Annotated in this window: 54 protein-coding genes and 2 tRNA genes (2 of these 56 cut by a window edge); 33 read left to right on the top strand and 23 right to left on the bottom strand. The window is 31.5% G+C overall.

Features of this window, described 5'->3' with window-relative positions:
• Positions 1 to 1,147: the 5' portion of a S9 family peptidase gene (locus ACEWL1_RS00560; RefSeq protein ID WP_409231342.1), read on the bottom strand. Its footprint begins 1,040 nt before the window's first position; the window shows 1,147 of its 2,187 coding nt (coding positions 1–1,147); its start codon is at positions 1,145 to 1,147; its stop codon lies off the left edge, out of view.
• 71 nt (positions 1,148 to 1,218) lie between these two features.
• A complete protein-coding gene (locus ACEWL1_RS00555) occupies positions 1,219 to 2,610 on the bottom strand; it encodes a dipeptidase (RefSeq protein ID WP_409231341.1) in 1,392 nt (463 codons plus the stop codon).
• Between the two features lie 173 nt (positions 2,611 to 2,783).
• On the opposite strand from ACEWL1_RS00555, the gene ACEWL1_RS00550 reads away from it, so the two are divergent.
• The 5 genes from ACEWL1_RS00550 to ACEWL1_RS00530 all read left to right on the top strand — a co-directional run bounded on the left by ACEWL1_RS00550 (position 2,784) and on the right by ACEWL1_RS00530 (position 6,254).
• Positions 2,784 to 2,865, top strand: a tRNA-Leu gene (locus ACEWL1_RS00550).
• A 178-nt stretch (positions 2,866 to 3,043) separates the two neighbouring features.
• Positions 3,044 to 3,700: a hypothetical protein gene (locus tag ACEWL1_RS00545; RefSeq protein ID WP_409231340.1), complete on the top strand. Its 657-nt coding sequence runs from the start codon at positions 3,044 to 3,046 to the stop codon at positions 3,698 to 3,700.
• A gap of 144 nt (positions 3,701 to 3,844) precedes the next feature.
• Positions 3,845 to 4,081: a GlsB/YeaQ/YmgE family stress response membrane protein gene (locus ACEWL1_RS00540; protein ID WP_409231339.1), complete on the top strand. Its 237-nt coding sequence runs from the start codon at positions 3,845 to 3,847 to the stop codon at positions 4,079 to 4,081.
• A gap of 75 nt (positions 4,082 to 4,156) precedes the next feature.
• Positions 4,157 to 4,852: a Bax inhibitor-1/YccA family protein gene (locus ACEWL1_RS00535; protein WP_409231338.1), complete on the top strand. Its 696-nt coding sequence runs from the start codon at positions 4,157 to 4,159 to the stop codon at positions 4,850 to 4,852.
• Between the two features lie 163 nt (positions 4,853 to 5,015).
• Positions 5,016 to 6,254, top strand: a complete 1,239-nt coding sequence (locus ACEWL1_RS00530; RefSeq protein ID WP_409231337.1) for a DEAD/DEAH box helicase — start codon at positions 5,016 to 5,018, stop codon at positions 6,252 to 6,254.
• A 44-nt stretch (positions 6,255 to 6,298) separates the two neighbouring features.
• On the opposite strand, the gene ACEWL1_RS00525 is transcribed toward ACEWL1_RS00530, so the two are convergent.
• The 5 genes from ACEWL1_RS00525 to ACEWL1_RS00505 form a co-directional block, all read right to left on the bottom strand.
• A complete protein-coding gene (locus tag ACEWL1_RS00525; RefSeq protein ID WP_409231336.1) occupies positions 6,299 to 6,736 on the bottom strand; it encodes a nuclear transport factor 2 family protein in 438 nt (145 codons plus the stop codon).
• 14 nt (positions 6,737 to 6,750) lie between these two features.
• Positions 6,751 to 8,493 carry a M14 family metallopeptidase gene (locus tag ACEWL1_RS00520; RefSeq protein ID WP_409231335.1) on the bottom strand — a complete coding sequence of 581 codons (1,743 nt, stop codon included), beginning with the start codon at positions 8,491 to 8,493 and terminating at the stop codon, positions 6,751 to 6,753.
• A gap of 13 nt (positions 8,494 to 8,506) precedes the next feature.
• A complete protein-coding gene (locus tag ACEWL1_RS00515) occupies positions 8,507 to 10,132 on the bottom strand; it encodes a M14 family metallopeptidase (RefSeq protein ID WP_409231334.1) in 1,626 nt (541 codons plus the stop codon).
• Positions 10,133 to 10,244: 112 nt separating this feature from the next.
• Positions 10,245 to 10,688, bottom strand: coding sequence for an acyl-CoA thioesterase (locus ACEWL1_RS00510; RefSeq protein ID WP_409231333.1), 444 nt, complete (start codon positions 10,686 to 10,688; stop codon positions 10,245 to 10,247).
• 12 nt (positions 10,689 to 10,700) lie between these two features.
• Entirely contained in the window at positions 10,701 to 12,821 is a 2,121-nt protein-coding gene (locus ACEWL1_RS00505) for a carboxy terminal-processing peptidase (RefSeq protein WP_409231332.1), read from the bottom strand.
• 220 nt (positions 12,822 to 13,041) lie between these two features.
• Here ACEWL1_RS00505 and surE point away from each other — a divergent pair, with 220 nt between their 5' ends.
• The 4 genes from surE to ACEWL1_RS00485 are packed head-to-tail and all read left to right on the top strand — an operon-like array spanning position 13,042 to position 17,276.
• Positions 13,042 to 13,812, top strand: coding sequence for a 5'/3'-nucleotidase SurE (gene surE / locus ACEWL1_RS00500; RefSeq protein WP_409231331.1), 771 nt, complete (start codon positions 13,042 to 13,044; stop codon positions 13,810 to 13,812).
• Positions 13,800 to 14,087 carry a hypothetical protein gene (locus ACEWL1_RS00495; protein ID WP_409231330.1) on the top strand — a complete coding sequence of 96 codons (288 nt, stop codon included), beginning with the start codon at positions 13,800 to 13,802 and terminating at the stop codon, positions 14,085 to 14,087. Before surE ends, ACEWL1_RS00495 begins: the two co-directional genes overlap by 13 nt.
• A 21-nt stretch (positions 14,088 to 14,108) precedes the next feature.
• Entirely contained in the window at positions 14,109 to 15,218 is a 1,110-nt protein-coding gene (gene lpxB / locus ACEWL1_RS00490; RefSeq protein ID WP_409231329.1) for a lipid-A-disaccharide synthase, read from the top strand.
• Between the two features lie 30 nt (positions 15,219 to 15,248).
• On the top strand, positions 15,249 to 17,276 hold the full coding sequence (locus tag ACEWL1_RS00485) for a ComEC/Rec2 family competence protein (protein ID WP_409231328.1): 2,028 nt from the start codon (positions 15,249 to 15,251) through the stop codon (positions 17,274 to 17,276).
• A 92-nt stretch (positions 17,277 to 17,368) separates the two neighbouring features.
• Here the strand turns inward: ACEWL1_RS00485 and ACEWL1_RS00480 are convergent, their stop codons facing one another.
• The 3 genes from ACEWL1_RS00480 to ACEWL1_RS00470 all read right to left on the bottom strand — a co-directional run bounded on the left by ACEWL1_RS00480 (position 17,369) and on the right by ACEWL1_RS00470 (position 21,119).
• Positions 17,369 to 17,890 carry a thioredoxin family protein gene (locus tag ACEWL1_RS00480; protein WP_409231327.1) on the bottom strand — a complete coding sequence of 174 codons (522 nt, stop codon included), beginning with the start codon at positions 17,888 to 17,890 and terminating at the stop codon, positions 17,369 to 17,371.
• 74 nt (positions 17,891 to 17,964) lie between these two features.
• Positions 17,965 to 19,515, bottom strand: a complete 1,551-nt coding sequence (locus tag ACEWL1_RS00475) for a peptide MFS transporter (protein ID WP_409231326.1) — start codon at positions 19,513 to 19,515, stop codon at positions 17,965 to 17,967.
• 65 nt (positions 19,516 to 19,580) lie between these two features.
• Complete coding sequence (locus ACEWL1_RS00470; protein ID WP_409231325.1) at positions 19,581 to 21,119, bottom strand: peptide MFS transporter; 1,539 nt, start codon at positions 21,117 to 21,119, stop codon at positions 19,581 to 19,583.
• Between the two features lie 186 nt (positions 21,120 to 21,305).
• Between ACEWL1_RS00470 and ACEWL1_RS00465 the strand changes: the two genes are divergently transcribed.
• The 3 genes from ACEWL1_RS00465 (at position 21,306) to ACEWL1_RS00455 (ending at position 24,999) form a co-directional block, all read left to right on the top strand.
• Positions 21,306 to 22,577 carry a hydroxymethylglutaryl-CoA reductase, degradative gene (locus ACEWL1_RS00465; RefSeq protein WP_409231324.1) on the top strand — a complete coding sequence of 424 codons (1,272 nt, stop codon included), beginning with the start codon at positions 21,306 to 21,308 and terminating at the stop codon, positions 22,575 to 22,577.
• An 80-nt stretch (positions 22,578 to 22,657) separates the two neighbouring features.
• Positions 22,658 to 23,632: a GYDIA family GHMP kinase gene (locus tag ACEWL1_RS00460; protein WP_409231323.1), complete on the top strand. Its 975-nt coding sequence runs from the start codon at positions 22,658 to 22,660 to the stop codon at positions 23,630 to 23,632.
• 155 nt (positions 23,633 to 23,787) lie between these two features.
• On the top strand, positions 23,788 to 24,999 hold the full coding sequence (locus ACEWL1_RS00455; protein WP_409231322.1) for a BaiN/RdsA family NAD(P)/FAD-dependent oxidoreductase: 1,212 nt from the start codon (positions 23,788 to 23,790) through the stop codon (positions 24,997 to 24,999).
• Positions 25,000 to 25,151: 152 nt separating this feature from the next.
• Here the strand turns inward: ACEWL1_RS00455 and ACEWL1_RS00450 are convergent, their stop codons facing one another.
• From ACEWL1_RS00450 to ACEWL1_RS00430, 5 genes are all read right to left on the bottom strand, one after another.
• Positions 25,152 to 25,562, bottom strand: coding sequence for a VOC family protein (locus ACEWL1_RS00450; protein ID WP_409231321.1), 411 nt, complete (start codon positions 25,560 to 25,562; stop codon positions 25,152 to 25,154).
• A gap of 198 nt (positions 25,563 to 25,760) precedes the next feature.
• The gene (locus tag ACEWL1_RS00445) at positions 25,761 to 26,045 is read right to left on the bottom strand and encodes a hypothetical protein (RefSeq protein ID WP_409231320.1); all 285 of its coding nucleotides are present in this window, start codon (positions 26,043 to 26,045) and stop codon (positions 25,761 to 25,763) included.
• A 19-nt stretch (positions 26,046 to 26,064) separates the two neighbouring features.
• On the bottom strand, positions 26,065 to 26,856 hold the full coding sequence (locus ACEWL1_RS00440; protein ID WP_409231319.1) for a TlpA disulfide reductase family protein: 792 nt from the start codon (positions 26,854 to 26,856) through the stop codon (positions 26,065 to 26,067).
• 13 nt (positions 26,857 to 26,869) lie between these two features.
• Positions 26,870 to 27,103 carry a hypothetical protein gene (locus ACEWL1_RS00435; protein ID WP_409231318.1) on the bottom strand — a complete coding sequence of 78 codons (234 nt, stop codon included), beginning with the start codon at positions 27,101 to 27,103 and terminating at the stop codon, positions 26,870 to 26,872.
• Positions 27,104 to 27,168: 65 nt separating this feature from the next.
• Positions 27,169 to 27,516: a hypothetical protein gene (locus ACEWL1_RS00430; protein WP_409231317.1), complete on the bottom strand. Its 348-nt coding sequence runs from the start codon at positions 27,514 to 27,516 to the stop codon at positions 27,169 to 27,171.
• 207 nt (positions 27,517 to 27,723) lie between these two features.
• Here ACEWL1_RS00430 and ACEWL1_RS00425 point away from each other — a divergent pair, with 207 nt between their 5' ends.
• The 7 genes from ACEWL1_RS00425 to ACEWL1_RS00395 all read left to right on the top strand — a co-directional run bounded on the left by ACEWL1_RS00425 (position 27,724) and on the right by ACEWL1_RS00395 (position 34,026).
• The gene (locus tag ACEWL1_RS00425) at positions 27,724 to 28,794 is read left to right on the top strand and encodes a sensor histidine kinase (RefSeq protein ID WP_409231316.1); all 1,071 of its coding nucleotides are present in this window, start codon (positions 27,724 to 27,726) and stop codon (positions 28,792 to 28,794) included.
• Positions 28,787 to 29,500 carry a LytR/AlgR family response regulator transcription factor gene (locus ACEWL1_RS00420; protein WP_409231315.1) on the top strand — a complete coding sequence of 238 codons (714 nt, stop codon included), beginning with the start codon at positions 28,787 to 28,789 and terminating at the stop codon, positions 29,498 to 29,500. The genes ACEWL1_RS00425 and ACEWL1_RS00420 overlap by 8 nt, the downstream gene beginning before the upstream one ends.
• 37 nt (positions 29,501 to 29,537) lie before the next feature.
• On the top strand, positions 29,538 to 30,632 hold the full coding sequence (locus tag ACEWL1_RS00415; protein WP_409231314.1) for a diphosphomevalonate/mevalonate 3,5-bisphosphate decarboxylase family protein: 1,095 nt from the start codon (positions 29,538 to 29,540) through the stop codon (positions 30,630 to 30,632).
• A 25-nt stretch (positions 30,633 to 30,657) separates the two neighbouring features.
• Positions 30,658 to 31,230 carry a toxin-antitoxin system YwqK family antitoxin gene (locus ACEWL1_RS00410; protein WP_409231313.1) on the top strand — a complete coding sequence of 191 codons (573 nt, stop codon included), beginning with the start codon at positions 30,658 to 30,660 and terminating at the stop codon, positions 31,228 to 31,230.
• Positions 31,231 to 31,294: 64 nt separating this feature from the next.
• Positions 31,295 to 32,221, top strand: coding sequence for a mevalonate kinase family protein (locus ACEWL1_RS00405; RefSeq protein WP_409231312.1), 927 nt, complete (start codon positions 31,295 to 31,297; stop codon positions 32,219 to 32,221).
• A 19-nt stretch (positions 32,222 to 32,240) separates the two neighbouring features.
• Positions 32,241 to 33,158 (top strand): geranylgeranylglycerol-phosphate geranylgeranyltransferase, encoded by a 918-nt coding sequence (locus tag ACEWL1_RS00400; protein ID WP_409231311.1) that lies wholly within the window; start codon positions 32,241 to 32,243, stop codon positions 33,156 to 33,158.
• 46 nt (positions 33,159 to 33,204) lie between these two features.
• Positions 33,205 to 34,026 (top strand): pseudouridine synthase, encoded by an 822-nt coding sequence (locus tag ACEWL1_RS00395; RefSeq protein WP_409231310.1) that lies wholly within the window; start codon positions 33,205 to 33,207, stop codon positions 34,024 to 34,026.
• Positions 34,027 to 34,061: 35 nt separating this feature from the next.
• Here ACEWL1_RS00395 and hutG read toward each other — a convergent pair whose 3' ends face one another.
• The 4 genes from hutG to hutH are packed head-to-tail and all read right to left on the bottom strand — an operon-like array spanning position 34,062 to position 39,825.
• Positions 34,062 to 35,078, bottom strand: coding sequence for a formimidoylglutamase (gene hutG, locus ACEWL1_RS00390; RefSeq protein WP_409231309.1), 1,017 nt, complete (start codon positions 35,076 to 35,078; stop codon positions 34,062 to 34,064).
• Positions 35,079 to 35,090: 12 nt separating this feature from the next.
• Entirely contained in the window at positions 35,091 to 36,326 is a 1,236-nt protein-coding gene (hutI, locus tag ACEWL1_RS00385) for an imidazolonepropionase (RefSeq protein ID WP_409231308.1), read from the bottom strand.
• Complete coding sequence (locus tag ACEWL1_RS00380) at positions 36,326 to 38,323, bottom strand: urocanate hydratase (protein ID WP_409231307.1); 1,998 nt, start codon at positions 38,321 to 38,323, stop codon at positions 36,326 to 36,328. The genes hutI and ACEWL1_RS00380 overlap by 1 nt, the downstream gene beginning before the upstream one ends.
• An 8-nt stretch (positions 38,324 to 38,331) precedes the next feature.
• On the bottom strand, positions 38,332 to 39,825 hold the full coding sequence (gene hutH / locus ACEWL1_RS00375) for a histidine ammonia-lyase (protein WP_409231306.1): 1,494 nt from the start codon (positions 39,823 to 39,825) through the stop codon (positions 38,332 to 38,334).
• Positions 39,826 to 39,903: 78 nt separating this feature from the next.
• Between hutH and ACEWL1_RS00370 the strand changes: the two genes are divergently transcribed.
• Positions 39,904 to 40,782 carry a LysR family transcriptional regulator gene (locus ACEWL1_RS00370; RefSeq protein ID WP_409231305.1) on the top strand — a complete coding sequence of 293 codons (879 nt, stop codon included), beginning with the start codon at positions 39,904 to 39,906 and terminating at the stop codon, positions 40,780 to 40,782.
• A gap of 36 nt (positions 40,783 to 40,818) precedes the next feature.
• On the opposite strand, the gene ACEWL1_RS00365 is transcribed toward ACEWL1_RS00370, so the two are convergent.
• Positions 40,819 to 40,891 (bottom strand) — tRNA-Phe (locus ACEWL1_RS00365).
• A gap of 100 nt (positions 40,892 to 40,991) precedes the next feature.
• Between ACEWL1_RS00365 and ACEWL1_RS00360 the strand changes: the two genes are divergently transcribed.
• The 7 genes from ACEWL1_RS00360 (at position 40,992) to ACEWL1_RS00330 (ending at position 48,626) form a co-directional block, all read left to right on the top strand.
• On the top strand, positions 40,992 to 41,723 hold the full coding sequence (locus tag ACEWL1_RS00360) for a type III pantothenate kinase (RefSeq protein ID WP_409232247.1): 732 nt from the start codon (positions 40,992 to 40,994) through the stop codon (positions 41,721 to 41,723).
• Positions 41,717 to 43,000 (top strand): hypothetical protein, encoded by a 1,284-nt coding sequence (locus ACEWL1_RS00355; protein WP_409231304.1) that lies wholly within the window; start codon positions 41,717 to 41,719, stop codon positions 42,998 to 43,000. The genes ACEWL1_RS00360 and ACEWL1_RS00355 overlap by 7 nt, the downstream gene beginning before the upstream one ends.
• 14 nt (positions 43,001 to 43,014) lie before the next feature.
• Entirely contained in the window at positions 43,015 to 44,373 is a 1,359-nt protein-coding gene (locus ACEWL1_RS00350; protein ID WP_409231303.1) for a hypothetical protein, read from the top strand.
• Positions 44,374 to 44,375: 2 nt separating this feature from the next.
• Complete coding sequence (gene lptC / locus ACEWL1_RS00345; RefSeq protein ID WP_409231302.1) at positions 44,376 to 44,942, top strand: LPS export ABC transporter periplasmic protein LptC; 567 nt, start codon at positions 44,376 to 44,378, stop codon at positions 44,940 to 44,942.
• Between the two features lies 1 nt (position 44,943).
• Positions 44,944 to 45,138, top strand: coding sequence for a hypothetical protein (locus tag ACEWL1_RS00340; RefSeq protein ID WP_409231301.1), 195 nt, complete (start codon positions 44,944 to 44,946; stop codon positions 45,136 to 45,138).
• Positions 45,139 to 45,146: 8 nt separating this feature from the next.
• Entirely contained in the window at positions 45,147 to 46,412 is a 1,266-nt protein-coding gene (locus ACEWL1_RS00335; protein WP_409231300.1) for a hemolysin family protein, read from the top strand.
• 99 nt (positions 46,413 to 46,511) lie between these two features.
• Entirely contained in the window at positions 46,512 to 48,626 is a 2,115-nt protein-coding gene (locus ACEWL1_RS00330; RefSeq protein WP_409231299.1) for a peptidylprolyl isomerase, read from the top strand.
• Positions 48,627 to 48,699: 73 nt separating this feature from the next.
• Here the strand turns inward: ACEWL1_RS00330 and rho are convergent, their stop codons facing one another.
• Positions 48,700 to 50,325 (bottom strand): transcription termination factor Rho, encoded by a 1,626-nt coding sequence (gene rho, locus ACEWL1_RS00325; RefSeq protein WP_409231298.1) that lies wholly within the window; start codon positions 50,323 to 50,325, stop codon positions 48,700 to 48,702.
• 205 nt (positions 50,326 to 50,530) lie between these two features.
• Between rho and ACEWL1_RS00320 the strand changes: the two genes are divergently transcribed.
• The 4 genes from ACEWL1_RS00320 (at position 50,531) to ACEWL1_RS00305 (ending at position 54,624) form a co-directional block, all read left to right on the top strand.
• Complete coding sequence (locus ACEWL1_RS00320; RefSeq protein WP_409231297.1) at positions 50,531 to 50,965, top strand: DUF4293 domain-containing protein; 435 nt, start codon at positions 50,531 to 50,533, stop codon at positions 50,963 to 50,965.
• 358 nt (positions 50,966 to 51,323) lie between these two features.
• Positions 51,324 to 51,983 carry a response regulator gene (locus ACEWL1_RS00315; RefSeq protein ID WP_409231296.1) on the top strand — a complete coding sequence of 220 codons (660 nt, stop codon included), beginning with the start codon at positions 51,324 to 51,326 and terminating at the stop codon, positions 51,981 to 51,983.
• A gap of 130 nt (positions 51,984 to 52,113) precedes the next feature.
• Positions 52,114 to 52,782, top strand: a complete 669-nt coding sequence (locus ACEWL1_RS00310; protein ID WP_409231295.1) for a hypothetical protein — start codon at positions 52,114 to 52,116, stop codon at positions 52,780 to 52,782.
• A gap of 24 nt (positions 52,783 to 52,806) precedes the next feature.
• The gene (locus ACEWL1_RS00305) at positions 52,807 to 54,624 is read left to right on the top strand and encodes a tetratricopeptide repeat-containing sensor histidine kinase (RefSeq protein WP_409231294.1); all 1,818 of its coding nucleotides are present in this window, start codon (positions 52,807 to 52,809) and stop codon (positions 54,622 to 54,624) included.
• Here ACEWL1_RS00305 and ACEWL1_RS00300 read toward each other — a convergent pair.
• Positions 54,611 to 55,108 carry a metallophosphoesterase family protein gene (locus ACEWL1_RS00300; protein ID WP_409231293.1) on the bottom strand — a complete coding sequence of 166 codons (498 nt, stop codon included), beginning with the start codon at positions 55,106 to 55,108 and terminating at the stop codon, positions 54,611 to 54,613. The two genes, ACEWL1_RS00305 and ACEWL1_RS00300, sit on opposite strands and share 14 nt — an antisense overlap.
• Before the next feature lie 64 nt (positions 55,109 to 55,172).
• Here ACEWL1_RS00300 and truA point away from each other — a divergent pair, with 64 nt between their 5' ends.
• Complete coding sequence (truA, locus tag ACEWL1_RS00295; protein WP_409231292.1) at positions 55,173 to 55,898, top strand: tRNA pseudouridine(38-40) synthase TruA; 726 nt, start codon at positions 55,173 to 55,175, stop codon at positions 55,896 to 55,898.
• Positions 55,899 to 55,900: 2 nt separating this feature from the next.
• Positions 55,901 to 57,670: an ABC transporter ATP-binding protein gene (locus ACEWL1_RS00290; RefSeq protein WP_409231291.1), complete on the top strand. Its 1,770-nt coding sequence runs from the start codon at positions 55,901 to 55,903 to the stop codon at positions 57,668 to 57,670.
• On the opposite strand, the gene cdaA is transcribed toward ACEWL1_RS00290, so the two are convergent.
• Positions 57,667 to 57,671, bottom strand: the 3' end of a protein-coding gene (gene cdaA, locus ACEWL1_RS00285; protein ID WP_409231290.1) for a diadenylate cyclase CdaA. The gene runs 769 nt beyond the window's last position; the window shows 5 of its 774 coding nt (coding positions 770–774); its start codon lies off the right edge, out of view; the stop codon is at positions 57,667 to 57,669. The two genes, ACEWL1_RS00290 and cdaA, sit on opposite strands and share 4 nt — an antisense overlap.

Below are 57,671 nucleotides of genomic sequence, written 5' to 3'. Positions count from 1 at the left end.
TATATAAGTAATCATGGTATGGATTTCCTTCTTCTTTTCCGCCTCCAGTAAAGAAAATTTCTCTAGAGTTTTCGTCAAGATATTTAATTTGTTTTACCAACCAATTACCAGTTGTAATTTGGTTTTTTAGTTTTTTTGTATTTAAATCGTATAAATATAGGTGTCCCCAATCCGTTTTTTCAGAATACCAAATAAACTCATTAGAATCAAATAAAACTCTCCAGTTTTCTGCTCGTACACCAGATTCGTAATAAGTATCAACAACTTCTTTGTGAATTGAACTTACTTTACCAGTTCTTGCATCTGCAATTTGTAAATGTGCTTCTTTATGATCTCTTGATCCAGAAACAAAGGCAAATTTAGAGCCATCGTTGCTCCATTGAGCATCCAATAAAACACCACCACGACCAGCAATATGATCTGTTGTTGATCCTCTTTGAAAATCTTTACCCATTTTTAAACGAACCATTCTTGGTCTGGCTCCTAAATGGATAATTACACGTTCTATGGTGAAGATTGTTTTGTCTCCTGGCAACGGATGTTTCCAAGCTTCTAATTTAGGGTGACCCACATTGGTAGTTGTTAAATACATTTCGCCAACCCCACGAGCATCTTGCTGAAAAGTTGCAATTTTATCAGAATTTGGCGACCATTTTAACACCGCATTGTCTCCTCTTGTCCAACCAGCATTATTAGTCGCATACCCGTAATCTTTTTTTCCGTCAAAGGTTAACTGCGTTTTTTTATTGTTTGATAAATCTCTGATCCATAAATTGTAATTATCAATATAAGCAGCCAATTTTCCATTCGGAGAGACATGTTCGTTTCTGGTAGCTTTTGCATATTTCGATTCTGGTTTTGGAGTTTTATAATCAGTTAAAGTTGCTTTCTCTTTTGTGTTTGCATTTACAGAAACATATTCAATTCCGTTTTTAGTTCTTTTAGAATAAACAAGTACATCATCACTTGTCCAATTCTGAGAAGTAATTTGATTGTGAACCAATCCAGACCAACTACGCTGCATAAATTTAGCAGCATTTTTGTAATCGTCTGCAGTTCGTTGTTTCGTTTCGGTAGAAGTAGCACAAGCCGTTAAAAGCAAAATGGATAAAGAAACCATACTTGCTTTTTGAAGTAAATTTTTCATTGGTTGAGTATTTAATTAGTTTGTATAAAAATATTTTAATTATCTGTTGATTTGAGTTAAGAAACAGTTAATTATTTGGTTTTCAATTCGGTAAAATATTTATAAAATAATGGTATTGTTTCAATTCCTTTAAGATAATTAAAAATTCCAAAATGTTCGTTTGGAGAATGTATGGCATCAGAATCTAAACCAAACCCCATTAAAATGATTTTACTTTTTAATTCTTTTTCAAACAAGGCAACAATCGGAATGCTTCCTCCACTTCTTTGTGGAATCGGCGTTTTACCAAAAGTAGTTTCATAGGCTTTACTCGCCGCTTGATATCCAATATTATCAATCGGAGTTACATAACCTTGTCCGCCATGATGAGGTTTTACTACAACTTTAACTCCTGCAGGAGCAATACTTTCAAAATGATTTTTAAACAATTCTGTAATTTCTTTCCAATCTTGATTTGGTACTAAACGCATCGATATTTTTGCAAATGCTTTTGAAGCAATTACTGTTTTTGCGCCTTCACCAATATATCCGCCCCAAATTCCGTTGACGTCCAACGTTGGTCTAATAGAATTTCTTTCGTTGGTAGAATATCCGTTTTCGCCGTAAACAGCATCAATATCTAATGCTTTTTTATAATTGTCTAAAGAGAAAGGTGCTTTTGCCATTTCTGCTCTTTCTTCTTGGGATAATTCTTCTACATTGTTGTAGAAGCCTGGAATTGTAATGTGGTTATTTTCATCATGTAAAGAGGCAATCATTTTTGTCAATACATTAATAGGATTTGCAACAGCACCGCCATACAAACCAGAATGTAAATCTCTATTTGGTCCAGTTACTTCAACTTCTACATAACTCAAGCCACGTAAACCGGTTGTGATAGACGGAATATCATTGGCAATCATTCCGGTATCAGAAATTAAAATAACATCATTGGCTAATTTTTCTTGATTCCTTTCAACAAACCAAGACAAACTTTCAGAACCAACTTCTTCTTCGCCTTCAATCATAAACTTCACATTACAAGGTAAATTCCCTGTTGATGTCATGTATTCTAACGCTTTTACATGCATAAACATTTGTCCTTTATCATCACATGCTCCACGTGCAAAAATGGCACCTTCAGGATGAATCTCTGTGGATTTTATTACAGGTTTAAAAGGTGGAGAATCCCATAATTCAATTGGGTCAGCTGGCTGAACATCATAATGACCATATACTAAAACAGTTGGTAAATTAATGTCAATAATTTTTTCTCCGTATACAATTGGATATCCTGGAGTTTTACAAATCTCTACTTTGTCGCAGCCTGCTTTCTCTAAAAATGATTTTACTACTTCAGAAGTATTTAAAACCTCTTGTTTGAATGCCGGATCTGCACTTACAGATGGGATTTTAAGGATTTCTATTAATTCGTTGATAAAACGTTCTTTGTTCGAATCGATATAGTTTTTAATGTTTTGCATGATAGTTTTTTGATGAAAATCAAAAATACTAAAATTAATAAAGAACTTCTTTGGAATTTCTCAGTAATGTTTATATTTGCAGTCCTTTTACAAGGCTAGTTACCATAGTGTAGCGTTTGTGTTGTAAAAGTTTGTAGGTTATCTGCAAAAAAAAGCAGGTTTACCTGCCGTAGGCAGGCGTGGTGGAATTGGTAGACACGCTAGACTTAGGATCTAGTGCCGCAAGGTGTGAGAGTTCGAGTCTCTCCGCCTGTACAAAGTAAAAGCTCTTCGGAAACGAAGAGCTTTTTTTTTTAAGATTTTGCACCTCATAAATGGCACTACTTTCAATTTCGTATATTCGTCTTTAGAATTGAAATCACAACTATTTGTAAACGAATAGGTTGTGTTTCAATTTGACCAACCCAAAACCAACCATTAAAAATAAAAAAATATGAAACGTATTCTTACTGCAATTGTTTTTACAGGAATGTTGATTTCTTGTAATTCATCAGACAAACCTATAAAAAACCAAAAAGAATCTTTTGACACAGCAACTATAGCTAAAAAACAGTTAAAGCCAATTGATACAGACGCTGCTTTAATTGCCACTGCATTAATGGCGGCTCCAGAAGAAAGTAGAGCGGGAGCTAAAGTTATTGGCTATAATATGGCAGGAGAGTTTGTAACGCTACGAGAAGGAAATAATGAGTTTATTATATTGGCAGATGATCCTAAAAAAGATGGATTTAGTGCAGCATGTTATCATAAAAACCTTGAACCTTTTATGGCAAGAGGAAGAGCTTTGAGGGCAGAAGGAAAGAAAAGACAAGAAGTATTTGCAACCCGTGAAGCAGAAATGAAATCAGGTAAGCTTAAAATTCCTACAGGATCTACATTGCATATTTATTATGGAACAAAAACACAGTATGACCCAGAAACGTCTAAGGTTGAAGGAGCTCGACTTCGTTACGTTATCTATATGCCTTGGGCAACATCAGAATCTACAGGTTTGCCAAAAGTACCAACGGAACCAAACCATCCATGGATTATGAACCCAGGAACAAATAGAGCACATATTATGATTTCACCTATTGCAGAAGATATTTAGCAACATAGACGAAAACACAATAATATAATTATTTCTCATTAAAGATTCGTTTTTAATATCTCTGTTGATAACTCAATGATTGGTTAAGTAATTGATAATAAAATATTTAGTAAATTTAAGAATTACTAACTGAAAATTTATATTATGTTGTACGCAATTTTAATTGGAGCATTAGCAGGGTTTCTTGCAGGTAAATTAATGAAAGGTGGTGGATTCGGCTTTTTATTGAATGTAATTTTAGGGATTATTGGTGGAGCAGTTGGCGGATGGATCTTTGGAATTCTAGGAATTTCAATTGCAAACGGTATTGTTGGTGATTTAATTACCGGTGTAATTGGAGCAGCAGTTGTGCTATTTGTAGCAGGTTTATTTAAAAAATAAATTATCAAAGAATTAACGAAAAGAGCTATTTTATGATAGCTCTTTTTTTTATTTTTACACAAAAGAAATTAGATCATGGAAATAAGAAATTATACAAACGAACAAGTACAAACCATTCAAGCTGCTTTTATGTCAAAAGTATATACTTGGATGTCTGGAGGATTAGCAATTACTGGATTAATCGCCATGTGGGTAGCTTCAACACCATCTTTAATTGAAGCAATTGTAACAAACCAAATATTATTTTTTGGATTGATTATTGGAGAAATATTTTTAGTTGGATATTTAATTTCGATGATTAAAAGAATGTCTGCACAAACTGCTGGAATCATTTTTACAGGGTACGCTGCATTAAATGGACTCACATTATCTGTTGTGTTTTTAATGTATACAAGTGCATCAATTGCATCAACCTTTTTTGTGACTGCCGGTACGTTTGCCATCATGAGTATTTACGGCTATTACACCAAAAAAGATTTAACATCTTGGGGTAACTTATTATTTATGGCTTTAATCGGAATCATTATTGCTTCTTTTGTCAACTTTTTTATGCAAAGCGAAATGATGTATTGGTTAATTACCTATGCAGGTGTTTTTATCTTTGTGGGATTAACAGCGTACGATACTCAAAAAATTAAAAGAATGAGTACTGCCTCTGAAGTTGGTTCTGAAGAAGAATCTAAAAGTGCCATTGTAGGTGCATTAATGTTGTACTTAGACTTTATCAATCTGTTTTTATTACTGCTAAGAATATTAGGAGATAGAAAATAAACCACTTAATTTATTAAAAAAGAAAACTTTTTAATTGTCTATTCGAGCGGAGTCGAGAATTTATCACTCATTATTTATATTTAGTCATCCCGACTGCGCTCGATGAGACATTTCTTATTTTATACTGCTTTTTACAGTATCTTTGTGCATTATTTAAAGAGATATGCAGTTTAAAGATTTAGGATTAAATAAACCAATTGTAAGAGCAATTACTGAACACGGATACGAAAATCCGACTTTAGTTCAAGAACAAGCTATTCCTGTTGTACTTGAGAAAAAAGATGTGATTGTTTCTGCTCAAACAGGAACAGGAAAAACGGCTGCATTTGCATTGCCTATTTTACAACAACTTTTTGATAAACAAGACGCGTCTAAAAAAGGAAAGAAGATTAGAGCATTAATCATTAGTCCAACGAGAGAATTAGCAATACAAATAGAAGAAAATTTTACTCTTTACAGTAAATATACCAATTTAAGAACAGGAATTGTTTTTGGAGGAATTTCAATTGAGCCACAAAAAGAAATGTTGAAAAAAGGAGTTGATATTTTAATTGCTACTCCTGGTAGATTATTGGATTTACACAAACAAGACTTTGTAAACTTAGATTTTATAGAAACTTTTGTGTTAGACGAAGCCGATTTAATGTTAGACATGGGTTTTATTGATGATGTTAAGAAGATTGATCGTCTTTGTCATCAACAAAAACAAACTTTATTGTTCTCTGCTACGATGCCATTTAAAGTGGTAGAACTGGCTAAAACGATCTTAAAAGACCCAGTAAAAATTGAAGTTGCTCCAACTTCTTCTACGGTAAAAGGGGTGCATCAATTATTGTTTTATGTTCCAAAACCAAAGAAAATTGAATTGTGTTTACACTTGCTTAGAAATTCTATTAAAGGAAGTGTCATCATTTTTAGAAGAACTAAATACGGAGTTGATAAATTAGAAAAAACACTACTTACTAATAAGTATAAAGTGGATAGTATTCATGGTGATAAATCTCAAGATTTACGTCAAGAAGCTTTGCGAAAATTTAAAAAAGGTGAAGTCAATATTCTAATTGCAACTGATGTTGCTGCACGTGGAATTGATGTTAAAGATGTTGATACAGTAATTAATTTTGACCTTCCGAATATTTCAGAAACGTATGTGCATAGAATCGGTAGAACGGGTAGAGCAGGGCAAGAAGGCGCTGCATTTTCATTCTGTTCTGCAGACGAAAAAGACTATGTGATTGCCATCCAAAAATTAATCAATAAGCAATTGGATGTAATAGAAGATCACCCATATCCATTAGATCCAAAAGCAAAGCCAGAAGTACATAAATCTCCTGATGCTGGAAAATACAGAAAAGGAAGAAAATCTGTAGCTTCTAAAAAGAAAAAGAAACGTTGGTATTAAGATGTTTAAGATAAAAAAAGCTCCTCATTTATGAGGAGCTTTTTTTATGTATTTGGACCTTGCCAAATAACTTGTTCAATCATCCAATTCCCATTCTCTTGTTTTGCTAAAAACATATAATCTGTTCCCCAATACGCAGTAACTTTTACTGCAGCTATTTTATCCATAAGGTCTAGAATCTCTACTATCTTTGGTGATCCTTTTTTAGCATAATTCTTTCTTGCTTCAACATTTTTAGCAAATTTTAAGGCACCTTCAAAAGTCATATAACTAGCTTTGCCATATTTGTTGGTTTTTTCTGATTTCCAAAAACCAAATTTATGTAAAGTAGGTTTTAGTGAAGCCTTTAATTTATCAGTGTTTCCTTCATAGAAACCTTCTAAATAGTTCATGCAAGCTTTTGTAATTAATTGTTTGTCTGTTTGTGCATTAACTTGAAAACTTAATACAGTTACAAATAAGAATAAGATTATATTTTTCATGATAAATAAACTTTTTAATTACTTCTCTTAGAAACAACCCCACCTTTTGCACTGTCAACAGTAACAGTAAATTTAGAATTTCCTTTTACAATCCAACGTATTCTTACAACTCCGTTTCCAGGAATGTTCTGAACTCTCATTTTAGCCGGATTCACTTTTTGTTCTTCGGTTACATTAAAATCTGCATCAGTAACCAACATTCCTGCAACAACATTAACTCCAGAAATACTTACATAATCTGGTCTTGTAATATTGTATTTTAAATCTTGACTTGCGTGTGTTGGCATTAATCTATCGTTTTGAATAGTAACAGTTACTTCTTTTAAGCCGCCACTTAATTTCTTTTCAGAAATAGCTGCAATAGATAAATTTGGCATGTGATACGCATGATAAAAAGTAAACGCCATATTTCTGTGCGCTTCTTCTTCTAACATAAAACCAGGAGTTGCTCTACCAAAATTCTTTTTAAATCCGCCAACTTCAATTTTCCCATACGTTGGATGATTAAACTCTTTCCAATCTGTAAAAGCATCACTCATTAACAATTCTTTGTCAAAATCATACGTTTGGTTTCTGTCTCTTCCGCTCTTTTTGTAGTATGCAAATGAGGTGAAAATTTCATTGGTAAATGTGTAAATACCTCTACTTCCATAAAACCAATCTAGTTCACCACCAAACACAGAATACAAATCTTTATACACTGTTAAATACCGATAACCTGGCAACATTTTTTCTCCTTTCTTACCAATTGCATCATAAATTCGAATGTCTGCTCTGTTATAAGTTGCTAAATCTTCTTGTGCTCCTGGACCACGTAAAATCATTCCTCCAGAATTGTGAAAACTTTGTGCTCCAGCAATATTTGGATGTGCTAAAACAAAATCTGCAACGGCTCTAGTTTCTGGTAAAGAAAATGGATGTCTGTATGCACCACGTTGAATGTAATCTGGTTGCCATTTCCAACCCCAATCTCTATTCGGGTCGTAATATCCGTGCGTATCTTCGTTTATTCTTCCGTCTCCATCATTGTCAATCCCTTCGTTTCCTAAATATTCGTAACGCTGAGTTGTAACAACATCATCTGGGCCAATAGGAATCATTTTTCTTGGATCTTGTGGATCTACAATATAATTTCCGTGATTGCTCTTTCTTCTCATCATTGTAATAGAACCATCGCCATTGATATCATCATAACCATCTTCATCAAACAAACCATCTCTATCATCATCTAAAGCAATCATACCAGATCTTGGACTACTTCCAGTATTTGGTTCTTTCATGAAATCGTTTCTTGCATCTGGATTTATCGTTGGGACAATATAAAAAACACGATCGTTTAACATGTTGGTAATGTATTCATTGTCGTTAAAGTTTTCCGTCAAATACCAAGCTGTATAAATACTGATTTCTCCACCCTGAATTTCATTAGAGTGAATATTACCATCTAAATAAAATCCTGGTTTTCTGTCTGCTTTTCCTTTTTTATAATTTGTAATTGCAAGCATCCAGATATCTCTGCCTTTTGCAGATTTACCGATAGATTGTCTTTTAACTAAATTAGGATGTGCATCTGCAATCTTTTTACTTAGTGCAGCTAATCCTTCTGAAGTATAATATCTATTAAATGAAATTTGAACTTTAGGATTGTGTGGAGATCCGGCTGCTCTAAAAATTTCTGAACTATTTTGTGCGCCAATTGCTAATGGAAATAAAAATACTAGCAACAATGACTTTAATATATTTTTGTTGATTTTCATCTTTTCTAATTTTTTATTTTAATTTGATTGTTGCTGAATCTGAACCTGTATGAGAAGTTCCTGCTTCAATACTTACATTTCCTTTTCCTTTAATTAACCAAGAAAATTTTTGACTACTATCTCCGTCAATACTATTTACCAATGTTATTTCTTTACCACTAATAATTTCTTGATTCTTAGCCAATTTAACAGCTACTTTTATTTTTAACAACCATCTAGACTTTTTTCCCATTTCTGTATGAGTTGGCAATAAACCACTGTTATGAACATCTACAGAAATTCTAGTAATACCATTTCCTACAGCCTCAGAAGTTACATTTTGAAGTGTAATATTTGGTTGCATTTTTGCAAGTTCGATAATAAAATCTGTATGTTTTTTACTGATGTCTGCAACCATTTTAAATGGTGGATTGATCATTTTGTAAGGAGGAATTCCTCCAACTTCTACTTTCTTATTTGGAAAATCTGGATGATTTATTGGCTTCCAATCAACAAAAGCATTGCTGATGTTTTCTTGTTTTGCCCAATTTAAATAGTTTACATACTTGTTTTTTGCAGATTTTTTCGCAGAATCTTTTACTTTTGGAACCCACCAACCTGGAGTTGCTAACGCTAATTTACCAAAATGAAAATACGTCCATTGAAAGAAATCTCCTCCTTTTCCGTTAGAAACAGGAGCGTCTTTTGTTCCGGTGATTTTGTTGTATTTTCCTGACAAGAATTTGTTTAAAGCCGCATCGTCTTTTAAAACACTTGTTACAACTCTTTTTCTAGCACCAGCCGCATTGTACTTTAATGGATTGGAAAGATTATTTTCTGGACCTAAAGTAATAATAGAAAAGATGTTCCATTGCTCATATAAAAACTCTAATAAAGCTCTGTTTTCTTTTTCAGAAACAGCATGTTCTCCAGCTCCTGGTTTAAAATATGGATAATTATAACTGAAGTTTTTGTTGAATACAATTCCGCCTTTACCATCTTCATTAAATTTCCCGTCCTTATCATTATCAATTCCTTCAGAGAAAACTTTATACGTTCCTGTTTCGCCTTTGTTTTTATCAGCTTTCACAAGTATTCTTTCGTCTTCTTTTAGTTTGATGTAATCCCCAGTAACGTCTTCTACACGCATCATGGTAATAAACCCGTCTTTGTTTAAATCCTCAAATGGATCTTCGTTAAATTCGCCATCTCTGTCATCATCGGTACTTCTGGCGTTTCCATTTTTGTAATGTTTTAAAGAAGAAAAATAATTTTCTGTAGCATTCGGACTCATATTAGGGAAAATATAAAATGTAGTTTTCTCTAATACATCCGCATGATTTTTTAAAATATTTTCTGCAATTTGAATTGCCATTTCTGGACCTAAAATATGAGAACCATCAATACCACTAACAATGGCTATTGCAGGTTTATTTTTAGCGTTTCCTTTAGATAAAGTTAATGCCCAAATTTTATGTCCACCAACTGTTGTTGTTAGTGTTTCTAATTTACTGTTTGATGCATTTTGACTTTGTAAAGTTTTAAGTCGTTGAGAGAATTTGCTATAATTGCTATAATCGGTTTGTGCCGAAATTTGCAACGAAGTAAAGCAAAAAAGCAACCCAGAAAAAAGGGTAATTGCCTGTTTTTTGTTGAACATAATAATAGTAGGTTAAATTAATTATAAAGAATTAGCTTTAAAGATATAGAATTCTATATACAAACCTATTTGTTGTTCAATGAACTTCTAAATATTAAGTTTTTTTTAACGTTTACTTTTTTAGAATAATTTCTTCAAAATCTTCAGTCTTGTCTAAACTAGAAAATAAATTTTTGAATTTTTCGGAAGGAGCAGACAATTTTCGTTTTTCTAAATCTATCCAAGCGCCATACACATTTACTTGTGCTGCCAACTTGCCTTTTTCATTAAAAAGTTGATGTTGTAACTTCCAACGTTCTATGTTTGTTGATAAAGCTTTTAATGTAAGATTTACTGTAATGTCTTCTCCTATGTGGATTTCTTTATAAAAGTTAGTTTCTTCTTTAAATAGAATTGGACCTAATTTCTCTCTAGCAAAATCATCTATAGACAATCCATGTTCTTTAAAATACCGAACTCTAACTTCTGCAGCATAATCATTATATGCAGTGTGTCGCATATGTCTATTTGCGTCAAAATCTGCCCATTTTGTTTTAAATGTTACTTTGAATTCCATAAAAAGTAAATCTTAGTTTTTAACGACTTGATTCAAATTCCTCATTTTTAATCTACTCAAAACATTTAAAGCTTCATTAATGTAAATGTCTTTCGCTAAGTTTTGATGCCAAGCTATTCTTTTATCACCATCAATAATTTCTTTTTTGATTAAAGGAAGCTCACTTTTAGGAGATTCAAATTTTAAATTTGATTGAAATTTAAATACAGATTTAAACTTTTCTCCTTGTTCTTGATGTTTTTTAGCTTCTTTTGTAAATTGTTTAAAGTTTAAAGAATAGGTGGTGTCATCCTGACTTTTCTTCAACCATTTTGCATAATCATTAATCAATGTAAAACTAGGATTTTGCATAATTCTCTCTTTGCTTTCATTGACAACATCACTAAAGTTCTCATAAGAATTTACAGGAGTATATGTTGCTTTCGGAACTTTATCCCAATCTAAAGCGCCATCTAAATCTCTTTCGCCAAATTTCATATAACTATATCTGTCTGGCATTGCAATATCAGAATACACGCCTTCTTTTTGTGTAGAACCGCCATTAACTCTGTAGAATTTTTGAATGGTCATTTTTAGAAAACCTAAATCTTCTTTGTAATCTGGATAAAACTGATTGATTGGTAAAATATTTTGAACTGTTCCTTTTCCGTAAGTTTGATTACTTCCAATAATAACTGCTCTGTTGTAATCTTGCATTGCAGCAGCAAAAATTTCTGATGCCGAAGCAGATAATTCATTTACTAAAACAACCAAAGGGCCGTTCCATTGTATTTTAGGGTCTTTGTCGTGCTGAACTCTTGCATTTTCTCCTCTATATTTTATTTGCACAACAGGTCCTTCGCTAATAAATAATCCTGCAATTTCAATCGCAGTTTTTAAAGACCCACCGCCATTATTTCTTAAGTCTATTAACAATCCTTCTACATTTTCTTTTTTAAGATTTGCAATTTCTTTTTCCATGTCTTTTGCAGAATCTCTAAAGTTTTTATCGCTAAAATCGATGTAAAATTTCGGTAAATTAATTACGCCATATTTTTTTCCATCTTTTAGCACAACACTAGATTTCACAAAAGTTTCATCTAAATTTACAATATCTCTAATGATAGAAATTACACGAATAGAATTGTCTAATTTTTTCTTTACAGTCAATCTAACTTCTGTACCTTTTTTTCCTTTGATAAATTTAATGGCGTCGTCTAAACGCATGCCAACAATATCTAAAGGTTCTTCATCGGCTTGTGCTACTTTTAAAATAATATCTCCAGCTTCTAAATCACCTTGTTTCCAAGCTGGGCCACCAGAAACAACTTCAAAAACGTGCGTGTAAATTCCTTTTTTCTGTAATCTTGCTCCAATTCCTTCAATTTTACCAGACATATCTACGTCAAATTTTTCTTTAACGCTTGGCGCCATGTATGTAGAATGAGGATCGAAACCGCTAATAACGCTATTTAAAAAAGTTGAAAACCAATCAGCATTTTCTAATTCTTCAATACGGATGTAAAGCTCATCCATGTTTTTTAAAACTTCTTTTCTTGCAGCAATTTCTAATGTTTTAAAAGATGATTTTTTAAAATTCTTATCATCTTTTGCTTTTTCTGTTTCTAAGTCTTGTTTTTCTTGAATTCTGCTGAGCGTGTTTAATTTTAATTGTTTTCTCCAATTATTTATCAACTCATTTTCATTTTTTGGAAAAGGAATTTTACCATAATCAATATCAATAGTTTCTCTTTTATTAAAATTGAAAGGTTGCGCTAAAATTTCTCCGTAATATTTTTTTGCGCTTTTAATTTTTTCTGTAAATCGATCATAAACTAAATGATAAAAAGCCAAATCTGCTTTTTTAAGTTGATTGTCTATCAGGTATTTAAATCTAGAAAAATCTTCAAGATCTTCTTGTGTAAAATATCTTTTAGACGGATCTAAACCTTCAATAAACTCATTAAAAACATGTTCAGAAAAATCATCATCTAAATCCTTAGGTAAATAATGCCCATTTGTAAGCATGTAATTGATGACAGAAATTAATACTTTGTCTTTTTCTGGATCATTTTTTACAGGATTTGTTGTAAAACTCGATGCTAGTATAAAAAATGCTACAAACGGAATGATAAATTTAAATGCTCTCTTCATGTTCTTAATTATTTTTTTAAATTCTTTTGCAATTTAGAGTATTGCAAACTACTAAAATTATACCAAAAAAAGTAGTGCAAATTTAATTCGTATTTTTTTGTGATTTTATTGATACAATGTTACTTAAATATCTGCCGTAAATCTGTTTATAAAATGTTAAATCCGTATCGTATAAAAGAAAGTAAAAATATGGTACATTTGTTAGTGATAAAATAGAATTATGAAAAAAAGGCCTTTAATTTTAGTTACAAATGATGATGGAATAACTGCTCCAGGAATACGCGCTTTAATAGAAGTGATGAATGAAATTGGAGACGTTTTTGTAGTTGCGCCAGATAGCCCGCAAAGCGGAATGGGACACGCAATTACGGTTGATAATGTATTGCATTGTAATTCAATTACTGTTGATGATGGACCGCAAATAGAATACAGTTGTTCTGGAACTCCGGCAGATTGTGTAAAGATGGCGGTAAATAGTATTTTAAACAGAAAACCAGATTTGTGTGTTTCAGGAATTAATCATGGATCAAATTCATCTATAAATGTCATTTATTCAGGAACGATGAGTGCTGCTGTAGAGGCAGGAATTGAAGGTGTTCCGGCAATTGGTTTTTCGTTGTTAGATTTTAATTGGCATGCAGATTTTACAGCATCTAAAGTCATCATAAAACAAATTGTGTTAGAAGCTTTAAAGAAGAAGATTCCGGAAGCAACGGTTTTAAATGTAAACATTCCGAATTTGCCCGAAAAAGACATCAAAGGAATTAAAATATGTAGACAAGCAAACGGAAATTGGCAGGAAAATTTTGACAAAAGAACAAGTCCAAACGGAAAAGAATATTATTGGTTGTCTGGCGAGTTTATTTGTAAAGACAAAGGAGAAGATACAGATATTTGGGCCTTAAATAACGGTTATGTTTCTGTGGTTCCTGTGCAATTTGATATGACTGCGCATCACACAATCCAAAAATTAAATACATGGGATTTATAAGAAAAGAAATTCTAATTGGAGCTTTAGTGTCGCTATTTGCAACATTTTCTGGAGTTTTTATCTATATAGAATTTTTTTCAAAAGTTGATTTTCAAGAAACATTAATTGTCATCAAAGAGCAAGATTTAGCTGCTAAAATAGTAACCTTAGCAGCAATTCCAAATTTGTTTGTGTTTTTTGTTTACATCAAAAAGAAACAAGATTATAGAGCAAGAGGCGTTTTATTAACTACCATTTTAATTGCATTAACTACCTTTGTAGTCAAACTATTTTAGCTACAATTCTTAATAAAAGGAATGAAATACTACATTATTGCCGGAGAAGCATCAGGAGATTTGCACGGTTCTAACTTGATAAAAGCATTGTTTCAACAAGACGAAAATGCAATTGTTAGATGTTGGGGTGGCGATTTGATGGAAAATGCCGGAGCAACGCTAGTAAAACATTATAAAGAATTGGCTTTTATGGGTTTTGTAGAAGTGTTGGCAAACATTCCTACCATATTTAAAAACATTGCTTTTTGTAAAAAAGATATTGAAGCATTTCAACCAGATGTTGTTGTTTTTATAGATTATTCTGGGTTTAATTTACGAATTGCAAAATGGGCAAAACAAAAAGGTTTTAGAACCAATTATTATATTTCTCCACAAGTTTGGGCATCAAGATCTAGCAGAGTAGAAAAGATTAAGAGAGATATTGACATGATGAATGTAATTCTCCCTTTCGAAAAAGAGTTTTACGCAAAACATAATTATGATGTTAATTTTGTTGGCCATCCTTTAATTGATGCAATTGCAGATAGACAGCAAGTTGGTGAAATTGCTTTTAGAAAAGAAAACAATTTAGGAGATAAAAAAATTATTGCATTATTACCTGGAAGCAGAAAACAAGAAATTATAAAAATGTTATCGGTAATGCTTTCTGTGGTTGATGATTTTAAAGAATATCAATTTGTAATTGCAGGAGCTCCGAGTCAAGATTTTTCTTTTTATCAGCAATTTATAAAAACGGATAATGTGCAGTTTATCAACAATAAAACCTACGATTTATTAAGCGTTTCGTTTGCAGCTTTGGTAACATCCGGAACAGCAACTTTAGAAACGGCTTTGTTTAAAGTACCGCAAGTTGTGTGTTATAAAGGAAGTGCCATTACGTTTGCAATTGCCAAACGAATTATCACGTTAAAATTTATTTCGTTGGTCAATTTAATTATGGATAAAGAAGTGGTAACTGAGTTAATTCAGAGCGATTTTAACACCAAAACACTACGCAAAGAATTGACTAAAATTCTAGATGAAACGCATCGAGAAAAGTTGTTTTTAGCATACTACGAATTAGAAAAAATTCTTGGAGGAAAAGGAGCTTCAGAAGAGTCTGCAAGATTAATTATTGAAGGAATAAAATAATATATTATTTTTTAGTAACTTTAGCATGCTATGAAAAAGTTGCTAAGTTTTTTACCAACTCATTTTACTATTTGCTTAATTTTCGGAATTGTTTTGCAATTTCACTATAAATTATGGCAGTATTCTTTTGCACAAACAATTCTTGTTACTGGCTTTTTTTTACTACTGATTTTTCTTTTCAAGTATTTTAAAAAGCAACTTTTTTTTACAATTACAAGTTGGTTTTTATTTGTTTTTGTAGGAATGCTTGCTGTGTTTTTTCAAAATGATTCTCATAAAGAAAACTATTATGCAAATTATTTTTCTGCGGATTCTTTAATCACTTTTAAAGTAGAAAAAGTACTAAAAAGTAATTTGTATTATGACAAGTACTTGGGTTCAATTAGTAAAGTTGGCAATCAAAAAACAGTAGGAACAATTTTGCTAAATGTTCAAAGAGATAGTTTACAAACATCTGCTAAAATTGGTTCCGTTTTTTTGTTTAAATCAGAACTCAATGAGGTTCAAAAACCATTAAATCCATTTCAATTTAATTATAAAACGTATCTCGTAAAACAAGGTGTTAACCATCAATCTTTTCTAAGAAATACTGCTTTTTTGGTAAAAGAATCTAACGAAAATTCAATTTATAAAATTGCTGAAAACATCCGAGCTAAAGTTGAAAAGGAATTAGTAAAAAACGGATTTCAAGGAGAAGAACTCGCGGTGATAAAAGCGTTGATTTTAGGGCAGCGAAAAGATATTTCTAAAGATTTACTAGAAGAGTATACAAATGCTGGTGCCATTCATATTTTAGCAGTTTCTGGTTTGCATGTCGGAATTATTTTATTAATTCTAACGTTCCTTTTAAAACCATTAGAACAACTTAAAAACGGAAAAATCATAAAAACAGTTTTAATCGTTTTATTGCTTTGGTTTTTTGCAGTTATTGCGGGTTTATCTGCATCGGTTGTTAGAGCAGTAACCATGTTTACAGCAATTGCAATCGGAATGACATTTAAGAGAAAAACACTCGTGCAACATACATTAATTGCTTCGATGTTTGTGTTGTTGCTTAGCAAACCGATGTTTTTGTTTGATGTTGGTTTTCAATTAAGTTATTTGGCGGTTTTTAGCATTGTAACCATTCAGCCAAAACTATATCAATTATGGAAGCCAAAATGGTTTTTGACAGATAAATTTTGGCAATTATTTACAGTTTCTGTTGCTGCACAATTAGGAGTTTTACCTGTGAGTTTATTTTATTTTCATCAATTTCCAGGATTGTTTATGCTTTCTAATTTGGTGATCATTCCTTTTATTGGAATCATTTTAATGCTCGGCATTTTAGTGATTGCATTGTCATTGTTTCAAGTCTTACCAAGTTTTTTGGCAGATTTATACCTTTTTATTATTTCGTTGATGAACCAATTTGTAAGTTGGATTTCTATTCAAGAATCGTTTTTGATAAAAGATATTTCGTTCTCTTTTTTATTCTTGATGATGTCTTATGGATGTTTGATTTTCGGTTTTAGCTATTTTGAAAGAAAAACCTATAAGTCAGTTGTGGCACTTTTATTAATGATCATCCTTTTTCAAGGAAGCATTTTTTATGAAAAACAACAAACAGAAACTAGACACGAATTTGTAATTTTTAATAAAAGCCGACAAACTATTATTACTGAAAATAATAATGGAAATTTAAAGATTTACCATGATTTAGATTCAGTAAGTATAAAAAACTTAGGTTTAATTAGAGATTATAAAGTTGGCAGAAAAGCAAAAGAAATTCAGTTTAAAAACAAACTTTCTAGCTCTTATCAATTTAAAAAGGATATAATTATTTTAGTAGATAGTTTGGGTGTTTATCAGTTTGGAAATAAACTAAATCCAATAATTTTACTCATCCAATCGCCTAAAATTAATTTAGAAAGATTGATTGAAAACATTCAACCAAAACAAATTATTGCCGATGCTTCAAATTATAAAAGTCAGATTGTAAACTGGAAATTTATTTGTGATCAAAAAGGAATTCCGTTTTATTATATTGCAGAAAAAGGCGCAATTATTTTTAAGTAACTGGATAAGTAATTTCCGAAATATCAGTTCGAGCCTCGCCTTCGGCAGGCAGGCAGAGTCGAGAACAAATATAGAAACTAAAGTTATGTAATTTACTCTACAATGGTACTTTTAAAGTTTTTTACAAAATCTCCCCAACTCTTTTCTTTTCTGTCTTTTTTAATGAAATAAGCCAACACCATTTCCATTTTTCTTGGTGTTAAATACCCAGGAATTCTGTCTAATAATTGTTCTTCTTTGTTTAAAATTACAGTCGTTGGGTAACTTAATTTTCCGTTTAAAAGAGCAGCACTTAATTCGTGGTATTTTATTTTCCCTTGCTGATTAAATTTAAATGTATAATCTTTATAAGTTATTGGGTCTTTGCCTTCGCCATTTAATCTTATTGCATGATAATTGTCGTTTACATACTTTGCAATTACTGGGTTTGTGTACGTTTCTTTATCCATCTTTTTACACCAGCCACACCAATCTGCATAAATAGCAATCAATAAAGGTTTTGGGTTTGTTTTATTGATTTCTATTGCTTTTTCAAAAGAAAGCCAATTTACTTTCTCTTGAGCAGTTGTCTGTAACGCAAAAGTGATAAGAAGGAAAGAAATTATTTTTTTCATGTGCTTTTTGTCGATATGTAATTGACAACTTTACATTATTATTTAACATTTCTTGAAAATAATGCAATTAGAATTTAACGAATTCCGTGCATTAATTTTTTCATTAATGGATTGATTAATATTAAAATAAAACCAGCAGCAGCAGGAATAATCGTAAATATTAAAAAGAAATAACTCATTGAATATTGTTCAACAATCGCATCAATTTGTCCACCAACCATGGCTGCAATTTTATTACCAGCAGCAATTGCTAAATACCAAACGCCAAACATCAATCCAATCTTTTTTGGAGGCACTAATTTTGAAACATAAGATAAGCCAACTGGCGATAAACACAATTCGCCCATTGTATGCAATAAATACGCTAAGACTAACCAAATTAAACTTACAGAAGCAGTTTTTGCTCCTTGCGGAATTGTACTAGAGCCATAGGCTAAAACTCCAAAACCGATTCCTAAAAGAATCATTCCGATTCCAAATTTCATTGCGGCAGAAGGATTGTATTTGCTTTCCCACCATTTTGAGAAAAGCGGCGCTAAACCAATAATAAATAAGGAGTTTAAAATTAAAAACCAAGATGCTTCTATTTCTGCTTTATCACCTGGTAAAATAACTGTTAGTTTCCAAATGGCAATTCCCCAAATACTTAAAAAGCTAATTCCTAGAATAATATTTGATAAAGAAATACTCTTAAAAGTTTGAGCAAATAGTTTTAATAAAACCCATGAAATGATTCCAAGTGGAACAATGGTAATTATGGTGTCAACAATTTTAAAAATTAAAGCAGAGTTTCCTTCTAATCCTCGTTGTGTGTAGTCTCGTGCAAAAATATTCATAGATCCGCTGGCTTGTTCAAAGGCAGCCCAAAAGAAAACAACAAAAAACGCTAAGATTCCCACTACAATATATCTGTCTCTTTGCACATTTGCTGGAACTTTTTCTTCTTCAATAGCTTCTATGTTTTCAATTGCATCAGAGATGTCAACTTTTTTAGTTGGTTCTGCACCAACGTTTCCAAAAATACTTCTCCCGAACCAAAATTGCATGGTTCCTAAAAGCATAAAGATTCCAGCCAATCCAAATCCCCAAGCATAACTTAAATTACTGGCTAAGAATCCACATAGTAAAACGCCTAAAAAACCACCAGAATTAACACCCATGTAAAAAATGGTAAATGCGCCATCTTTTCTGTCTGGATATTGATCATACAAACCACTCACTACAGAGGTTACGTTTGGTTTAAATAATCCATTTCCTGCAATCAATAAACCAACACCAACATAGAACATAAATTCAGTTTCGAAAGCTAAAGAAGCATGACCTAGCGTCATTAATAAAGCTCCTAAAGCAACAGCTTTTTGATAACCGGTAAACTTATCAGCTATCCAGCCTCCAATAATTGGTGTTAAATAAACAGAACTTGTATAAATTCCTAATAAACCTAATGCTCTTTCTCGTGTCCATTCCCAACCACCATCAGTAAATGAAGCAGTTAAAAACAAAACAAAAATGGCACGCATTCCGTAATACGAAAAGCGTTCCCACATTTCTGTAAAGAATAAAACAAATAAAGCAGGTTTGTGACCTAATAAACTAAATTCATTGGTTTTTGCTGTAGCATTCATAAGAAGATTGTGTTAAAACTGAAAAAACCTCATAGGTTTAATTATGAGGCTTTAAAGTTGTTTTTTTAGTGTACGTTACCCATTAACTTTTTCATTAATGGAGAAAGAATTAAGACAACTAATCCAGCTCCAATAGAATAAGTTGCAATTAACCCAAACCCATTTGTATACACTTCTAAAGTTTCTAGTCCGCCAACATTTACATCTGTACTTTCAATAGCTAATTGTTTAGAAATAAAACCAACTATTTGAAAAGCATAAGCAGAAGATAAGAACCAAATTCCCATCATAAAGGCTACAATTCTTTTTGGAGATAAGTCAGTAATTTTTGAAAGTCCGACAGGAGACATAAATAACTCTCCAATAGAAATTATAAAATACATGATAAATAAGTATGCAAACGGTACCATTCCGTTTTCATCTGCACTTCCACCACTTAAAGATAAGATATAAAAACTCGCTCCAGCTAATACCAATCCTAATCCAAATTTATAAGGTGTTCTTGGGTTTAAATTTCTTTTTGATAAATAGGCCCATAATAACGAAATCGGAATGGCTAAGATGATAATAAACATTGAGTTCAAAGCATTTGTTTGACTCGCATTCATAATGCCATCTAAAGCAACATTTCTGTCAGCAAATAATGTAATTACAGATCCAGACAACTCATGGAAACCCCAAAATAATGTCATAAAAAATGTAATTAATATGGCCATTACTAATTTTTTACGTTCGTCAGGGTTAGAATTGATGATGGTTACAATCATAAAGATTAAAACACCAACACCGATTAGTTTAAAGATCAATCCAACAATTGTTTCATCTCCTAAAAAAGATTCTCCACCTGCAATTGCTTTATATGAAGCTAAAATGTATGCAATAGCTGGTGCACATAAAAATGCTACAATCGGTACAAATGTTTTTTGTGGAATTCCTAAAGTTTTCTTTTCGTATACTTCTTTGTTTGGGGGTAATCCTCTATCCCCAAATACATTATCTTTAATCCCTTTCCAGAAGAAAATCAATCCTGTTAACATTCCAATTCCGGCCAACCCAAAACCATAGTGCCATCCGTAGGAAGCAGCTAACCAACCACATAATAACGGAGCAACAAAGCCACCGATATTAATTCCCATATAAAAAATAGTAAAACCAGAATCTTTTCTTCTGTCTCCGTCTGCATATAACGAACCAACAAACGTAGAAATATTAGGTTTAAAGAAGCCGTTACCTACAATAATAAATGCCAATGCTAAAAAGAATGCAATATCATTTTCAATAGCTAGCACAAAATGACCTAACGACATTAAAACTCCACCTAAAAATATTGAAGAACGCATTCCTAATATTTTATCAGATATTCTTCCGCCTATGACTGTTGAAGCATACACTAAAGAACCATAAGAAGCATACACAGCTGCAGCAGCAACATCTCTCTCTGAGAGTGCTTTAAAAATTTCTTGTACCATGTAAAGCATTAACAATGCTCTCATTCCATAGAAACTAAATCGTTCCCATAATTCTGCAAAAAATAAATAAAATAATCCCTTTGGATGTCCGAACATTTGAGGTTCTTCTGCTTGGTTTACTACTGAATCTGCCATAATTATCTTTGTAATATTATTAATAGTTTTAGTTTTCCTTCTTTTACAGAAGTTAAGTTGTATAAAATCTTGCCAAGTTTACGGAAAAATCGGCAAAAAACCGCTCAAAAAAATCAGAAATATTGATTATTAAGGTGAATTTCATTCCATTCATTTATCTTTGTAATTCTTAAAAAGAATGATTCAATGTCCAAAATTATTTCAGGATTTTCAAAGCTTACCAAGCAAGAGAAGATAAATTGGTTGTCTAAAAATTATTTTAGCTCACAACCAGAAATTATAAAAACGTTACAACAATATTGGAATGCAGATGAAAAACTGCAACAATTACACGACGATTTTATCGAAAATACAGTGTCTAATTTTTATTTGCCTTATGGTGTTGCACCAAACTTTGTAATTAACGGAAATCATTATGTAATTCCGATGGTTGTTGAAGAAAGTTCTGTAGTTGCAGCTGCTTCTAAAGTGGCAAAATTTTGGAGTAAACGTGGCGGATTTAAAGCGGAAGTAATTGCTACTACAAAAATTGGTCAAGTACATTTTATGTACGAAGGAGATAAAGCCGATTTAGCATCGTATTTCCATCAACAAAAAGAAAATTTATACAAAGCGACTGCTTCCATCACAAAGAATATGGAAAAACGTGGTGGCGGAATTTTAGATATTGAATTGGTAGATAAAACAGACAAGCTTAAAAATTATTATCAATTACACGCAACGTTTGAAACCAAAGATTCGATGGGCGCTAACTTTATCAATTCGTGTTTAGAAGCCATTGCAAAAGCTTTTAGAAAAGACGATATCGAAATTGTAATGAGTATTTTATCAAACTACGTTCCGCAATGTTTAGTAAGAGCAGAAGTTTCTTGTAAGATTGATGAATTGGGCGGAGAAAATCCACAGCAATTTGCTCAAAAATTTAAACAAGCTGTTCAGATTGCAGAAATAGAGCCATATAGAGCAGTGACACATAATAAAGGAATTATGAACGGAATTGACGCTGTTGTGTTGGCAACCGGAAATGATTTTAGAGCTGTTGAAGCCGGCGCTCATGCGTATGCTGCAAAATCTGGAAATTATAAAAGTTTAACGCACTGCGAAATTGAAAATAATATTTTTAGATTTTGGATAGAAATTCCGTTGGCTTTAGGAACCGTTGGCGGATTAACAGCCTTGCATCCAATGGCAAAATTATCGTTGGATATGTTGCAAAAACCATCAGCAAGAGAGTTGATGCAAATTATTGCAACAGCAGGATTGGCGCAAAATTTTGCAGCATTAAAAGCATTGACAACAAGCGGAATTCAAGAAGGGCATATGAAAATGCATTTGATGAATATTTTAAATCAATTGAATGCAACAAATGAAGAAAAAGAAATAGTTGTTGCCTTTTTTAAAGATAAAACAGTTACGCATAGTGCAGTTGTTGAGCAATTTAATGCTTTGAGAAGGTAAACGGAATGTCCCCTCGAGCGCAGTCGAGAGGTTTTTATTTAGGTCTCGACTGCGCTCGATCTGACAAAAAAAACTAACAATTGACTCGATTTTATTCAAACGGAAAGTTATTATTAACAGGAGAATATGTTGTTCTTGACGGAGTAATATCGTTGGCTGTGCCTACAAAATTTGGACAAGATTTAGTTGTAGAACAAATTGAAGAACCAGAATTGATTTGGGGAAGTTTTACAAATACGGGGGAATGTTGGTTTGAAGCAATTTTTGATCTGCCGAAACTACGACTTAAAAACGCAACATTCAATTCTGAGAAAGAAGGGGATACGGAGTTGATTGCAGAAACGTTACACAAAATTTTAAGCGAAGCAAGAAAACTAAATCCAGATTTTTTGCAAACCGATAAAGGATTCATCGTAAAAACAAAGCTAACGTTTCCTCAAAATTGGGGATTGGGAAGTTCATCAACATTAATCAATAATATTGCAAATTGGGCAAATGTTGATGGGTATAAATTATTGTGGAATGCTTTTTCAGGAAGTGGTTATGACATTGCTTGTGCGCAAAATGATCTACCAATATTTTATCAATTAGAAAAGGTGTCTGAACCTTTCGACTTCGCTCAAGATAAACTTAGTCGAAGACAACATCCCATTGTAAAACAAGTTGATTTCAATCCATCTTTTAAAAACGAACTGTTTTTTGTACACTTAAATAAAAAGCAAAACAGTAGAGATGGAATTGCGCAATACAGAAAAAATAATCAACATATTCAGCAAGAAATTACTGAGATTTCTAATCTGTCAAACGAGTTTGTAAAAGCAACTTCAACAACAGATTTAGAAAAAATACTAGAAGAACATGAAAACATTATTTCTTCCATCATCAAATTAAACCCAGTAAAAAAGGAATTATTTTCTGATTATTTTGGCGCAGTAAAAAGCTTGGGAGCTTGGGGCGGAGATTTTGTATTGGCTACTGGAAACGAAGACACACCAAACTATTTTAAACAAAAAGGATTTGAAACAATTCTTCCATATTCAGAAATGGTTTTATAAATGAATGTCATATCGAGTAAATTTATTGGTAACTGAGCGAAGTTGAAATAAATTTATATCGAGATGATTTAAAGTTAAGTACTCGAAACAATTTTCTTTTATCTCGACTCCGCTCGATATGACAGAAAATCTCTCGAACTGACAAACAATAAAAAATGAACAAAATAATCATTATTGGTGGAGGGGCCGCAGGCTTTTTTACAGCAATTAACGCTAAAGAGCAAAACCCAAATTTAGACATTACAATTCTTGAAAAAGGAAATGACGTTTTACAGAAAGTAAAAATTTCTGGAGGCGGGCGTTGCAATGTTACGCACGCGTGTTTTGAGCCAAAAGAATTGGTAAAGTTTTATCCAAGAGGAGAAAAAGAATTGCTCGGACCTTTTCATACATTTATGACTGGCGATACTTTTGAGTGGTTTGATGATCATGGCGTTCCGTTAAAGATTGAAGAAGATAATCGTGTATTTCCAGAAGCAAATACTTCGCAAGCAATCATTGATTGTTTTCAGAATGCTGTTGATAAACTTGGAATTAAAGTGTTGAAAAATCACGGAGTAAATTCTGTAGAAAAAGAAAATAATCAATGGAAAATCAACACGAAAAACGAAACGTTTACTGCGGATAAATTAGTAATTGCTGCAGGAAGTAGTAATAAAATTTGGGAATTGGTAACCACTTTAGATCACTCCATCATTCAGCCAGTTCCGTCTTTGTTTACGTTCAATATTAAAGACAAAAGAATCATTGATTTATTAGGAATTTCTGTTCCGAATGCAACGGTGAATATCGTTGGAACGAAATTAGAATCCTCAGGTCCTTTATTAATTACACATTGGGGAATGAGCGGTCCAGCAGTATTAAAATTGTCTGCTTTTGGAGCGCGAATTTTAGCAGAAAAAGGCTATCAATACAATGTGGAAGTAAATTGGTTATCGAGACCAACCGATAAAATTGTGAATGTGTTGTTGAATTTAAAAAAGAAACAACCAAAAAAACAAGTATTTTTAAAATCTCCGTTTGCAGAAATTCCAAGAAGATTGTGGGAACGTTTTGTTGCTGCTTCTGATATTACAGAAACTTTTAAATGGGCAGATTTAAGTAATTCTCACATAGAAAAATTAGCCAATCAATTAACCAAAGGAGTGTTTAATGCCAACGGGAAAAGTACGTTTAAGGAAGAGTTTGTTACTGCTGGCGGAATTGATTTAAAAGAAATTAATTTTAAACGTTTTGAAAGCAGAAAACACAACAACTTATTTTTTGTAGGTGAAATTTTAAATATTGATGCCGTAACTGGTGGTTTTAATTTTCAGAATGCTTGGACTGGTGGTTTTATTGTTGCAAAAGCGATTGCTGAGGATTAAGAAGTTTCGCTAACGGTCTCGGCTATGCTTAGTTGCGTGGGTTAGCACTTAACTTTACAAGTACACACCAAGTTGGAAATTCCGCAGGAATTTCCAAAGTAGGCGAGAACAAGCAATTACTTATAGCCATTGTTACCTGCTGGCTTTTTTTATTAAGAAAATACTTCTTTATCGTCAGAGAATGATTTGAATTCCAATGGATTTCCACTAAAATCAAAAACGAACATTGTCATTTGCTCACCAACTTTTCCCGTGTATCTCGTTTGAGGTTTAACCACAAATTCAATGTTTTCGGATTCCAATTTCTTTTGAATCTTTATAAATTCACTTTTCTCAAGTAAACATCCGAAGTGAGGAATTGGGACGCTGATTCCGTCTACTTTCCCACAGTAATCCAATTCAGGAATTCTATCACTCACGTGTGCAGATAGTTGATTGTCAAAAAAATTAAAGTCAATCCAAGATTCAGTCGACCTTCCTTCTTTACAACCCAAAATATCCACATAAAATTTTCGGGTAGATTCAATGTCTTTTACTTTAAAAGCGTAATGAAAAGCACTCATAGTTTCTTTATGTTATTTTTTTCGTTCATTTTTTTCAGCTTGCAGGTAATGCATTTTGATATGAATCCGTTTTAATGATTTATATCAGCAGTTAGCGAAGTTAACGAAAAAAATGTTTAGAATCAAGTTGTATTAAGACGTGGTTTCTTCATTGTTTTATTAGGATAATTAGAAAGTTGTGCTTCTAAGAATGAAATTTTATTCTTCCTCAAAACAATTAAAAATAATTGAGTAGCCATATTCCAACGCTTCTTCGTACAATTCAGCTTGGTCTTCATCAACATCGTCTACAGTATCTAGCGTATAATATTCTTCTTCGATTTCTGTTACTTTCCAACCTTCGCTTTTGATATAGTATTTTGCCAATTTGTACGCACCTTCAATATCTTTATAATCGATGTATAAACTTACATACGCACCGATAACTTCATCGTATTGCTCAGATTTTTTTGTTGGTTTTGCCAATGCATTTATTAAAAACATAATTTTAGGTTTTAAGTGATTATTCTATTAGTAATTTTTTTATTTCTTTGGCTAAATTATCAACATTTGTTCCGTTGTTTCCTGTTGAGATAAAACGGATAATTCCTTTCTTATCAATAATAAAATTTTTAGGAATGGCGCCTTTTGCATATTTGTTCCATATTTTTTTCTCAGGATCAAATCCTGCATTAAAAACAATTTCTTTTCCTTTTAAGTAGGTCATTTTTTTTGAAACCAATGCGTTGTCTTCTCCGATTGCAATCGGAATAAAAACAAAATCTTCGTTTTTATATTTTTCTAAAATTTTAGACGGCATTTCGTAAAATTCTCTGATACACGGCGCGCACCAAGTTGCCCAAAAATTAAGCAAAACAACCTTTCCTTTTAAATCGGATAACTGAATTTGTTCTCCGTTTACCATTTCTACAGTAAAGTCTTTTGCTGTATCATTTACATTTAAAATATATTCTTTGGTAAACTTTTTCGCATAGGTTTCTTCGGATTTTTTAACCTTTTTTTTCTTTCTCATTTCTGATTTAGAAAAAATTTCGATGACAGCAATAAATTCTTTTTCGCCCAACGCATCTCCGAGTTTCTTTTTTAAACGGATGTATTCATCATCAGAAATGCCATTTTTCATTCCTTTTATGAAACCAGATTTCATATAATCGTTTATTTTTTCTCTTGAAACAATTTCATCATTTACAATAAAAATTTGTTGAAAAGATTTCTTCTTTTGGGCAACCAAGATGTTTGCTGAAAAAATAAAGAGCAACGTTAAAAGAATTCCTTTTTTAAATATGTTTTTCATGTTTTTTTATAATTTATGCCAGTTCTCCTCGGTGCGGAAGTAGAGCGTCTCTGTATTTTTTCATATCAATTTCATCAACAGTTACAAAAGCAGTTGAATGAAATTCGTTGATTTGTTCGTGGTTGATTTCGTAATAATGCAGTTTTTCTGTAGCGGCAAATTCTTTTAAATGAATGCAATGATGTTTTGCGGTATTTAATCCGTCTTCGCCTTTAAAATCCCAAATCAATTTTAGTTTTCTATTCATAACTACAAAAATACCTTTTTCAAATGAATGAAAAAGGTATTTTATCAACGAACTAAAATTTAGAGTTATTCTTCTTTTTTTAAGCCAATAAGAACTGTTATTCCTGCACGACCAACTAAAAAAGTAAACATTCCGAAAGTTGGAGGAAGAATTCCTAGTTTAAATCCTCCAGCTAAAACTTGCGGAGCAATATCTCCATTAATAACTGTAATTCTGTCAAGCGCTTCTATTAATCCAATTGTAAAGCCTAAAAATCCAAAAACCAACGCAAAAAGGCCAATAGATTTTAAAAGATTTAAGTTTTTTTCTGTGTTGTTTTTAATTCCTCTAACAATTAAAACGATAGTGATAATTAATAAAAGTAATAACGGATACATAAATGTTGGTCCGCCATCAGAAAGTAAATGTGTCATAAGTATTAGTTTTTAAATTCAGAACTAAATTATTTTAATTCATCACTTTAAATAATTAAAAACGATGAAATTAAGATATTTTGTTCCTTTTAACCTAATTAGTTCCTTTTTTGCAAAAACAACACAAAACCTGCATTTGGCATCTCAGAAGCTGAAAATCGTCTATATTTATAGTATAAAAAGACTTTTTTAACTTCCTTTACATTCATGAACACAACTTTACTACATTTTTTAAAACAATCCATTTTACATTTAAGTTTTTGGTTTTTGGTGTGGTTTTTCTTTCGAACATTTTTTAGTGTTGGTTCTTCAAATGCACAGTTTATCTTTTGGTTTTCAATTTTATTAAGTATTATTTCAATTATCGCTTCCTATGTTTTTGTGTATAATTTATTGCCTAATTATTTGCTAAAAAAAAAGTATAAAGCATTTGCGTTGTACAGTATTTATACAGGTGTTTTTATTACGTGTGGAGTGTTTATGACCATGGCTTTTGGTTTTATATTCTATTTTAATTTAGAATTTCAAAATATGCCAGCGTTAACCAAAAGTTCTTCTGTTATTTTGGTTTGTGTGCTGTTGATTGTTGTTTTGGTATGCGGAATTAAAATCTTGTCACACAATTACAAATCATTGGAGAAAAATAAATCCTTAGAGAATAAAATCTTGCAGGCGCAATTGCAACTTAAAGAGCAAGAATTAAAGTTTTTAAAAATGCAGATCCATCCACATTTTTTATTCAATTCTTTAAATACTATTTATGGTTTTGCTTTAAAAAAGAAAAATGAAGCGCCAGAAATGATTTTAAAATTGTCTAATTTACTAGATTATATTTTATATCAGGTTGATAAACCAACAGTTAGTCTTGTTGATGAAATTCATCATTTAGAAGATTATATTTCTTTAGAAGAAATGCGATTCCACGACACCTTAATTGTTACTTTTAATAAATCTGAACTTACTTCTGATATTCAAATTGCGCCCATGTTGTTCATTCCATTTTTAGAAAATAGTTTTAAACACGGTAAAATTATTGATGAAAAATTATCCATCAATATTGATTTAAAAATTGATCATAATATTCTGATTTTTGAGATTGTAAATACTTCAGAAAGCAATGATAAACAAGGCAATGGAATTGGTTTAGAGAACATTCAAAAAAGAGTAGAAATGTTATATCCGAATGCGCATAATTTAATTGTTGAACATTCTAAAAATCAATTTAAAGTACAATTGCAAATTACCATTGATGGTTTAAAAACAAAAAAGGATGTCTAAAAAAATCAAATGTATTATTGTTGACGACGAGCCAATGGCAAGAGAAATATTGGTTTCTTATGTAGAAAAAATATCGAATTTAGAATTGATAAAAAGTTGTAAAAATGCGTTGGAAGCTTTTGATGTTATTAATGAACAAAAAATTGATTTATTATTTTTAGACATCAACATGCCAGAAGTTTCTGGTTTGTCTTTAGCAAAAATGATAGGTAAAGAATCGAAAGTTATTTTTACCACAGCGTACAGAGATTATGCTGTTGAAGGATTCAATTTAAAAGCAGTAGACTATTTATTAAAACCAATTGCTTTTGATCGATTTTTAGAAGCCGTAAATACTTTTTTTGATACGATTTCTGTTGCGGAAGAATCGCCAAAAGAAAATAAGAATGTAACTGCTGATTTCTTTTTTGTGCGTTCAGAACGAAAAATGGTGAAAGTTAATTTTGTTGAAATTTTATATATAGAAAGTTTAAGCGATTATATAAAAATTTGCACTCAAAATAGTACAATAATTACAAGAGAAACCATCACAAATGTTGAAGCGAAGTTGCCATCGCAACAATTTTTAAGAGTGCACAGGTCCTATATTGTATCACTAAAAGGTATTGATTCTTATACCAATGAATTTCTAGAAATTGCTCAAAAAGCAATTCCGATTAGTAGAAAATACAAAGATGTTGTCTTAAAAAAACTAGAAAATATGTAACAATAAAAAGGTATATTTACAGCAAATTATTTTTGATTTGAACACAGCACAATTCATACCTTCAGTACTCAACTTTTCGATAGAAAAAGCAACATATACGTGGCAAACTCCAAGCAATATCGCATTGATAAAATATTGGGGAAAAAGCGATCCGCAAATTCCAAAAAACGCATCCATTAGTTTTACATTACATAATTGTCATACAATAACTACTATCAATTTTGTAAAACGTGTCACCTTGAGCGCAGTCGAAAGGTCTCAAATTAATTTTGAATTGTTTTTTGAAGGAGAAAAAAAGGAAGCTTTTAAGCCGAAAATTGCACAGTTTTTTGATAGAATAAAAGCATACTGCCCATATGTTTTTGAATACAATATGATTATCAATTCAGAAAATTCTTTTCCACATTCTAGTGGAATTGCATCTTCTGCAAGCGGATTGTCGGCAATTGCAATGTGTTTGTTAAATTTAGAAAAAGAATTAAATCCAAAATTATCATCAGCATTTATCAATCAAAAAGCATCTTTTTTAGCACGATTGGGTTCTGGAAGCGCAAGTAGAAGTATAGAAGGTCCGTTAGTTGTTTGGGGAAATCACCCGGAAATTAAAGGAAGTTCAGATTTATTTGGTGTACAATTTCCGTATAAAGTGCATTCGGTTTTTGAAAATTATCAAGATGCCATTTTATTGGTTGATAAAGGAGAAAAACAAGTTTCTAGTACGGTTGGTCATAATTTAATGCACAAACATCCGTATGCAAAACAACGCTTTTTGCAAGCAAATGAAAACCTTGCAAAGATTTCTGAAATATTGCAAAACGGAGATGTTGATGCATTTATAAACATCGTAGAAAGTGAAGCATTAACATTGCACGCAATGATGTTAACGAGCAACCCGTATTTTATTTTGATGAAACCAAATACGTTGGAAATCATCAATAAAATTTGGGAATTTAGAGAAAAAACTAAAAGTAAAATCTGTTTTACCCTAGATGCCGGAGCAAATGTGCATGTGTTGTATCCAGAAAATGAGAAAGAAAAAGTGAATCATTTTATTGAAAAAACTTTATCAAATTATTGTCAAAAAAAACAATATATTTTTGATACTGTAGGAATTGGAGCAAAAAAGTTGTAAATTACAGACACTAAAAACGTTACTTATGAAAACTTCAACCTTACTATTTGTGTTAATTGTTGGGTTTTTAACCACAACAGTTTCAGCTCAAGAAGCAATGTGGTTTGATGCAAATTGGAACTCAACAACAAAAGAAAAAGCGACTTATTACAGACCTAAACCTAAAGTTCAGAAAAATGGATTTTGGATTGTAGATTATTACATGGACGGAACTAAACAAATGGAGGGGTTTAGTTTAAATGATGATCCTAATAACGAAAAGTTTCACGGATTGGTGAAATATTATTCTGTAAAAGGAATTTTGTTTCAAGAAATAAATTTTAAAGAGGGTAAAATAGACGGAATCAGAAAAGTATATTTTGACTCAGGAAAATTAAAAACAACAACAACATATTTAAACGACAAAAAAGAAGGAAAATATTACGAGTACTACGAAACTGGAGAGCTTTTTTCTAAAGGAAATTTTGAAAATAATTTAAGAGAAGGAAGTTGGAAAACCTTTTATAAAAATGGAAAAATAAAAGAAAAAGGGAATTATGTGAATGGAGAAAAAGCCGGAACTTGGAAAGTGTTTTATAAAAACCTAAACAAGAAATAGTTTAAACTACTGTAGGTTAAAATAATAAGTAGTATTTTTGCAATTGTTAAAAGAAAAGAAATAAATGAAAGGACCCTTATTTTACGCTAAAATTTTACTTTTTGGAGAATATGGTATTATTAAAGATTCAAAAGGTCTTGCAATTCCTTATAATACATATAGAGGCGCATTAAAATCTTCAAAAAATCTTTCTAAAGATGCATTAAAATCTAATAGTAATTTACGAAGGTTTTATAACTACTTATCAGCATTAAAAGATGATAAGCTGTCTTTTAGATTAGATGAATTTAATGCAGATTTAGAGAGCGGAATGTATTTTGATTCTTCAATTCCACAAGGATATGGAGTTGGAAGCTCTGGTGCCTTAGTAGCTTCTATTTACGATAAATATGCAAATAATAAAATAACCGTTTTAGAAAATCTAACAAGAGACAAACTGTTGGTGTTAAAAGAAACGTTTAGTATAATGGAATCCTTTTTTCACGGTAAAAGTTCTGGATTAGATCCATTAAATAGTTATTTGAGTTTGCCAATTTTAATCAATTCTAAAACCAATATTGAGCCAGCTGGAATTCCATCTCAAAAAGAAGGAAAAGGTGCTGTGTTTTTATTAGATTCAGAAATTATTGGTGAAACGGAACCTATGGTTAACATCTTTATGAATAAGATGAAAAACGAAGGTTTTAGAAAAATGTTAAACGAAGAATTCGTTTTACATACAGATGCTTGTATTGATGATTTTTTACACGGAAATGTAAAGTCGTTATTTGGCAATGTTAAAAAGCTATCTAATGTTGTATTAACGAACTTTAAACCAATGATACCTGTTGCTTTTCACAAGGTTTGGGAACAAGGAATAGCTACAAATGATTATTATTTAAAATTGTGTGGTTCTGGAGGCGGAGGTTATATCCTAGGGTTTACCGAAGACTTTGAAAAGGCAAAAGAAAAACTACAAGATTATAAATTAGAATTGGTCTACAGATTTTAGAAAAACAACTACTCAAAAAGTGAGCACTTCTAGATCAACATCCTTCTTTTACAAACTATTAAGTTTACTTTCTGTAATTAGAGGATATAACCTTTTAGTGTTAGTGCTAGCCCAATATTTAGCAGCAATATTTATATTCTCTCCTAAAAAATCGCTGCATTTTGTCTTGTTAGATTATCAATTGTTATTAATTGTTTTGGCGTCAGTATGTGTTGTTTCATCTGGATATATTATCAATAATTTTTACGATGTAAAGGCAGATATTATAAACAAACCAATTAAAACAAGTTTAGATAACGTCGTTAGTCAGAAAGTAAAACTTCAAATATATTTTTTACTTAACTTTTTAGGTTTTGTTTTTGGGTTTTTTATTTCTTGGAGAGCAGCATTGTTTTTTGCCGTCTATATTTTTGCTATTTGGTTGTATTCTCATAAACTTAAAAAACACCCTTTTATTGGGTTGATTTCTGCTGCAGTTTTAACAATCTTGCCGTTTTTTGTCATTTTTGTGTATTATAAAAATTTCTCAAAAATAATATTTGTACACGCAACTTTCTTGTTCTTTGTTTTGTTGTTAAGACAGTTGATAAAAGATTTAAGTAGTTTAAGAGGAGATGTGGCAAATAATTATACCACTTTTCCTGTAAAGTATGGTGAGCGTAACACTAGGAAATTAGGAATTGTTTTTATTGTTTTTACATTTTTACCAACAGCAATTTTACTTAGTTATTCTGGCGTTGGATATATGAAATACTATTTTCTTTTTTCTTTAGTAATTTTGATTCTTATTGGGTATTTTTTATGGAAAGCCAATCTAAAAAAACACTATGTTATGCTCCATAATATTCTTAAGATAATGCTGCTTTTGGGTATTATTAGTTTGCTCTTTATTGATCCTTCTCTGGTAATAGAAAGAGTAATTGATAAACTGAATTAAATCAAATATTTAACAGTATCTTTGCCCAAAATTAATTTATTAAAAAATGAGTACAGATAAGCACTCGTCGCGAGGACGACAATCAGGAAACAATAGTGGTTTTCAAGGAAAGAAAAAAGAGTATAGAAAAATTAAAACTGCTCCAAAAGCAAACCCGGAAGACGGAATTCGATTAAACAAATACATTGCTAATTCAGGAGTTTCTTCGAGAAGAGAAGCAGATAAACTTATTGCTTCTGGAAATGTCACTGTAGATGGCGTGGTAATCACAGAAATGGGATTTAAAGTGAAACCTGGAAGCGAAGTTCGTTTTGATGGATCATCAATTACTCCAGAAGAAAAAAAATACATTTTATTAAACAAACCGAAAAACTATATCACTACAATGGATGATGAGCGTGGTAGAAAAACGGTGATGGATTTAATAGAAAATGCAACAAAAGAACGCGTCTATCCTGTTGGGCGCTTAGATAGAAATACAACTGGTTTGTTATTGTTTACAAATGATGGAGAGTTGGCTAAAAAGTTAACACATCCCAAACACAATGTTCATAAATTATACCATGCTTCTTTAGATAAAAAGTTTGAAATGAAGCATCTTCAAAAAATTAGAGAAGAAGTGATTATTGAAGGTAAAAAAGTGTTTATTGATGAAGTTGATTATGTTGTTGGAGAATCTAAAACAGAAATCGGAATTAAAATTCACTCTGGACGTAACAGAATTGTACGTAAGATATTTGAACACTTTGGGTATAAAGTAGTAAAGTTAGATCGTGTAATTTTTGCAGGGTTAACCAAGAAAAACTTACCAAGAGGACGTTATAGAGAGTTAACAGCTCAAGAAGTAAATACACTTCACATGATATAATAAAAATCTAGCAATCTAAAAAAGACATCTTTTATTTAAAAGATGTCTTTTTTGTTGAGTTTCATTACGATAAAATCTACAAGTTTTGCTGCTAATTTTGCAGTTAAATTATCACGGTCTAAGCTCGGATTAAGTTCTGCTATGTCACAAGAAATTACCTTATTGGTGTCGAATAAAAAGTGCAACATTTTAAAGACAAAATACGGAGTAAATCCTAACGGAGAAGGAGCCGAAACTCCAGGTGCGTACGCAGATGAAAATCCGTCCATATCAATAGTGATATACAAATAATCATTTCTTTTAATTATCGTAGAAAGCTTTTCTTTTAAAGCATTTAATTCTTCAGATGACGATTCACACTCATAATTAATCGCAAAACTTACTTGCTCATCTTTAGCAATATTAAACAATTCTTTGGTGTTTGATTGTCGTTGAATTCCGATGGCAAAATAATCGATGGTTTCTCCCTCTTTTTTCAATTCAGAAATTATCTGATTAAAGGGTGTTCCAGAATTTGATTTTTTATCAATTGGGCGTAAATCAAAATGTGCATCAAAATTAATGATTCCAATTTTCTTTTTAGAAGTGTTTTTTACAGCGTCTCTAATTCCCATAAAATGTCCATAGGCCATATCATGTCCTCCGCCAATTACAATAGGAAAAACACTCTTTGAAATTAATTTAGAAACACTTGTAGAAAGTCCTTGCTGACAGGCTTCCATGTCTTCATCAATACAAATAATATCACCAAAATCGGCAACACTTTTTTCTTCAAAATGGATGGGCAATTTTGCCAAATGATCTCTAACCAACTCAGGTCCTTTTTCTGCGCCAATTCTTCCAGAATTTCTACGAACACCTTCATCACAAACATAACCTAACAAGGCAATATCTGTTGAATTTTTTTTGTGTAAATCATTAATATCTTGTAGCTCTACTTCTTGATGCCAGTATTGATTTTCAATGTCTGGATTTGATTTTCTACCTGTCCAAAATCTTTTTTTCCCAGGTTGATAATCAATATGTATGTGTTCAAAGATGTTTTCTTTCAATTGTAGTTTTCTTTAAAATTCTTTTCCTTTAATAAATACTTTTTCTATTTGATGGATTCCGAATGAATACGGAATAAACCCGTATGAATTAATTGGTTTTGTAAGAATCAAATTTGCTTGTTTCCCTTTTGTAATAGAACCAACTTTGGTTTCTAAACCCATTGCATATGCACCGTTAATAGTTGCTGCATTAATTGCTTCTTCTGGAGTCATTTTCATTTTAATACATGCTGTAGAAACCACAAAATTCATATTTCCTGATGGAGTAGAACCTGGGTTGTAATCGGTTGCTAAAGCCAAAGGCAAACCTGCGTCAATCATTTTTCTTGCTGGTGTATACGGAATGCTCAAAAAATACGAGCAACTTGGCAATGCAACGGGCATTGTGTTGGTGCTTTTTAATGCTTCGATATCTTCCTCTCTCATTTCTTCGAGATGATCTACAGACAATGCGTTGAATTTAATTCCGGCTTGCACACCGCCAATTGCTGTAAATTGATTTACATGAATTTTAGGAATTAATCCATGTTTTTTTCCAGCTTCCAACATCAATTCTGTGTCAGCGACAGAAAAATAGCCAGTTTCACAGAAAATATCAACATAATCAGCTAGCTTTTTATGCGCTACTTTTGGTAAAATATCGTTAATTAGTAATTGTAAATAACCCGCTTTATCATTTTTATATTCTGCAGGTACTGCGTGTGCGCCTAAGAAAGTTGCTTTAATTTCTATCGAATAATTTTCTTTTAATCGTTTGATAACTCGAAGCATCTTTAATTCAGCTTCTGCTGTCAATCCGTAACCAGATTTTATTTCTACTGCGCCTGTTCCTAATTGTATTACTTCTTCTAAACGAACTTTGCTTTGTTGATACAATTCTTCTTCAGAAGTTGCTTGTAATTTTTTTGCTGAATTTAAAATTCCACCACCATTATTTGCAATTTCTTCGTACGATAATCCGTTAATTCTGTCTACAAATTCTCCTTCTCTGTTTCCTGCATACACAATGTGTGTATGAGAATCGCACCAAGAAGGTAAAATCATTTTTCCAGTTGCATCAATCATTTCTGAGAAATCTGTAGTTGGACAATCTCTCATTTCTCCAAAGTCATAAATCAACCCATTTTCTACCACTAAAAATGCATTTTTAATCGTTGGTAAAACCTTCATTTCTTTTCCAGAAACAAAAGAAATAGGTGCAGTTCTAACCTGAATTAATTCTTTGATATTTTTAAATAATGTAGCCATTAAAATAAATCTTTTAACAATTCGTCATTCACTATGTTCGGTAAAGTTACTTTTAAATTTGGAGATCTTTCCATTTCTCTTTTGATGGCAAAAATAGCTTCGTCATTTCTTGCCCAGCTTCTCCGTGCAATCCCGTTATTTACATCGTAAAAAAGCATGCTTTTTAAACGTACTTCTGCTTCTTTTGTTCCGTCTAACAACATTCCGAATCCGCCATTCATCACTTCTCCCCAGCCAACACCGCCGCCATTGTGGATAGAAACCCAAGTGGCACCTCTAAAACTATCACCAATTACATTGTGAATTGCCATATCGGCTGTAAATTTACTTCCGTCATAAATATTTGAAGTTTCTCTGTAAGGCGAATCTGTTCCGCTTACATCATGGTGATCTCTTCCTAAAACAACAGGGCCAATTTTCCCTTTACAGATAGCGTTGTTAAAAGCTTCCGCAATTTTAGAACGACCTTCGGCATCTGCATATAAAATACGCGCTTGAGAACCAACGACCATTTTATTCTTTTTTGCATCTTTTATCCAAGTGATGTTGTCTTGCATTTGCAACTGAATTTCTTCAGGAGAATTTTCCATAATTTCTTGTAAAACGGTTTCAGCAATTTTGTCTGTTGCGTCTAAATCTTCTGCTTTTCCAGAAGCACAAACCCAACGAAAAGGGCCAAATCCGTAATCAAAACACATCGGACCTAAAATATCTTGCACATACGACGGATATTTAAAATCGATGCCATTTTCTGCCATCACATTTGCACCAGCTCTTGAAGCTTCTAATAAAAAAGCATTTCCGTAATCAAAGAAATACGTTCCTTTTGCGGTGTGTTTGTTGATGGCTGCTGCGTGTCTTCGTAATGTTTCTTGTACTTTTTCTTTGAAAACTGCTGGTTCTTCTCTAATCAATCGATTTGATTCTTCGTAAGAAATATCAACTGGATAATAACCGCCAGTCCAAGGAATATGTAACGATGTTTGATCTGAACCTAAGTGAATAAAAATATTTTCTTCATCAAAGCGTTCCCAAATTTCGACCACATTTCCGATGTAAGCAATTGAAACAATTTCGTTATTTTTTTGTGCATGTTGAACTCTAGAAATTAAATCTTTTATGTTGTCAATTAATTCATCAACCCAGCCTTGTTCGTGTCTTTTTGTTGCTGCTTTCGGGTTTACTTCAGCAGCAATTGTAATGCAACCAGCAATATTTCCTGCTTTTGGTTGTGCGCCAGACATTCCGCCCAAGCCTGCAGTTAAAAATATTTTTCCAGCAGGATTTTCATCTTTTTTTAAAACTTTTCTAAAAGCGTTCATCACAGTAATGGTGGTTCCGTGTACAATTCCTTGCGGACCGATATACATAAATGAACCCGCTGTCATTTGACCATATTGTGTAACTCCAAGCGCATTGAATTTCTCCCAGTCATCTGGTTTTGAGTAATTCGGAATCATCATTCCGTTGGTAACAATCACTCTCGGCGCATTTTTAGAAGAAGGAAATAATCCCATCGGATGACCAGAATACAAATGCAATGTTTGCGTATCGGTCATTGTTGCTAAATACTGCATTACTAAAAGATATTGTGCCCAATTTTGAAAAACGGCGCCGTTTCCTCCGTAGGTAATTAATTCCTCAGGATGTTGTGCAACCGCAGGGTCTAAATTGTTTTGAATCATCAACATAATTGCTGCAGCTTGAGAAGATTTTGCAGGATATTCAGAAACTGGTCTTGCATAAATTTTATATTCAGGCTTAAAGCGATACATATAAATCCTGCCGTATTCTTTTAATTCTTCTGCAAATTCTGTCGCCAATTCTTGATGCCACTCTTTTGGAAAATAACGCAATGCATTTCTAATGGCTAATTGTTTTTCCTCAATCGATAAAATATCTTTTCTTTTCGGAGCTCTATTCGCATTTTTCGGATAGTCTTTTTTTGCTGGAATTTCAGTAGGAATTCCTTGTAAAATCTGTTCTTTAAATGTCATGATACTTTTTATTTTACGATGAAAGATTGATTTTTAACTAACAGAATCAGGTTGTTGATGTCGTCTTTTAAAATTCTGTCGTCTTCTAATTTATCAACTTTATTTCGGATGATTTTAAAATTTTCTTCAATAATTTCTGAAAAAGTATTTGGTCTTCTAAAATCCATTGCTTGTGCAGCGTACATCAATTCTATGGCGAATATTTTATCAATATTTCCTAAAATCTGATTGAATTTTCGTCCAGAAATACTTCCCATAGAAACATGATCTTCTTGTCCTAAAGAAGTAGGAATGCTATCTGCAGAAGGAGGGAAGCACAACGATTTGTTTTCTGTAACTAAGGCTGCAGTTGTGTATTGCGGAATCATAAATCCTGAATTTAATCCGCCACCAGAAGTTAATAATCTTGGCAATCCAAATTTTCCTTCTAATAATAAATACGAACGTCTGTCTGAAATATTTCCCAATTCTGATGCGGCAATCGAGCAATAATCTAATGCCATTGCCAATGGCTGACCGTGAAAATTTCCTCCAGAAATTGCTTCGGTTTCACTCAATACAATCGGATTGTCGGTAACCGAATTCATTTCTATTTCTGCCAATTCTTCTAAATGATAATAAGCATTTCTTGATGCTCCGTGAACTTGCGGAATGCAACGCATCGAATACGGGTCTTGAACACGTTCGCAACTTTGGTGAGAATTGATATTTTGTGAATTGTTAAACAACATTCTCATGCGTTCTGCTACTTTTATCGTTCCTTTAAACGGACGAATTTTATGTAATTCAGATCTAAACGGAGAGGCACTTCCTTGATAACCTTCAATACTCATTGCGCCACAAACATCTGCTAAATTGAGTAAATACTTCATTTTTTGTAACCCGATAATAGCGTGCGCTAAAATAAATTGCGTTCCGTTAATCAAACCCAAACCTTCTTTTGCTTGAAGCACTAAAGGTTGTAACTGATGTTTTACTAAAACTGCTTTTGCAGATACAATTTCATCATTTACCCAGAATTCTCCTTCACCTAATAATGGTAAAAATAAATGAGACAACGGAGCTAAATCTCCAGATGCACCAACCGAACCTTGCTCGGGAACAACTGGTAATAAATCGTTTTCAATAAAATAAAGAATACGTTCAATCAATTCTAAACGAACACCAGAAAAACCTTGACATAACGCGTGAACTTTACAAATCATCATGATTTTTGAAAGTTCTTTATCGATTGAACTTCCAACTCCGACTGCATGCGTAATCAATAAATTTTTTTGAAGTTTGCTGGTTTCTTGCGGAGTTATCTGTACATCACACAAAGGTCCAAACCCAGTATTGATACCGTAGACAGCTTTGTTGCCATTTGCCATGGTTTCAACTTTGTGCCTACATTCAGTAATTTTTTTGATTGCTATTTCGTTGATTTCTGCTTTTAAACTACCATTTGCAATGGCAATTACTTTATCAACCGTTAAATGATCTATACCGTATTTAAATTTCATCGTGTCAAAAATGTTTTTAACAAAGTTATTCTTATTTTTGATGCTTTACAATATTATTTAACCTACTAAATAATAACCATGAGTTATCAAATAGAAATTAGACACATCAAATATTTTTTAGCTGTTGCAGAAGATTTGCATTTTAGAAAAGCAGCAGAAAGACTGTTTATATCTCAACCAGGATTGAGTAAACAAATAAAGCAGATGGAAAACGATTTGGGTGTAGTATTGTTTGAACGACATAATAGAAAAGTGTTATTGACAAAAGCAGGAGAGTACATGAAGAAAGAATTGGCAATCAATTTAAAAAGTATGGAGCATACTTTGCATCACGCAAAAATGTTGAGTGATGGTAAAAAGGGCGATTTAAAATTTGGGTATGTTGGCTCTGCAATGCAAGAGATTATTCCTAATTTATTAATGAGTTTTAAAAGTGATTATCCAGATATTGTGTTTAGTTTAAAAGAAATGGACAATGAAAAGCAGGTAGAAGGGTTGCTTTCGTATGATTTAGATTTAGGATTTGTAAGGCTCGATAGGGTACCAAGAGGATTGATAAGTAAGCCGGTTTTAAAAGAATCATTTTGTTTGGTGTTGCCAGAGAATCACCTAGTAAATGTAGATAATTTTAAAAGTCTAACGCAATTTAAACAAGAATCATTTATTCTTTTTGATCCCAAGTACAGCTCGTCTTATTACGAAAAAGTAATGCAGTTATTTGATGAAAGTGGGTTTTCTCCGATTGTATCACATAATACAATTCATGCAGGATCCATTTATAAATTGGTTGAAAATAACTTTGGAATTTCTATTGTTCCAAAATCATTGGCAATTCAAAACAATCAGAAAATAAAATTTATCGAATTAAAAAAAGCAAAACAGAAAACAACCTTGTCTGTGATTTGGAATAGTAATAATAGAAATCCGATATTAAAAGAAATTGTAAAACTACTTTAAAGCAAAAAAACCACTCTAAGAAAGAGTGGTTTTTTGTGGTACCTCCAGGAATCGAACCAGGGACACAAGGATTTTCAGTCCTTTGCTCTACCAACTGAGCTAAGGTACCATTGCCTTAGCGGATGCAAATATAGTACTCCTTTTTTATATCTACCAAATAAATTTGTAAAAAATCTGTTGTATTTTTGGAGACCATTTAAAATGATATGATGAATTTAATTATTGATGTTGGTAATACGAGAATCAAAGCAGCTGTTTTTGAGAATGATACCTTGCTGGAAGTAGTTATTTTTAAAACTAATGATTTACTTAAAAAAGTAGATTTTTTAATCAATAAATATACAATTGATAAAGGAATTATCTCTTCAGTTAAGAATATTTCTACTAATCAATTAAATCAATTACATAAAAAGCTTTCTTTTTTAGTGTTAGATGCATCAACAAAGGTGCCTTTTAAAAACTTGTATAAAACTCCAAAAACCTTAGGAGTAGATAGAATTGCTTTGGTTGCAAATGCTGTGCGAAAATTTCATAAAAAGAACGTGTTAATTATTGATGCAGGAACTTGTATTACGTATGATTTTGTAAGTGCTTCGAAAGAATATTTAGGAGGAGCAATTTCATTAGGGATAGAAATGAGGTACAAAGCATTACATAACTATACGTCAAAACTACCTTTATTAGAGAAAAATGTTCCAGCAAATTTTATTGGAAACACCACAGAGGAGAGTATTCATTCTGGGGTAGTTAATGGAGTAATACGTGAAATTAATGGGGTAATTGAACAATATGAAAGAGAAAATACATTTTTAACATTAGTTTTAACAGGTGGAGATACATATTTCTTGGCTAAACAATTAAAAAGTAGCATATTTGCCAATCCAAATTTTGTTTTGGAAGGTTTAAACACAATTTTGATATATAACAACAAAGAATGTTAAAGAAAATTTTCTATATATTTTTACTATTTATTTCACTAAAAGCAACAGCTCAGAGAACTAATTCATCTCCGTATTCTTTTTTTGGTATTGGCCAACAATATAGTTCACAAACGGTAGAGCAAGCAAGTATGGGTGGTGTTGGTATTGCATTTAACAATGTGTATCATTTAAACTTCTTAAATCCTGCTGCAAATGCATATTTAAGATTTGCAACTTATTCTATAGGAATTAATGTAAATGATTTAACAATAAAAGATTTTTCTGGGTCACAGAATTCAACTTCATCAACCTTGTCTTATATTAATATTGGGTTTCCTGTAGGTAAAAGTGCTGGTGTTTCTTTTGGGTTAAAACCAAATACATCCGTTGGATATTCACTGTTGAATATTGTAAATGATGTAAATGGTGATGCTTTTGAAGCGACAAGGTTTTATGGTTCTGGAGGAACAAATAGAATTTATGGAGCCTATGGAATCTCAATCACAAAAAACTTTTCTGTTGGATTGGAGGGAGAATATGTTTTTGGAAAAACTGAAAACAATATTTTGTACCAAAGGGTAAATGCACAATTAGGTACTAAAAACCATGAGGTTACAACAATAAGAGGGACTGGTGTAAAATTAGGAATGCATTATATAAAGGAATTAGATAACAAGTTGATGTTAAATATAGGTGCGGCTTTTAAATTAGAAAATAGTTTAAACACCTCGGGAACAGAAAACTTATATTCACTAGCCATTACTTCATCTACAGTAGAAGTACCAAAAGATACATTGTACAGTGCTTCTATAAATAGTAAAATTGTAAATCCGATGAAAACAGGTTTAGGTGTGGGGCTTGGGAAAGAGAATAAATGGTATGCAGGAGTAGAATATGAATTCCAAGAAGCATTAGACTTACAAGGTTCGATTTTAACGAATTCTTCTTATAAGTATAATAATTCAAGCAGAGTTTCTATTGGTGGTTTTTATCTGCCAAAAGATAATTCAATCTCAAGTTACTGGGATAGAGTTACATATAGGGCGGGTGTGAGATTTGAAAATACAGGTTTATTGGTAAACGGAACAAGTACATCAGGGAATTTTACCGAAATAAAAGATTTTGGCATATCTTTTGGTTTAGGTTTACCATTGAGAAGTTTATCAAACCTAAATTTAGGAATTGAGTATGGACAAAAAGGTTCAACAATAAACAACCTAATACAAGAAAACTATTTTAACTTTAAACTAAGTTTGTCGTTAAACGATTCTTGGTTTGTGAAAAAACGAATTGACTAATTAAAAACAGATAGATGATGAAAAAAATTACGTTCTTACTTGCAGCAGTAACACTGCTTTTAAATACTAGCATTTTAGCACAGAGCTCTCAAGATTGTGGTATTGTTTACAATTTATTTAAAGGAGAAGTTCAAACTAAAAAGTATGATTCTGCATTACCTAAGCTTAAGCAACTAATGAATGATTGTCCTAAGTTATCAGTTAATATCTATAAACTTGGTGATAGATTAGTGAAAGATCAATTAAAAGCTGGAGGAAATAAAGTAGAACTTACTGCCTTAGCAAAAAAGATCTATGAACAAAGATTGATACATTTCCCTAAAGATGCGGCAAAAATGCATAGTGATTACGCAACATTTTTAGCGAAAGAAAAAATAGGTACAGAAGACGAAATTTTTGCTTTATTAGAAAAAGCATATTCGTTAGATCCAACGCAAATGGGTGTTAGAAATATTTACAAATACTTCCAAGGTGTAACAGATAGAAATAAAGATACTAATCCTCAAAAAGTATTCGATACCTACGATGATGTATTAGAATCTGTTGGTGAAAAATTAAATTATTATGCTAAAAAGCTTGAACCACTAAAAGCTAAAGAAGAAAAAGGTGAAACTTTAGAGAAAAGAGAAAAAAGTTTATTAAGAGCTTATTCAATTAACTCAAAAGCCTTAGGTCAAGTTGAAGCAGGGTTAGATCAAATTATTGTAGAATTGTCTACTTGTGAAAGATTGATTCCATTATATACTGGAGAGTTTGAAGCTAATAAAACAAACATCAAATGGTTAAATAGAGCAGTATCTAGAATGTATTCTAAAGAGTGTACAGATGAACCTTTATATGAAAAATTAGTAGAAGCTTGGGTTGCAGCAGATCCTTCGCCAAAAACTTTGGTCTATTTTGCTGGAATCTTATATAAGAAAGGTAAAGAAACTGAGGCAATGGAATATTATAAGAAAGCCGTTGACCAAGAAACAGATGCTTTTAATAAAGCAGAAAACTTATATAAAATTGCACAATTATTTGCTAAAAGAGGTAGAAAAAGTGAAGCAAGAAGATATGCAAACCAAGCATTAAGTAATAAACCAAGTATGGGGAAAGCATATTTGTTAATTGCAGGCTTATACGCTTCAAGTGCTGATGCTTGTGGTACAAAAGAATTTGAAAAAAGAATGGTGTATACAGCAGCTTTAAATAAAGCAAGAAGAGCAGTAGCTGTAGATCCAAGTATCGCTTCTAGAGCGTCTAGATATATAAAGAACTACCTTTCTCAAGAACCGTCTAAAAAATTAATTTTTACAGAAGGTGTAAAACCTGGAACACCTTATTCAATTAAATGTTGGATTGGAGAAACAGTAAAGATTCCTCAAAAATAAAAATGAATTTTAGTTCAAAAAAAATATTTAAAAACATTGTTGCTATTAGTTTAGGAGCAATGTTTTTTTCTTGTACTAATAACTCTAATGAAGTAAGAGCGTTTTTATCTGTTAAAAACTTTCCTATTGGTGTTGCTAAAAATATTGCTCATGTTTATAGAGACTCTGGCCGAACAACTTCAAAGTTGTTTGCTCCTTTATTAAAAGATTTTAGCAATAGAGTAGAGCACCCGTATAACGAATTTCCTGAAGGAATAAAGTTAATAACATTTGAAAACAACGGAAAAGACTCCACAACCATACTTGGCGACTATTCGATTTCGTATTCAAAAACGATGATAACTGAATTAAAAGGAAATGTAGTAATTATTAATCATACAGATCAATCAAAATTATATACAGATCAGTTGTTTTGGGATCAAAATACAGATTATTTTTTTTCAGAAAAGAGATTTAGATTAATTTCTCCTGATAACGACATTTCAGGAATTGGATTTGAATCTAAAAAAGACTTAACGAAGTTTTTAGCAAAAAAACTATCTGGAGAACTAATTACAAAAGAAGAATAAAATGAATTCACTTTGGAAATACTTACAATATGCATATTTAATCATTGCAATTATCTTTTTGGTTGACGCAATATTAGGTTGGAATACTGACAGGGAAAAATCTTATTTAATGCTTGGGTTTGCAGTTTTTATTACCTTAGTGTTTTTCTTTAAAAGATATTTTAGAAAAAAAGTACAATCTAAAAATAACCAGTAAAACTTTACATGGAAACACAAATAGCAATAATTGTTATTTCAATATTACTTTCTGCATTTTTCTCGGGCATGGAAATTGCTTTCGTTTCTGCCAATAAATTACATATCGAATTAGAAAAAAAGAAAGACAGCTTTACTTCTAAAATACTTGCAAAACTCACCAATAAGTCATCAAAATTTATTACCACAATGTTGGTTGGTAACAATATTGCACTGGTAATTTATAGTATTTATATGGGCGATTTTTTAGTAGGATTTTTACCTGCAGATTCGCTTAATGAATTTTCAATTCTGTTAATTCAAACCATTATTTCTACCTTATTAATTTTAGTTACTGCAGAGTTTTTACCAAAAGCCATTTTTAGAATTTATGCCAATGAAGCATTAAAATACTTTGCTGTTCCAACTTACTTTTTCTACGTTATTTTTCATTTTTTCTCTTCTTTTATCACCTTAATATCTGATTTTTTTCTGCGTGTTTTTTTTAGAACGAATAAAGACGAAGAACAAACAGAATTTAGTAGAGAAGAATTAGGGAATTATATAAACGAACAAATAGAAACTAGTAACGCTCACGATGTTTTTGATTCTGAAATTCAAATATTTCAAAATGCTTTAGACTTTCACAAAGTAAAAGCAAGAGAAATAATGGTGCCAAGGACCGAAATGATAGCGGTTGAGTTTCATGAAACAATTCCTAACCTTAGAAAGATATTTGTAGCAACAGGTTTTTCTAAAATATTGATTTATAAAAATTCGTTAGATGATATTGTTGGCTATGTAAACGCTTTTGAACTGTTTAAAAAACCAAAAACGATTCGTTCTGTAATTTTACCAATAGAAATAGTTCCAGAGTCGATGATTATTCACGATGTTTTAAACAATTTAATTAAAAAAAGAAAAAGTATTGCCATTGTTTTAGATGAATATGGCGGAACATCTGGAATGATTACTGTTGAAGATATTGTAGAGGAGCTCTTCGGAGAAATAGAAGACGAACACGATTCTCAAGAGCTACTCGAAGAGCAAATTAACGACGCTGAATTTCGTTTCTCTGCAAGATTAGAAATCGATTATTTGAATGAAGAATATGGATTAAACATCCCAAAAGAAGAAGCTTACGAAACGTTGGGTGGTTTTATAATAGAACATACAGAAAACATACCAGAGTTAAATGAAGAAATAAGAATAAATAATTTTATAATTAAAATTCTTAAAGTTAGCTCTTCAAAAATTGAAGAAATACACTTCCAAATTGGCGATATTGAAGATTAAATTTATCCTAAAAAAATATCGTAAATAATTGTCGCTATGCAGTTGCATTATTAAAACCGATATTGTATTTTCGCTCCCTGTTAATTAAATAAATAACGTATGGCAATTTTATCTAAAATTAGAGAGCGCTCAATGGCATTAATCCTAGTAATTGGATTGGCTTTGTTTGCTTTTGTATTAGATCCTTCAAGTATCCAAGATTTTTTCAATTCTACTAAAGTAAATACAGTAGGAGAAGTTGGTGGAGAAGTAATATCAAGAAAAGATTTTAGCGAAGCTTTAGAAGCTTATAAAGCACAAGTAGGTAATGGACTTACAGATATGCAAGCTTCTAAAATAGTTTGGGACAATTTAGTAAGAGAAAAAATTTATCAAACACAACTATCAGATGCAGGAGTAACTGTTGGTGAAACAGATGTTTGGAATGCTCTTATCTCCAACCAATCTGTAAATTCAAATCCACAGTTCTTAAATGCTGCAGGTTTGTTTGATGAAGGTAAGTTAAAAGAATATTTGGCTTTAATAAAGTCTGATGATCCAGAAATGTGGGCATCTTGGTCTAGTTTTATGGGACAACTTAAAAGTGGACTTGAAACAACTACATACAATAGCTTAATTACTGCAGGTGTTGGTGCTTCTTTAAAAGAAGGAGAATTGCAATATCTTACAGATAACACAAAAATTACATCTCAATATGTATATGTACCTTATGCAACTGTTGCAGATAGTTTAGTTACTGTTACAAAAGCAGAAATAGAAACTTATATTAAAGCCAATCCAGCTGCTTTTAAAGTAGAAGCTTCTACGGATATTAAATATGTAAAATTTGATATTATTCCAACTCAAGCAGATGAGGATGCGATTAAAAATGAGGTTGCAGGTTTATTAGAGGATAAAGACGGAATAAAAGGTTTTAAAAATACAGATAATAATGCTGAGTTTTTTGCTGATAATGGTTCAGATCTAGCTTTAGATAATGGATATAATTTTAAAACAACTGTTTCTGCTGTTATTGCAGACCAGGTTTTTAAAGGCAAAAAAGGTGATGTTTTTGGTCCTTATAAAGATAACGGATATTTTAAAATTTCTAAGATCAATGAAGTTGTTCAAATTCCAGATTCTGTAAAAGGAGCGCATATTTTACTTCCTTTTGTTGGTTCTGCTTCAGCGAGTCCTGATACTAAGATTACTGATGCGCAAGCTAAAAAATCTATTGATAGTATTTTTAAATTAGTTAGAAATAACACAAAGAAATTTGCTGAAATTGCTGATGAAGTTAATCCTGACGGAACAAAAGGGAAAGGTGGAGATATTGATTGGATTACTCCAAAAGGAGCTTTTTCTTTAGATAAAGATTTTGGTGAAGCACTGTTCTTTAATAAAAAAGGAAGTATAAAAGTTATAAAAACAAAGTTCGGATACCACATTGTTAGAGTAGACGAAAGTAAAAATAAGCAACAAGCTGTTAAATTAGCAACTTTTGGTAGAAAGATAGAAGCATCACAAGCTACTGAAAATACCATTTTTCAAAATGCAGAAACATTTGCTTTAGCATTATCAAACGGAGCAAAATTTGATGATGTAGCAAAAGAAAAAGGAGTAAATCCTCAATCTGCTTTCGCATTAAAAATGTTAGACGAAACGGTTCCTGGAATTGGTAATCAAAGAGAAATAGTTACATGGTCTCATAAAAAAGAAAATGAAGTTGGTGCTTATCAAAGATTTGACACAAACAATGGTCATGTTGTTGCAGTAATTACAAACAAAACATTTAAAGGTTTAATGTCTGCTGCAAGAGCAACAAATACTGTAAGACCTATTTTAATGAGTCAGAAGAAAGCTGCAATAATTAAAGAAAAAATGAACGGTGCAACTTTGGCAGATATTGCTAAATCTACAAATCAGAATGTAAGTACAGCTTCTGCAATTTCTATGCAATCTCCAATTATTGCTGCAGTAGGATTTGAACCTAAAATAGTAGGAGCAATGTATTCTGCAAAAGAAAATACGTTGTTTAATAAAGTAGAAGGAGGAAAAGGGGTTTTTGCTTTTGTAGTTACAAAAAGAGAAGCGCCAATTGCTTTACCAAATTATGATTCTTACAGAAATAGATTGGCAAGTACTAGAAAATCTCAAACAGGTTTGATATACAATGCGATTAAAGAAGCTGCTGAAATTGTTGATAATAGAGGTGCTTTTTACGGAATAGAATAATTCCTAAGAAACATAAAAACATAAAAAAAACCGAATCAATTATTGATTCGGTTTTTTTATGAATTGTATTTAATTATCCATTCATGGAAATTAAAAACTCTTGATTGTTTTTAGAAAACTTAATTCGCTCGTTGATAAATTCCATCGCTTCAACAGGGTTCATGTCTGCAAGGTATTTTCTTAATACCCACATTCTTTGAACTGTTTTTTCATCTAGCAATAAATCATCTCTTCTTGTGCTTGACTTAATTAAATCAATAGCAGGATAGATTCTTCTATTAGAAATATTTCTATCTAATTGTAGCTCCATATTACCTGTTCCTTTAAATTCTTCGAAAATTACTTCGTCCATTTTAGAACCAGTTTCTGTTAATGCTGTAGCAATAATAGTTAAAGAACCACCGCCTTCAATTTTTCTTGCTGCACCAAAAAATCTTTTTGGTTTGTGTAAGGCATTTGCATCAATACCACCAGATAATATTTTACCAGAAGCAGGTGCAACGGTATTGTAGGCTCTCGCTAAACGAGTAATCGAATCTAAAAGAATTACAACATCATGCCCACATTCTACTAAACGTTTTGCTTTTTCTAATACAATATTAGCAACACGAACATGTTTGTCTGCTGGTTCATCAAAAGTAGAAGCAACAACTTCTCCACGAACACTTCGCTGCATGTCTGTAACTTCTTCGGGTCTTTCATCAATTAGTAAAACAATTTGATATACTTCTGGATGATTTGCTGCAATTGCATTGGCAACATCCTTTAAAAGCATTGTTTTACCTGTTTTAGGCTGTGCTACAATCATACCACGTTGTCCTTTTCCAATCGGAGAAAATAAATCGATAATTCTTGTTGATAAAGAACTTCCTTTTTCTGCTAAATTGAATTTTTCTTGCGGAAATAACGGAGTTAAATGCTCGAAAGAAACTCGGTCTCTAACAACATTCGGATTTAATCCATTGATTTTTGAGACTCTAATTAAAGGAAAATATTTTTCACCTTCTTTTGGCGGACGTACATTTCCTTTAACGGTGTCTCCGGTTTTTAAACCAAATAGTTTTATTTGAGATTGCGATACATAAATATCATCAGGAGATGATAAATAATTATAATCAGAAGATCGTAAGAAGCCATAACCATCTGGCATCATTTCTAAGACACCTTCACTTTCAATAATACCATCAAATTCAAAATCAGGATCTTTATAGCGTGTATTACTTTTATTTCCTTTAGAAACTTTTTCTCTTGGTTGATTATTGTTTCTGCTTTTGTTCTGATTTGGATTGTTTGATTTTGTTTTCTGATTCGTATGAACAGGTTTTTTATATTCAGTCTTTTCTTCATCAGAAGTTTCTTCAGAGGAAGTTGATTTTTCTACCTTTTTATGAACGTCAGGTTTGTTCTCAACTACTTTTTCTCTTGGTATTGGTTTTGGTCTCGGACTGTTTTCTTCTTTTACAGTCGGAGCTGTTTTTTCTTCAGGTTTTTTATGTACAACCTTTTTTACAACTCTTTTTCTTTTTGGTTTTTCGGCTTTTGGTCTTTCTTGATTAGCAAGATTTGCTGCTTGAGTATCTAAAATTTGATATACAAGATCTAATTTTTTTAATTGACTTGTTTTAGATAATCCAATAGTTTTTGCAATCTCTTGAAGTTCTGTAAGAGTTTTGGCTTTCAGTTCTGTAATTTCGAACATTTTTACATTGTTAAATTAATATAGCGGGATTTTTCTTAATACAATTAAGAATTGTTTGTGTTGAATTTTTTTGATTCAGTTTAGTAAAGCTTTATGCTAATACGAGTGTGTAGTTGAATTATAAGCAAATATATGTAATTATTTTTAACTACAATGTTTCTTTTTAAAAAAAGAAAGTTTTACTTTTGCTAACCAATTCATAAAGATGATTCAAAGAATACAAACAATCTATTTATTAGCTGCCGCAATATTTTCTGGTGGCTTAATTTTTGTATTCAGTTTGTGGACAGAAGCTTCAACAAAAGTTATTTCTGCTCCAGATTTAATGAATGAAACAAGTTTACTTTTAAAGACAATATTTATTGCATACTTGCTTTCGGCTATCTTATCTGTAATTGCTCTCTTTTTATTTAAGAAAAGACAATTACAATTTGTTATAGGACGTATAAATATGTTAATTAACTTTTATTTATTAGGTGTACTTATATATGTGTCACTAACGGTATCTGGAGAAACTTCGGTTTCTGAGAAGGGTATTGGGATGTTTATTCCTGTTATAGTTGTTGTGTTGTTAGCATTGGCTAATAAAGCAATAAAAAAGGATGAAGATCTCGTAAAATCTGTTGACAGATTAAGGTAAACCTAACATCTTAGTATATTTAGTGCGAAAAAACCGAAGTTTTAAACTTCGGTTTTTTAGTTTTATGATTTGGGTGTATGAATAAGTGTTTTTACGCTTTTTGTTATATTACAACTGATAAGAAAAATATGTAAGCAATTAATTTTTGTAAATTAGTGGTTGAAATAAGTATTTTAATACTTAGTCTATAAATATCTATATGTCAGTAGATTATATTCTATTCTCACGGTTTTCCGTGAGGCGTCCAACTCACGGTTTTCCGTGAGTCAACTCACGGTTTTCCGTGAGTTAAAAAAAACCCCATAAATGGGTATTGTATTAATTGTTATTGTAGTTTAAATTTGTAAAGTAATTAATTATGAAAGAAAAAATTAAAGTTCATGTCGCAGATGATCACATGATTCTGATAGAAGGGATTATCGCGATGCTAAATACTGATGAAAATATTGAGGTTGTTGGTTATTCATTAACAGGGAAACAGGTTATTGAATGGTTTAAAACAAATGAAGCAGATATTTTGGTGTTAGACATTAATATGCCTGAGTTAGATGGTATAGAAGTGTTGAAAAAGTTCAATAAAAAGAAAGAACATCAAAAAATAATTATGTTATCTAGTTACGATGATGCTAAATTAGTGAAAGAGTTAACAACTTATGGAGCTGATGGTTTTATTTCGAAAACAAGTGCAGGAGAACATATTTTAAAAGCAATTATATCTGTTTATAAAGGAGATCCTTATTTTAGTGATGATATTAAAGAAGGATTGTTTAACCTAGCATTAGGCTATGATGTAGCAGAAGGAACAAGACCAGATTATGATATAATAAGTAGTTTAACAGAAAGAGAGGTAGAAGTGTTAAAGCTTCTAGTGAAAGAATATAGTACACAAGAAATGGCAAACAAGTTGTTTTTAAGTGTAAATACAGTAGAAACATATAGAAAAAATTTATTAAAAAAATTAAATGTAAAAAATGCAGTGGGCTTAGCAATGTTTGCCGTTAAAAATAAAATTATATAGAATTCTACCCCCAAAATAGAATAATCCCCCAATTAAGAAATCCCCCAAACCTATATAATTGCAATATTGTTATCTCACTCATTTTTTATTTCAACAAATAATTAAATCAATCAAATTAAAATTTATTCCCATGAGAAAACTAAGTGTAGGCTTTTTAGCCATAGTTTTAGCTTTAAGTTTTGCATCTTGTTCAACTAATGAAACAGATTTTGAAATTCCACAAGAGCCCTTATTAAAACAAGTTAAACTTCAAAGAGATGCTTCAGGAGCGTACTTTGTAGATTATGTTGTTGCAAATAACACAATTCCTGATGTCCGTAAAGATGTTACTTCCTTAACAAACGAAGTGCATTTAAATAAAGTAAACCATGATACTAAAGATCAATATAGAAATGATTTTACGTTAGACAATAATACATTACGTGTCGGTTTTTTTGATAATGAAACTGGAAAACAAATGAGGTTTTCTGTTGAAGATGAAAACATTACCTTTGCGAAAGGAATTAGTACTAAGTTCTTAAAAGAATATGGTATAACATCCAATACAGATGGTACTATTCAGCTAGATTTTGAAGTGAATAGCAATGTGAAAACTGAATTTATTTACAACGATGATTTAGCAACTTATGAAGTACATTTGTCTAAGGGAACCAGTTCTGATAGTAAATTTACTAGAACATTAACTGTGCCAGATACAGGAGTGTTAAGGTTAGATTTTGTAAACCATAATTTACTTGGTAAAGGATTAGCAGAAAGTACTAGTACAATCCCAAGAGTTATTATTGTTTATGATGAGTAAAATATTTAATGTTAGAAAATATTGATGAATAAAATTTTTAAAAAAATCTTTTTATTTCACTTAGTTTTTATTTTTCAAATTAATTTAAATGCTAGGTCTTTTACTAAAGGAGAAACTAATTTAAAACTAGCTTCTCCTTTAATTGTATTACAAGAAAAAGATACAACCTACAAAGAGAAATACCTTCTTGTAAATCAATTGTTTTTAAAAGAAGATTATACAGGATCATTAAAGCAAACATTGTCATTACTGAAAGAAATTGAGAATAAAAATGATATAGAATTAGAATATTTAAGTAACTTTTTAATTGGTAATATTTTTGTAAAAAGGAATAATCATGATAAGGCACTAATTTATTTTAAAAAAGCATTAAAACTTATTGAAAACAATGAAAGTTTCAATAATGATAAACTTATCACATATAACATTTTATTGCAAAAAGAAAAATCATTAGCAAGAACATTGCTGAGAATAGGGGGTGAGTACTATAAATTAAATAAAAAAGACAGCGCTGCTATTTACTTTAAGAAAATTATAGATATTTCATCATTAAATGATTTTCCAGATATTAAAGCATCTGGTTATACAAATTTATCAGCCATACAGTTGGAAAAGGTAAATTTTGTTTTGGCAAAAGAATATGCTTTAAAAGCTGTAGAAATTTATAAGTACAACAATAATAAACTCTCAGAAGCTAGTGCTTTAAACAATTTAGCGAACATCTATTTAGTTGAGAAAAACTACGCTAAGGCGAAAGAAATCTATACGAATGCAATTGAGTTAATTAAAAACGATAAAAGTATTGTTGCTATTAAAAATAAAGAAGATTTATATTACAATTTAGCTTACATCCTATATATGCAAAAAGATTATAAGGCATATGAATATTTAGATCAATCTTTTGTTTTTAAAGACACATTGACAGCAAGAGAATTTAAAAGAATTGTTAAAGGTGTTTATGCGGAGTATGAAGAGCAATATAAAGTAGAATTGGTAAAGAATCAGGTAGCTTTAAAAAAAGCTGAGGAGAAAAGGACTGCTTGGCTTTTTGGTATATTAAGTTTTTTTGTAATTGTTAGTTCTGGAGTAATTATTTATAACTATAAATTACGTCAAAAAAATTTAAAACTACATTTAGATCAAACACAATTAGAGCAAGAAAGTAAATTAGAAAAATTAAAATCAGAATCACAAGTACGTATTTTAAACGCAACCTTAGATGGTAAAGAAACGGAGCGAAAACAAATTGCTGAAACGTTGCATGATAGTGTTAGCACATTGTTGTCTTCTGCCAACTTGCATTTACAGGCTAGTAAAATGCAATTTAAAGGGAATGCTCCTATAGAAATAGATAAAACACAAAAAATTATTGTAGAAGCTTCTCAAACTATTCGTGATTTATCACATACGTTAGTCTCTTCAGTTTTACTAAAATTTGGATTAAAATATGCTATCAATGATATGGCAGAAAAATATTCGAACTCAAAAATTGAAATAGAAACAGAGATTAAAAATATTAGACGATATGAACAAAGTTTTGAAATAAAAGCCAATAATATCATTCAAGAATTGGTCAATAATATTTTAAAACACAGTAATGCAAATAAAGCTACTGTGAAAATGTTAGATAAAGACGGAACCTTATTTGTAGATATACAAGATGATGGCGATGGGTTTGATAAAACAGAAATTCCTAAAAAAGATGGTTTAGGAATTAACCAAATTGAAGCTAGAATACAGATGATGAAAGGAAGATTTAGTATAAGATCTAATGCTCAAACTGGAACAAAAATTAAAATTGAATTACCAATTCTAGAAAAAAAAGAAGCTAGCCACGCGTAGCCAATTCAATCACTTCCATATCTTTTATTTCTTTTTTATCAATCGTAAACCGAATCATTGTTCTCACTTTATGAAAACCATGATTTCCTGCAGCGCCAGGATTTAAATGCAATAGATTTAGTTTTTTATCAAACTGCACTTTTAAAATATGAGAATGACCGCAAATAAATAGTTGTGGCGCATTTTGTTGCAGCTCCTCTCTAACTCGTGGATTATATCTACCAGGATATCCACCAATATGAGTCATCCAAACAGTAACATTTTCAACTGTAAACTTGTTGTCTAACGGAAATTCTAATCGCGCATCAGCAGCATCAATATTTCCATAAACAGCACGCAAAGGTTTTAACGACTGTATAGTGTCAGTTACTTGTAAATCGCCAATATCTCCAGCATGCCAAACTTCATCAGCTTGTTTTACAAATTTTAAAATTTGTGTATCCATATAGCTATGAGTGTCCGATAATAGTAGAATCTTTTTCACGTTTTAAAAATGCTTGTAACCAAATAAATTTATGTAGTTTTGATGTTAACAAAAGTACTGTTTTTTGAGATATTTTATAGAACTTTCATACCTAGGTAAAAATTATCACGGTTGGCAAATACAACCTGACGCGAACTCAATTCAAGAAGAGCTTAACAAGGTGGTAAGCACAGTTTTACAAGAAGAAGTTAGTGTTGTTGGAGCCGGTAGAACAGATACAGGAGTTCATGCCTCACAGATGTTTGCACATTTTGATTCTGCAATTGAATTGGATAAAAATATTGTTTTTAAACTAAATTCGATGTTGCCAGAAGATATTGTTGTGCATCGTGTAGTAAAAGTTGCTGATGAAAAACATGCAAGATTTGATGCGCTTACCAGAAGTTATGAATATAGAATTTGGTTGGGTAGAAATCCGTTTTTATTAGAAACTACGTGGCAATTATTTCATCAAAAGTTAGATGTAAATGCCATGAATGAAGCTGCTGAAATCTTGTTAGAACACGAAAATTTTCAAGCATTTTCTAAGGTAAAAACAGAAGTAAAAACGTTTAATTGTAAGGTTACAAAAGCAGTTTGGACTCAAGAAGACAATCAATTGATATTTCATATAACGGCAAATCGTTTTTTAAGAAACATGGTTAGAGCAATTGTTGGGACCTTGGTTGATGTAGGAAAAAACAAAATTGATAAAGAAGATTTTAGATCTATTATTTTAAGTAAAAATAGAGCAAACGCAGGATTATCTGTTCCGGCAAAAGGCTTGTTTTTAACAGAAATCAAATATTAATTATGAGTAAGAAAGAGTCGGGAAAAGCATTTGACGCAAAAATATTTATGAGAATTCTAAGCTTTGCAAAAAGTTATAGAACTCATTTTATAATTGCAACTGTTGCCGTAATTGCAACAGCATTTTTATCTGCTTACAGACCGTATTTACTTAAAGAAGCAGTAAAAGATTTTACGACAAATAAAAATGAAGATACTTTACTGTATTTTACATTATTAATGCTTGTTGTCTTAATCGCAGAAGTGCTTTTACAAGTGTTGTTTATCTATTTTGCCAATTGGATTGGGCAACATATTATTAGAGATATGCGCGCCAAAATATTTAGACATATTTTACAATTTAGAATGGCGTATTTCGACACAACTTCTGTCGGTAGGTTGGTAACAAGAGTTGTTTCTGATATCGAAACCATTGCTAGTTCTTTTAGTCAAGGTTTGTTTATGATTATTAGTGATATTCTAAAGATGTTAGTAGTTATTGTTGCGATGCTTTTTATGAATTGGCAATTGGCATTAATCGCATTAGCGGTGTTGCCAATCTTAATTTACGCTACAAAAATATTCCAAATTGCTATAAAATCTACTTTTCAAGAAGTGAGAACTCAGGTTGCAAATCTAAACGGATTTGTACAAGAAAGAGTTACTGGAATGAACATTGTTCAGTTATTTAGTAGAGAAAAAATAGAGTACAAAAAGTTTATGGACATCAACGATAAACATAAAAAAGCACATATTAAAGCGGTTTGGTATTATTCTATTTTCTTTCCTGTTGCAGAAGTTTTATCATCAATTGCCATCGGATTATTAGTTTGGTACGGCGGTTTGCAATCGGTAAATAATGTGGATGTTGAGCCTGGAGAAATCATGAGTTTTATTATGATGACACAAATGTTGTTTAGGCCTTTACGTCAAATTGCAGATAAATTTAACACATTACAAATGGGAATTGTTTCTGGTGAACGTGTTTTTGGGGTATTAGATACACAAAGTAGTATTGATAAAAACGGAACTGTTTTCGCAGAAAATTTACAAGGAAAAATCGATTTTAAAGATGTTCGTTTTAGTTATATAAAAGACGAAGAAGTTTTAAAAGGAATTTCTTTACAAGTAGAAAAAGGGCAAACGGTTGCAATTGTTGGATCAACTGGAGCAGGAAAATCAACTATTATCAACTTAATAAATCGTTTTTACGAAATCAATTCAGGAGAAATTTGTGTTGATGGCGTTTCAGTAAAAGACTATGAAATTAATTCTTTGAGAAATCAAATTGCAATTGTGTTGCAAGATGTCTTTTTGTTTTCAGACTCCATTTTAAACAACATCACTTTAAAAAATGAAAACATCACTTTTGAAGAGGTTGAAGAAGCTGCAAAACAAATTGGAATTCACGATTTTATTATGACGTTACCTGGCGGATATGATTACAACGTAAAAGAAAGAGGCGCAATGTTATCTTCTGGTCAACGACAATTAATTGCGTTTTTAAGAGCCTATGTAAGCAAACCAAGCATTTTAATTTTAGACGAAGCAACTTCATCTGTAGATTCTAATGCAGAACAAATGATTCAATATGCAACAGATACCATTACAAAAGGAAGAACATCTATTGTAATTGCACACAGATTGGCAACCATAAAAATGGCGGATAAAATTATTGTAATGGATAAAGGATTGATTGTAGAAGAAGGAACTCACCAAGAATTGTTAGAAAAACCAGATGGATATTATAAAAACCTGTACGACAAACAATTTAGTAGTGTAGAAGCGGTTTAGT

It is taken from the genome of Polaribacter gochangensis (assembly GCF_046224025.1).
In the GTDB taxonomy this organism is placed as follows: Bacteria; Bacteroidota; Bacteroidia; order Flavobacteriales; family Flavobacteriaceae; genus Polaribacter; species Polaribacter gochangensis.
Note: the sequence above shows the minus strand (reverse complement) of the source record. Positions and strands in the feature narration are given on the sequence as shown.

Excerpts from the sequence above, each read along its gene's own strand:
- ACEWL1_RS00335 (WP_409231300.1), top strand. The coding sequence starts at position 45,147 with ATGGAAACACAAATAGCAATAATTGTTATTTCAATATTACTTTCTGCA.
- ACEWL1_RS00475 (WP_409231326.1), bottom strand. The coding sequence starts at position 19,515 with ATGAATGCTACAGCAAAAACCAATGAATTTAGTTTATTAGGTCACAAA.
- ACEWL1_RS00330 (WP_409231299.1), top strand. The coding sequence starts at position 46,512 with ATGGCAATTTTATCTAAAATTAGAGAGCGCTCAATGGCATTAATCCTA.
- ACEWL1_RS00505 (WP_409231332.1), bottom strand. The coding sequence starts at position 12,821 with ATGAAGAGAGCATTTAAATTTATCATTCCGTTTGTAGCATTTTTTATA.
- ACEWL1_RS00535 (WP_409231338.1), top strand. The coding sequence starts at position 4,157 with ATGGAAATAAGAAATTATACAAACGAACAAGTACAAACCATTCAAGCT.
- ACEWL1_RS00470 (WP_409231325.1), bottom strand. The coding sequence starts at position 21,119 with ATGGCAGATTCAGTAGTAAACCAAGCAGAAGAACCTCAAATGTTCGGA.
- ACEWL1_RS00485 (WP_409231328.1), top strand. The coding sequence starts at position 15,249 with ATGAAAAAGTTGCTAAGTTTTTTACCAACTCATTTTACTATTTGCTTA.
- ACEWL1_RS00380 (WP_409231307.1), bottom strand. The coding sequence starts at position 38,323 with ATGACATTTAAAGAACAGATTTTACAAGGAATTCCTACTGAAATTCCA.
- ACEWL1_RS00435 (WP_409231318.1), bottom strand. The coding sequence starts at position 27,103 with ATGAATAGAAAACTAAAATTGATTTGGGATTTTAAAGGCGAAGACGGA.
- lpxB (WP_409231329.1), top strand. The coding sequence starts at position 14,109 with ATGAAATACTACATTATTGCCGGAGAAGCATCAGGAGATTTGCACGGT.
- ACEWL1_RS00510 (WP_409231333.1), bottom strand. The coding sequence starts at position 10,688 with ATGGAATTCAAAGTAACATTTAAAACAAAATGGGCAGATTTTGACGCA.
- ACEWL1_RS00465 (WP_409231324.1), top strand. The coding sequence starts at position 21,306 with ATGTCCAAAATTATTTCAGGATTTTCAAAGCTTACCAAGCAAGAGAAG.
- ACEWL1_RS00530 (WP_409231337.1), top strand. The coding sequence starts at position 5,016 with ATGCAGTTTAAAGATTTAGGATTAAATAAACCAATTGTAAGAGCAATT.
- ACEWL1_RS00515 (WP_409231334.1), bottom strand. The coding sequence starts at position 10,132 with ATGTTCAACAAAAAACAGGCAATTACCCTTTTTTCTGGGTTGCTTTTT.
- hutI (WP_409231308.1), bottom strand. The coding sequence starts at position 36,326 with ATGGCTACATTATTTAAAAATATCAAAGAATTAATTCAGGTTAGAACT.
- hutH (WP_409231306.1), bottom strand. The coding sequence starts at position 39,825 with ATGAAATTTAAATACGGTATAGATCATTTAACGGTTGATAAAGTAATT.
- ACEWL1_RS00430 (WP_409231317.1), bottom strand. The coding sequence starts at position 27,516 with ATGACACATTTACTTTCTGATGGCGGACCAACATTTATGTATCCGTTA.
- ACEWL1_RS00290 (WP_409231291.1), top strand. The coding sequence starts at position 55,901 with ATGAGTAAGAAAGAGTCGGGAAAAGCATTTGACGCAAAAATATTTATG.
- rho (WP_409231298.1), bottom strand. The coding sequence starts at position 50,325 with ATGTTCGAAATTACAGAACTGAAAGCCAAAACTCTTACAGAACTTCAA.
- ACEWL1_RS00540 (WP_409231339.1), top strand. The coding sequence starts at position 3,845 with ATGTTGTACGCAATTTTAATTGGAGCATTAGCAGGGTTTCTTGCAGGT.
- ACEWL1_RS00450 (WP_409231321.1), bottom strand. The coding sequence starts at position 25,562 with ATGAGTGCTTTTCATTACGCTTTTAAAGTAAAAGACATTGAATCTACC.
- ACEWL1_RS00305 (WP_409231294.1), top strand. The coding sequence starts at position 52,807 with ATGAATAAAATTTTTAAAAAAATCTTTTTATTTCACTTAGTTTTTATT.
- ACEWL1_RS00420 (WP_409231315.1), top strand. The coding sequence starts at position 28,787 with ATGTCTAAAAAAATCAAATGTATTATTGTTGACGACGAGCCAATGGCA.
- ACEWL1_RS00310 (WP_409231295.1), top strand. The coding sequence starts at position 52,114 with ATGAGAAAACTAAGTGTAGGCTTTTTAGCCATAGTTTTAGCTTTAAGT.
- ACEWL1_RS00360 (WP_409232247.1), top strand. The coding sequence starts at position 40,992 with ATGAATTTAATTATTGATGTTGGTAATACGAGAATCAAAGCAGCTGTT.
- ACEWL1_RS00455 (WP_409231322.1), top strand. The coding sequence starts at position 23,788 with ATGAACAAAATAATCATTATTGGTGGAGGGGCCGCAGGCTTTTTTACA.
- lptC (WP_409231302.1), top strand. The coding sequence starts at position 44,376 with ATGAATTTTAGTTCAAAAAAAATATTTAAAAACATTGTTGCTATTAGT.
- ACEWL1_RS00405 (WP_409231312.1), top strand. The coding sequence starts at position 31,295 with ATGAAAGGACCCTTATTTTACGCTAAAATTTTACTTTTTGGAGAATAT.
- surE (WP_409231331.1), top strand. The coding sequence starts at position 13,042 with ATGAAAAAAAGGCCTTTAATTTTAGTTACAAATGATGATGGAATAACT.
- ACEWL1_RS00520 (WP_409231335.1), bottom strand. The coding sequence starts at position 8,493 with ATGAAAATCAACAAAAATATATTAAAGTCATTGTTGCTAGTATTTTTA.
- ACEWL1_RS00410 (WP_409231313.1), top strand. The coding sequence starts at position 30,658 with ATGAAAACTTCAACCTTACTATTTGTGTTAATTGTTGGGTTTTTAACC.
- ACEWL1_RS00545 (WP_409231340.1), top strand. The coding sequence starts at position 3,044 with ATGAAACGTATTCTTACTGCAATTGTTTTTACAGGAATGTTGATTTCT.
- ACEWL1_RS00315 (WP_409231296.1), top strand. The coding sequence starts at position 51,324 with ATGAAAGAAAAAATTAAAGTTCATGTCGCAGATGATCACATGATTCTG.
- ACEWL1_RS00350 (WP_409231303.1), top strand. The coding sequence starts at position 43,015 with ATGATGAAAAAAATTACGTTCTTACTTGCAGCAGTAACACTGCTTTTA.
- ACEWL1_RS00395 (WP_409231310.1), top strand. The coding sequence starts at position 33,205 with ATGAGTACAGATAAGCACTCGTCGCGAGGACGACAATCAGGAAACAAT.
- ACEWL1_RS00495 (WP_409231330.1), top strand. The coding sequence starts at position 13,800 with ATGGGATTTATAAGAAAAGAAATTCTAATTGGAGCTTTAGTGTCGCTA.
- ACEWL1_RS00340 (WP_409231301.1), top strand. The coding sequence starts at position 44,944 with ATGAATTCACTTTGGAAATACTTACAATATGCATATTTAATCATTGCA.
- ACEWL1_RS00555 (WP_409231341.1), bottom strand. The coding sequence starts at position 2,610 with ATGCAAAACATTAAAAACTATATCGATTCGAACAAAGAACGTTTTATC.
- ACEWL1_RS00440 (WP_409231319.1), bottom strand. The coding sequence starts at position 26,856 with ATGAAAAACATATTTAAAAAAGGAATTCTTTTAACGTTGCTCTTTATT.
- ACEWL1_RS00355 (WP_409231304.1), top strand. The coding sequence starts at position 41,717 with ATGTTAAAGAAAATTTTCTATATATTTTTACTATTTATTTCACTAAAA.
- ACEWL1_RS00445 (WP_409231320.1), bottom strand. The coding sequence starts at position 26,045 with ATGTTTTTAATAAATGCATTGGCAAAACCAACAAAAAAATCTGAGCAA.
- ACEWL1_RS00425 (WP_409231316.1), top strand. The coding sequence starts at position 27,724 with ATGAACACAACTTTACTACATTTTTTAAAACAATCCATTTTACATTTA.
- ACEWL1_RS00320 (WP_409231297.1), top strand. The coding sequence starts at position 50,531 with ATGATTCAAAGAATACAAACAATCTATTTATTAGCTGCCGCAATATTT.
- ACEWL1_RS00480 (WP_409231327.1), bottom strand. The coding sequence starts at position 17,890 with ATGAAAAAAATAATTTCTTTCCTTCTTATCACTTTTGCGTTACAGACA.
- ACEWL1_RS00370 (WP_409231305.1), top strand. The coding sequence starts at position 39,904 with ATGAGTTATCAAATAGAAATTAGACACATCAAATATTTTTTAGCTGTT.
- ACEWL1_RS00525 (WP_409231336.1), bottom strand. The coding sequence starts at position 6,736 with ATGAAAAATATAATCTTATTCTTATTTGTAACTGTATTAAGTTTTCAA.